The organism is Actinomycetota bacterium (genome assembly GCA_014360645.1).
Classification (GTDB): domain Bacteria; phylum Actinomycetota; class Geothermincolia; order Geothermincolales; family RBG-13-55-18; genus Solincola_B.
This window is the reverse complement of record JACIXD010000001.1, coordinates 1-56,711: the sequence shown is the minus strand read 5'-3', so window position 1 is coordinate 56,711 and position 56,711 is coordinate 1. Positions and strand designations below refer to the sequence as shown.

At 64.1% G+C, this 56,711-nt stretch carries 54 protein-coding genes (1 of these 54 running past the window's edge); 24 read left to right on the top strand and 30 right to left on the bottom strand.

Annotation, left to right across the window (positions count from 1 at the left end):
* The 3 genes from mgtA to H5T74_00260 all read left to right on the top strand — a co-directional run.
* Positions 1-449: the 3' portion of a magnesium-translocating P-type ATPase gene (gene mgtA, locus H5T74_00270; protein ID MBC7228814.1), read on the top strand. The gene continues 2,083 nt to the left of window position 1, outside the view; the window shows 449 of its 2,532 coding nt (coding positions 2,084-2,532); its start codon lies off the left edge, out of view; its stop codon occupies positions 447-449.
* Positions 450-553: 104 nt separating this feature from the next.
* Entirely contained in the window at positions 554-1,003 is a 450-nt protein-coding gene (locus tag H5T74_00265) for a universal stress protein (protein ID MBC7228813.1), read from the top strand.
* An 84-nt stretch (positions 1,004-1,087) separates the two neighbouring features.
* Positions 1,088-2,428: an APC family permease gene (locus H5T74_00260; GenBank protein ID MBC7228812.1), complete on the top strand. Its 1,341-nt coding sequence runs from the start codon at positions 1,088-1,090 to the stop codon at positions 2,426-2,428.
* A 107-nt stretch (positions 2,429-2,535) separates the two neighbouring features.
* Here the strand turns inward: H5T74_00260 and H5T74_00255 are convergent, their stop codons facing one another.
* Positions 2,536-4,983, bottom strand: a complete 2,448-nt coding sequence (locus H5T74_00255) for a plasma-membrane proton-efflux P-type ATPase (protein MBC7228811.1) — start codon at positions 4,981-4,983, stop codon at positions 2,536-2,538.
* A gap of 250 nt (positions 4,984-5,233) precedes the next feature.
* Between H5T74_00255 and H5T74_00250 the strand changes: the two genes are divergently transcribed.
* From H5T74_00250 to H5T74_00230, 5 genes are all read left to right on the top strand, one after another.
* Positions 5,234-5,485 carry a hypothetical protein gene (locus H5T74_00250; protein ID MBC7228810.1) on the top strand — a complete coding sequence of 84 codons (252 nt, stop codon included), beginning with the start codon at positions 5,234-5,236 and terminating at the stop codon, positions 5,483-5,485.
* A gap of 36 nt (positions 5,486-5,521) precedes the next feature.
* Positions 5,522-5,638: a transposase gene (locus H5T74_00245; protein MBC7228809.1), complete on the top strand. Its 117-nt coding sequence runs from the start codon at positions 5,522-5,524 to the stop codon at positions 5,636-5,638.
* Positions 5,639-5,808: 170 nt separating this feature from the next.
* A complete protein-coding gene (locus H5T74_00240; GenBank protein ID MBC7228808.1) occupies positions 5,809-6,093 on the top strand; it encodes a transposase in 285 nt (94 codons plus the stop codon).
* 52 nt (positions 6,094-6,145) lie between these two features.
* A complete protein-coding gene (locus tag H5T74_00235) occupies positions 6,146-6,379 on the top strand; it encodes a transposase (GenBank protein ID MBC7228807.1) in 234 nt (77 codons plus the stop codon).
* A 65-nt stretch (positions 6,380-6,444) separates the two neighbouring features.
* A complete protein-coding gene (locus H5T74_00230; GenBank protein MBC7228806.1) occupies positions 6,445-6,747 on the top strand; it encodes a hypothetical protein in 303 nt (100 codons plus the stop codon).
* Between the two features lie 384 nt (positions 6,748-7,131).
* Here H5T74_00230 and H5T74_00225 read toward each other — a convergent pair whose 3' ends face one another.
* The 3 genes from H5T74_00225 to H5T74_00215 all read right to left on the bottom strand — a co-directional run bounded on the left by H5T74_00225 (position 7,132) and on the right by H5T74_00215 (position 9,845).
* Positions 7,132-7,623: a PepSY domain-containing protein gene (locus tag H5T74_00225; GenBank protein ID MBC7228805.1), complete on the bottom strand. Its 492-nt coding sequence runs from the start codon at positions 7,621-7,623 to the stop codon at positions 7,132-7,134.
* A gap of 174 nt (positions 7,624-7,797) precedes the next feature.
* Positions 7,798-9,186 carry a HAMP domain-containing protein gene (locus tag H5T74_00220; protein ID MBC7228804.1) on the bottom strand — a complete coding sequence of 463 codons (1,389 nt, stop codon included), beginning with the start codon at positions 9,184-9,186 and terminating at the stop codon, positions 7,798-7,800.
* Positions 9,171-9,845, bottom strand: a complete 675-nt coding sequence (locus H5T74_00215) for a response regulator transcription factor (protein MBC7228803.1) — start codon at positions 9,843-9,845, stop codon at positions 9,171-9,173. Before H5T74_00215 ends, H5T74_00220 begins: the two co-directional genes overlap by 16 nt.
* A gap of 456 nt (positions 9,846-10,301) precedes the next feature.
* Between H5T74_00215 and H5T74_00210 the strand changes: the two genes are divergently transcribed.
* The gene (locus H5T74_00210; protein MBC7228802.1) at positions 10,302-10,631 is read left to right on the top strand and encodes an MscL family protein; all 330 of its coding nucleotides are present in this window, start codon (positions 10,302-10,304) and stop codon (positions 10,629-10,631) included.
* A 180-nt stretch (positions 10,632-10,811) separates the two neighbouring features.
* Here the strand turns inward: H5T74_00210 and H5T74_00205 are convergent, their stop codons facing one another.
* The 4 genes from H5T74_00205 to H5T74_00190 all read right to left on the bottom strand — a co-directional run bounded on the left by H5T74_00205 (position 10,812) and on the right by H5T74_00190 (position 15,999).
* The gene (locus tag H5T74_00205) at positions 10,812-12,158 is read right to left on the bottom strand and encodes a ribulose 1,5-bisphosphate carboxylase (protein ID MBC7228801.1); all 1,347 of its coding nucleotides are present in this window, start codon (positions 12,156-12,158) and stop codon (positions 10,812-10,814) included.
* Positions 12,159-12,299: 141 nt separating this feature from the next.
* The gene (locus tag H5T74_00200; GenBank protein MBC7228800.1) at positions 12,300-13,886 is read right to left on the bottom strand and encodes a hypothetical protein; all 1,587 of its coding nucleotides are present in this window, start codon (positions 13,884-13,886) and stop codon (positions 12,300-12,302) included.
* Between the two features lie 81 nt (positions 13,887-13,967).
* A complete protein-coding gene (locus H5T74_00195; GenBank protein MBC7228799.1) occupies positions 13,968-15,188 on the bottom strand; it encodes a saccharopine dehydrogenase NADP-binding domain-containing protein in 1,221 nt (406 codons plus the stop codon).
* Positions 15,189-15,336: 148 nt separating this feature from the next.
* Positions 15,337-15,999, bottom strand: coding sequence for a TetR/AcrR family transcriptional regulator (locus H5T74_00190; GenBank protein MBC7228798.1), 663 nt, complete (start codon positions 15,997-15,999; stop codon positions 15,337-15,339).
* Between the two features lie 341 nt (positions 16,000-16,340).
* Between H5T74_00190 and H5T74_00185 the strand changes: the two genes are divergently transcribed.
* Positions 16,341-16,988, top strand: a complete 648-nt coding sequence (locus H5T74_00185; protein MBC7228797.1) for a diphthine--ammonia ligase — start codon at positions 16,341-16,343, stop codon at positions 16,986-16,988.
* Between the two features lie 338 nt (positions 16,989-17,326).
* Here the strand turns inward: H5T74_00185 and H5T74_00180 are convergent, their stop codons facing one another.
* Positions 17,327-17,995 (bottom strand): flavodoxin family protein, encoded by a 669-nt coding sequence (locus tag H5T74_00180; GenBank protein MBC7228796.1) that lies wholly within the window; start codon positions 17,993-17,995, stop codon positions 17,327-17,329.
* Complete coding sequence (locus H5T74_00175; protein MBC7228795.1) at positions 17,992-20,460, bottom strand: PAS domain-containing protein; 2,469 nt, start codon at positions 20,458-20,460, stop codon at positions 17,992-17,994. Before H5T74_00175 ends, H5T74_00180 begins: the two co-directional genes overlap by 4 nt.
* 374 nt (positions 20,461-20,834) lie before the next feature.
* On the opposite strand from H5T74_00175, the gene H5T74_00170 reads away from it, so the two are divergent.
* From H5T74_00170 to H5T74_00145, 6 genes are all read left to right on the top strand, one after another.
* Entirely contained in the window at positions 20,835-21,989 is a 1,155-nt protein-coding gene (locus H5T74_00170; protein MBC7228794.1) for an iron-containing alcohol dehydrogenase, read from the top strand.
* A gap of 705 nt (positions 21,990-22,694) precedes the next feature.
* Positions 22,695-22,916: a 4Fe-4S binding protein gene (locus H5T74_00165; GenBank protein MBC7228793.1), complete on the top strand. Its 222-nt coding sequence runs from the start codon at positions 22,695-22,697 to the stop codon at positions 22,914-22,916.
* A 14-nt stretch (positions 22,917-22,930) separates the two neighbouring features.
* Positions 22,931-23,362, top strand: a complete 432-nt coding sequence (locus H5T74_00160) for a hypothetical protein (protein MBC7228792.1) — start codon at positions 22,931-22,933, stop codon at positions 23,360-23,362.
* Between the two features lie 394 nt (positions 23,363-23,756).
* Positions 23,757-25,379 (top strand): AMP-binding protein, encoded by a 1,623-nt coding sequence (locus H5T74_00155; protein MBC7228791.1) that lies wholly within the window; start codon positions 23,757-23,759, stop codon positions 25,377-25,379.
* Between the two features lie 14 nt (positions 25,380-25,393).
* Positions 25,394-26,908: a glycerol kinase GlpK gene (glpK, locus tag H5T74_00150; GenBank protein MBC7228790.1), complete on the top strand. Its 1,515-nt coding sequence runs from the start codon at positions 25,394-25,396 to the stop codon at positions 26,906-26,908.
* A 96-nt stretch (positions 26,909-27,004) separates the two neighbouring features.
* Positions 27,005-27,751, top strand: a complete 747-nt coding sequence (locus H5T74_00145) for an alpha/beta fold hydrolase (GenBank protein MBC7228789.1) — start codon at positions 27,005-27,007, stop codon at positions 27,749-27,751.
* A 2-nt stretch (positions 27,752-27,753) separates the two neighbouring features.
* Here the strand turns inward: H5T74_00145 and heR are convergent, their stop codons facing one another.
* From heR to H5T74_00130, 3 genes are all read right to left on the bottom strand, one after another.
* A complete protein-coding gene (heR, locus tag H5T74_00140) occupies positions 27,754-28,581 on the bottom strand; it encodes a heliorhodopsin HeR (GenBank protein ID MBC7228788.1) in 828 nt (275 codons plus the stop codon).
* 237 nt (positions 28,582-28,818) lie between these two features.
* Positions 28,819-29,355, bottom strand: a complete 537-nt coding sequence (locus H5T74_00135) for a helix-turn-helix transcriptional regulator (GenBank protein ID MBC7228787.1) — start codon at positions 29,353-29,355, stop codon at positions 28,819-28,821.
* 496 nt (positions 29,356-29,851) lie between these two features.
* Positions 29,852-30,016, bottom strand: coding sequence for a hypothetical protein (locus H5T74_00130; GenBank protein ID MBC7228786.1), 165 nt, complete (start codon positions 30,014-30,016; stop codon positions 29,852-29,854).
* Positions 30,017-30,812: 796 nt separating this feature from the next.
* Between H5T74_00130 and H5T74_00125 the strand changes: the two genes are divergently transcribed.
* From H5T74_00125 to H5T74_00115, 3 genes are all read left to right on the top strand, one after another.
* Positions 30,813-31,055: a DUF3343 domain-containing protein gene (locus H5T74_00125; protein MBC7228785.1), complete on the top strand. Its 243-nt coding sequence runs from the start codon at positions 30,813-30,815 to the stop codon at positions 31,053-31,055.
* A gap of 26 nt (positions 31,056-31,081) precedes the next feature.
* Entirely contained in the window at positions 31,082-32,368 is a 1,287-nt protein-coding gene (locus H5T74_00120) for a 2-hydroxyacyl-CoA dehydratase (protein ID MBC7228784.1), read from the top strand.
* A gap of 260 nt (positions 32,369-32,628) precedes the next feature.
* Complete coding sequence (locus H5T74_00115) at positions 32,629-33,372, top strand: 3-hydroxyacyl-ACP dehydratase (GenBank protein MBC7228783.1); 744 nt, start codon at positions 32,629-32,631, stop codon at positions 33,370-33,372.
* A 113-nt stretch (positions 33,373-33,485) separates the two neighbouring features.
* Here H5T74_00115 and H5T74_00110 read toward each other — a convergent pair whose 3' ends face one another.
* Together H5T74_00110 and H5T74_00105 are read right to left on the bottom strand one after the other, a co-directional pair.
* Positions 33,486-33,860 (bottom strand): metallopeptidase family protein, encoded by a 375-nt coding sequence (locus H5T74_00110; GenBank protein ID MBC7228782.1) that lies wholly within the window; start codon positions 33,858-33,860, stop codon positions 33,486-33,488.
* Between the two features lie 232 nt (positions 33,861-34,092).
* The gene (locus H5T74_00105; protein MBC7228781.1) at positions 34,093-36,495 is read right to left on the bottom strand and encodes a C40 family peptidase; all 2,403 of its coding nucleotides are present in this window, start codon (positions 36,493-36,495) and stop codon (positions 34,093-34,095) included.
* A 213-nt stretch (positions 36,496-36,708) separates the two neighbouring features.
* Here H5T74_00105 and H5T74_00100 point away from each other — a divergent pair, with 213 nt between their 5' ends.
* Positions 36,709-37,878: an aminotransferase class V-fold PLP-dependent enzyme gene (locus tag H5T74_00100; protein MBC7228780.1), complete on the top strand. Its 1,170-nt coding sequence runs from the start codon at positions 36,709-36,711 to the stop codon at positions 37,876-37,878.
* A 196-nt stretch (positions 37,879-38,074) separates the two neighbouring features.
* Here H5T74_00100 and H5T74_00095 read toward each other — a convergent pair whose 3' ends face one another.
* The 9 genes from H5T74_00095 to H5T74_00055 form a co-directional block, all read right to left on the bottom strand.
* Entirely contained in the window at positions 38,075-38,518 is a 444-nt protein-coding gene (locus H5T74_00095; protein ID MBC7228779.1) for an OB-fold domain-containing protein, read from the bottom strand.
* A 10-nt stretch (positions 38,519-38,528) separates the two neighbouring features.
* On the bottom strand, positions 38,529-39,773 hold the full coding sequence (locus H5T74_00090) for a hypothetical protein (protein MBC7228778.1): 1,245 nt from the start codon (positions 39,771-39,773) through the stop codon (positions 38,529-38,531).
* Between the two features lie 4 nt (positions 39,774-39,777).
* On the bottom strand, positions 39,778-40,923 hold the full coding sequence (locus tag H5T74_00085; GenBank protein ID MBC7228777.1) for a thiolase family protein: 1,146 nt from the start codon (positions 40,921-40,923) through the stop codon (positions 39,778-39,780).
* A 12-nt stretch (positions 40,924-40,935) separates the two neighbouring features.
* Positions 40,936-41,391, bottom strand: a complete 456-nt coding sequence (locus tag H5T74_00080) for a Zn-ribbon domain-containing OB-fold protein (protein ID MBC7228776.1) — start codon at positions 41,389-41,391, stop codon at positions 40,936-40,938.
* Between the two features lie 251 nt (positions 41,392-41,642).
* Positions 41,643-42,380: a methyltransferase domain-containing protein gene (locus tag H5T74_00075; protein ID MBC7228775.1), complete on the bottom strand. Its 738-nt coding sequence runs from the start codon at positions 42,378-42,380 to the stop codon at positions 41,643-41,645.
* Between the two features lie 128 nt (positions 42,381-42,508).
* Positions 42,509-43,444: a DUF561 domain-containing protein gene (locus H5T74_00070; GenBank protein ID MBC7228774.1), complete on the bottom strand. Its 936-nt coding sequence runs from the start codon at positions 43,442-43,444 to the stop codon at positions 42,509-42,511.
* Positions 43,445-43,458: 14 nt separating this feature from the next.
* The gene (locus H5T74_00065) at positions 43,459-43,644 is read right to left on the bottom strand and encodes a hypothetical protein (protein ID MBC7228773.1); all 186 of its coding nucleotides are present in this window, start codon (positions 43,642-43,644) and stop codon (positions 43,459-43,461) included.
* 69 nt (positions 43,645-43,713) lie between these two features.
* Complete coding sequence (locus tag H5T74_00060) at positions 43,714-44,691, bottom strand: C_GCAxxG_C_C family protein (GenBank protein ID MBC7228772.1); 978 nt, start codon at positions 44,689-44,691, stop codon at positions 43,714-43,716.
* Between the two features lie 46 nt (positions 44,692-44,737).
* On the bottom strand, positions 44,738-45,457 hold the full coding sequence (locus H5T74_00055) for a methyltransferase domain-containing protein (protein ID MBC7228771.1): 720 nt from the start codon (positions 45,455-45,457) through the stop codon (positions 44,738-44,740).
* Positions 45,458-45,835: 378 nt separating this feature from the next.
* On the opposite strand from H5T74_00055, the gene H5T74_00050 reads away from it, so the two are divergent.
* Complete coding sequence (locus tag H5T74_00050) at positions 45,836-46,480, top strand: methyltransferase domain-containing protein (protein ID MBC7228770.1); 645 nt, start codon at positions 45,836-45,838, stop codon at positions 46,478-46,480.
* 403 nt (positions 46,481-46,883) lie between these two features.
* Here the strand turns inward: H5T74_00050 and H5T74_00045 are convergent, their stop codons facing one another.
* The 6 genes from H5T74_00045 to H5T74_00020 form a co-directional block, all read right to left on the bottom strand.
* The gene (locus H5T74_00045; GenBank protein ID MBC7228769.1) at positions 46,884-48,089 is read right to left on the bottom strand and encodes an acetyl-CoA acetyltransferase; all 1,206 of its coding nucleotides are present in this window, start codon (positions 48,087-48,089) and stop codon (positions 46,884-46,886) included.
* Position 48,090: 1 nt separating this feature from the next.
* Positions 48,091-49,551, bottom strand: a complete 1,461-nt coding sequence (locus H5T74_00040) for a 3-hydroxy-3-methylglutaryl CoA synthase (protein ID MBC7228768.1) — start codon at positions 49,549-49,551, stop codon at positions 48,091-48,093.
* Positions 49,552-49,672: 121 nt separating this feature from the next.
* Positions 49,673-50,002 carry a hypothetical protein gene (locus tag H5T74_00035; protein MBC7228767.1) on the bottom strand — a complete coding sequence of 110 codons (330 nt, stop codon included), beginning with the start codon at positions 50,000-50,002 and terminating at the stop codon, positions 49,673-49,675.
* A gap of 149 nt (positions 50,003-50,151) precedes the next feature.
* Positions 50,152-51,696: a B12-binding domain-containing radical SAM protein gene (locus H5T74_00030; protein MBC7228766.1), complete on the bottom strand. Its 1,545-nt coding sequence runs from the start codon at positions 51,694-51,696 to the stop codon at positions 50,152-50,154.
* A gap of 577 nt (positions 51,697-52,273) precedes the next feature.
* The gene (locus tag H5T74_00025; GenBank protein ID MBC7228765.1) at positions 52,274-52,786 is read right to left on the bottom strand and encodes a ferritin; all 513 of its coding nucleotides are present in this window, start codon (positions 52,784-52,786) and stop codon (positions 52,274-52,276) included.
* Positions 52,787-52,880: 94 nt separating this feature from the next.
* Positions 52,881-53,690, bottom strand: a complete 810-nt coding sequence (locus H5T74_00020; protein ID MBC7228764.1) for a type III pantothenate kinase — start codon at positions 53,688-53,690, stop codon at positions 52,881-52,883.
* A 740-nt stretch (positions 53,691-54,430) separates the two neighbouring features.
* On the opposite strand from H5T74_00020, the gene H5T74_00015 reads away from it, so the two are divergent.
* From H5T74_00015 to H5T74_00005, 3 genes are all read left to right on the top strand, one after another.
* Positions 54,431-55,420 (top strand): electron transfer flavoprotein subunit alpha/FixB family protein, encoded by a 990-nt coding sequence (locus tag H5T74_00015; protein ID MBC7228763.1) that lies wholly within the window; start codon positions 54,431-54,433, stop codon positions 55,418-55,420.
* Positions 55,421-55,430: 10 nt separating this feature from the next.
* Positions 55,431-56,228: an electron transfer flavoprotein subunit beta/FixA family protein gene (locus tag H5T74_00010; protein ID MBC7228762.1), complete on the top strand. Its 798-nt coding sequence runs from the start codon at positions 55,431-55,433 to the stop codon at positions 56,226-56,228.
* A 334-nt stretch (positions 56,229-56,562) separates the two neighbouring features.
* Positions 56,563-56,711: hypothetical protein (locus H5T74_00005; protein ID MBC7228761.1), on the top strand; the 149-nt coding region annotated here is incomplete at its 3' end.

Sequence of the window (56,711 nt, the reverse complement as noted above, 5' to 3'; positions counted from 1 at the left end):
CCGACCGGGTGGACAGCGAGCTGGTGGAGAGGCCGCGGCGCTGGGATATACATTTCATCAGCAGGTTCATGCTGGTCTTCGGCGCCTTGAGCTCCGTTTTCGACTACGTTACCTTTGGAGTGCTCCTGCTCATCCTGAACGCTTCCACGAACCAGTTCCGCACCGGATGGTTCGTAGAGTCCGTGGTCTCCGCAGCGGTGATCGTCCTGGTAATCCGTACCAGGAGACCCTTCTGGCGCAGCATGCCGGGGAAGGCACTGCTGGTCGCCACCATCCTGGTCGTTATCGCCACTCTTGCCCTGCCCTACACCCCCCTGGCCGAGATGATCGGCTTTGAGGCCTTGCCAGCATATTTTTATATCTACATAGTGGGTATCATGGTCTTATATATCGCTTCCGCCGAGGTGGCGAAGAAGGTGTTCTATGCCTGGATCGATAGATCGGGGTGATTCGTGGGTATATTGCTGCAAGAGAGGAAAACGCTTTACAGCGCATCCGCGGGGGGAAACGCGAGGAATGAGGGGCATGCGCACGAGGAAGGAAGGGATGGAAAATGTTAGAAAAGGTCTTATTGGCAACGGACGGCTCACAGTACTCGGACAAGGCGGCCTCCTTCGCGGCCAGGCTGCTGGGAAACACTCCCTGCAAGCTTATTTTGCTCACCGTCTTCGAGGAGCCCGTCTATCCCATGCCACATGATGAGATAACGCCTCCCCTTGAGGCCATCCCTCCCTACGAGGATATACACGAGGCGTTTCTCGACGACGCGGAGGCCTTGCTGAACGATGCCCAGGCGCCGCTGCTCAAGGCCGGTGTGGAAGTGGAGACGAAGGTCCGCTTCGGCCACCCGGCGGCTGAGATACTCGGCGAGCTGGAAGAGGGCGGGTACGAAATGATCATCATGGGCAGCCACGGTCACGGTGTTTTTGGGGAGGTCCAGCTCGGTTCGGTGAGCTACCGTATTAGCCACCACGCGAAATGTCCCGTCCTCATCGTGCGCTGAGTCATGGCCTGGGCGCCCACTCCGAATGTAATAATCTGGGAATGGGTAGATTGAAGGGGTACGCATGACTGCTATAAGCAGTTTATGGAAAGGGTATATGTGGTGACTCCCAAAGCCTCGGTAGTAGGTACGGGGAAGAAAACACGCGGCAAAGACAGCATAGGCCTGCGGGAAGCTATTGCAATCGGTATCGGGGGCATGGTAGGCGGAGGCATCTTCTCGGTTCTCGGCCTCTCGGTGCAGATCTCGGGACCTGGCGCATATATCTCCTTCATGCTCGGCGGCATCATCTCTTTCCTGACCGGCTATTCCTACGCCAAGCTGGCAGTCAGGTTCCCTTTCAAGGGCGGCACGGTGGAGTATCTCAACCGGGCTTTCGGCACCGGCATTATCTCCGGGATGCTCAACATGCTGCTCTGGGTGGGATATATCGTGACCCTATCGCTCTACGCCTTCAGCTTCGGGTCCTACGCGGCCGCCCTGATGCCGGGGGCCTTCGGCTTGTGGAGGCACGTTTTCACCAGTCTAGTGATCATCTCCTTTACAGGCTTGAACGTCATGGGTGCTGCCATAGTAGGCGGTGCGGAAGACATCATGGTATACACCAAATTGCTCATACTGACGTTTTTCGGTGTCGCCGGACTAATCAGCCTCAAGACCGGCTCCCTGGTACCAACCAAGGGGGAATTATCGTCGGTAGTCCTTGCGGGAGCTATCATCTACGTGGCTTACGAGGGTTTCGAACTGGTGGCGAACTCAGCTGCCGATCTGCGGGAACCCGAGAAGAACCTGCCCCGGGCGTTATATATCTCCATCGGTGTCGTCACAGCACTATATATACTGGTAGCCCTGGTCGCGGTGGGCAACCTCTCCACGCAGCAATTGACCGCGGATGCCGAGTTCGCCCTGGCGGCCGCAGCCAAGCCTTTCCTCGGACAGGCGGGTTTCGTGCTCGTCGCCGCTGCGGCGATCATCTCGACCGCTTCCGCTATTAACGCGACCCTCTACGGTGCAGCTAAGAACGCCTATGTTATGGCCAAAGAGAAAGAGCTACCCAAGGAGTTGGAGCGGCTGGTCTGGGACAGGCCTATCGAGGGCCTGCTCATCACCGGGGGGGCAACCCTGGTCATCGCCAACGTGGTCAACCTGACCAACATATCCACCATGGCCAGCTCCTCTTTCCTGGTGATCTTTGCGGCGGTCAACCTGGCCAACATGAAGTTGCGCAAAGATACCGGGGCGAAGGCCTGGATATCCTTTCTGGGATTCGTCGGGTGCGCGGGTAGCTTCATCACTGTCCTGGTGTATTCGATCCTGCATAACTTGAGCGGTGTCTTCTTCCTAGCAGGGATGTTCGTGATGGCCCTTACCATCGAATCGGTATACGAGCAGTACAGAAAAAGACGGAAGAAGGTTGCAGGCTAGCGGAGACCGGAATGTAAGCTGCAAGATCGGCTTGAGATCACTGACCGGAATACAGAAAAACGTGTTCCCGTAAATCGAGGGAGGCTTTTCTGGCATGCCTTTCAGGACTAAAGCCAACGGTAGAACCGTTCCTTGACGAAATTGGTGATGAAAAACGCCACAATGACGTAAGCCCAGACCAGCAACGCTTTGCTCCAGCCGACAGGATACATCAGGATGCCGTAAACCGCAAAGAAAGTGGCGACTACTTGAGTTGACTCAGCGGCCAGGATGAGCCGCCATGAGGGATAGGGCTTTGCCCAGAACGGCAGCTTGCCGGAGCGGGTGAGATAGATGGTGAAGTGACCCCCCACTGCCAACTTCAGGAACATGAGGGTCTGAATGGTATCCCCGTCCAGATGTAACCACTGTTTCGCTGCGAGATACAGGCCGAAGCTGAATATAAGCCCTATAAACCCGATGAAAGTGGCGATTGAGAGAACATCACGCATGTTCCAGCGCTCAGGCTGCGGGTATACCTTGGCGTTGTCGTAGGCGATCATCATGATAGGGATATCGTTAAGCAGGGCGAGCAGTACAATCATGATGGGGGTCAGAGGGTAGAAGTTGAAGATGAGGATGGCTAAGGTTATGAAGAAGAGCACCCGGATGGTCTCAGCGATGCGGTAGACGGCATAACTGGTCATGCGCTGGAAGATTTTGCGACTCTCCCTGATGGCATCGATGATCACCGACAAACCGGGCAGGGTCAGCACGATGGCCGCGGCGGACTTTGCTGCATCGGTGGCTCCGGCCACCGCGATGCCCGCGTCCGCCTTTTTCAGGGCTGGCGCGTCGTTGACCCCGTCCCCAGTCATGCCGACGATGTGATTCCTGGATTGCAGCAGCTCGACGATGCGGTACTTGTGCTCCGGAAATACCTGGGCGAAACCATCCGCCGCCTCTACAATGTCGCCCGCCTCCTCGTCTGGGGCATCGATAAAAGCGGAGGCGGGCTGTATTTCTGGGCGCAGGTTTACCTCACGGGCTATCTCCCTGGCGATAGCAATGTGGTCACCGGTTACCATCTTCACTTCTATCCCCATCTCCTGTGCCATGGCGATGGTCTCGGCCGAATCATCGCGGGGTGGGTCATTAAGAGCGATGAGGCCGATGTACCGCCAGGTTCCGCCATCGTCGGTGCGGGCGACCCCCAGTGCCCGGTGCCCCCTGGTGGCATACTCGTCAACGTAGCGCGAGACCTCGCCGGATATTGTGGACCCCCCTTCCTCGCCGAGCAATTCCAGGATCACCTGCGGAGCCCCCTTAGCGACCTTGAATGCCGTGCCCTCATCAACATCCCGCACGCTCACCTCGGTACGCTTTATCACCGGATCGAAGGGTTTGAAGTCGCCGACTTCATAAGATGACATCCCCTCCCTAATCTCAGGGGTTTCGTGTACCTTAGCGATGATAGCGTTATCGATGGGGTCGCGGTCGTCTTCCCGCGATGCCAGCATCCCTGCGGTCAGCACGTCCGAGGTCTCGAAACCCTCCAACGCTTGCACCTCAGCGACGCGGATCTCGTTCTTGGTGATGGTGCCGGTCTTGTCCGAGCAGAGCACATCCATGCCGGCCATCTCCTCTATCGCGGTAAGCCTGCTGACGATGGCTTCTTTCTTGGCCAGAGCGCTCGCCCCCACAGCCATGGTCACCGTTAAAACCGCCGGCATGGCTACTGGGATAGCCGCTATGGTGAGCACCAGCGCGAATTGAAGTTGCTCTAGAAGAGGATTATGCCTGATGAGGGCCACGATTAAGGTGATCCCGATGAGCACGGCGGCGATGACGATGAGAAAATCCCCGATCTTGATGACCGCTCTCTGAAAATGGCTGCGCGTTTTAGCCTCCTCCACCAGCCGGGCGGTCTTGCCGAAATAGGTCTGCATGCCCGTGGCGATGACCATCGCCTTCATCTCGCCTTGACGAACGACCGAGCCGGAATACGCCACATCGAAAACGTGTTTCTCCACTGGTAGCGATTCCCCCGTGAGGGCCGATTCGTCGAGCAGCAGGTCATCGCCCTGCATCAGCTTTAAGTCGGCTGGGATGATATCGCCCAGGCGCACCCTCACCATGTCTCCGGGCACAAGCTCCCGCGCCGTTAATTCTTCCCACCGTCCGTCCCGCAACACCCTCGCCTTAAGTGCCAGCCGCTGCTTTAACATATCTATGGCATCGTCCGCCTTGTGTTCCTGGTAAAATCCTACCGCCGCGTTGATCAACAGCATGGCCAGGATTATGAAAAAGTCGTCCCAGTGTCCTATTACCGCGCTGAGCACCAGCGCGGCTTCAACCATCCAGGCGATAGGCCCCCAGAAGTATCCAAGGAACTTGAGCACCGGGTTTCGCTTTTGTTCGGAGATCTCGTTGGGCCCGTATGCATCCTGCCGCGCCTTTGCTGCGGCGCTGGTGAGCCCCCTTTCACTTGAGTCTAGCTTTGCGAAAAGGGACGCTACGGGTAGCTCTTTTGCCTCGGCGGTACTTATACTATCCATGGTGTCCTGCATATCCATCACACGAGAACATATCCGACGACATTCTCTGCAAACGGGTCCTTCTGCTATATTATTACCCTTTCCAAGCGATTATCATCCGCGGAAGAGCATTGTTCCTTTGAAAACTACTCGTTATGCTGATATTTAAGGATAAGAAACCAGCTCTACTCGAGCCACGCCTTAAACTGTCTGCGAATTGATAGCGGTCTGGACTACCATATCGGTCGTAGGTTTCAGCAGTACAACCGATGGAAAGGAGTCCAGACCTATGAAGAGAATACCACCGAGCGAGCTGTTGGGGCAGAAGGCAAGGGAACTCGCGGGAGATGCCAAGGCGGAGGATCTGACGAGCGAGCTTTTAAGGCTGGGGGCGAGAAAGCTCGTCCAGGAGGCGTTGGAGGCCGAGGTTTCGGAAAGGCTGGGCAGGGAGCGCTGCCAGCGCGCTTGCGGGGAATCGCCCGGCTGGCGCAACGGCTACAAGCAGAGGCGCATAGACTGCGCCGAGGAAGGCTCGAGATAGACCTGCCCCAGGCTAGGGACAGAGGAGCCCTTCCGCCTGGAGCTCTGGGAGGCGCTCAAGCGGCGCACCGACGTCCTGGAGAGGCCGGTGGTCGAGATGTACGCCTCAGGGCTCTCCACCCGGGACATCGAGGACGCCCTCTCAGAGATATAAAGGACGGGCAAGCGCTTCTCTCCCGCTCCAGTGTGAGCCGCCTGACCGAGGTTCTCTGGGAGGAATACGAGGCATCTCAGGGGCGGGACCTCTCCGGCTTCGATATCGTCTATCTGTTCTCCTGAGCCGTCTACGAATCGCTCCGGGCCCAGGCGGGCCTAAAGGAGGGGATCCCGGTCTCCTGGGCCATCCTCTCCTCGGGCGCCAAGGTCCTCCTCTCCATGACCCTGGGCAACAAGGAACCGTGCGAGGATTGGCTCTCCCACTACCGGGACATGGTTTCCCGGGGCCTCAAGCCCCCGCTGACCGTAACCGGAGACGGCGCTCCCGGCCTCACCAAGGCGGCGGAGACCATGTGGCCGAAGGCGGAGAGGATAAGCTGCTGGACGCACAAGACGAGAAACGTCTTGGACAAGGCGCCGGACGACGTCCGGCCCCGGATACAACCTCCATAGCGCTCGACAGCTTCGGGCGGGACGTCGCTGGGCGCACAAGATGAGAAACGTCTTGGACAAGGCGCCGGACGACGTCCGGCCCCTCCTCAAGCCCCGGCTGGAGGCGGTGCGTGACGCCCCCACATACGAGACCGGGAAGATGATGGCCCAGGCCACAGTCGAGAGGTTCTCCCGTGCCTACCCCTCCGCCATGAAGAGCTCCTCAGAGGACCTGGAGGCTTCCCTTGCCCACCTAAAGCTCCCCTCCGTGCACCGCAAGCATATCCGCACCACCAATCTCGTTTAGCGCAGCTTTTTGGAGGAACGCAGGCGGGCCAAGGTCATCCCGCGCTTCCGGGGATGAGGGAATGTTTGAAGCTGGTCTTTTCGGTGCTCTGGCGGGCGTCCGAGCGCTGGCAGAGGGTGCGCTTTACAGATATCGAGCGCAGGCACCTCGATAGGCATATCGAGATGAAGAGGAAGAGGAGCAAGGAGGGAGGGCCGAGGGCGCCGATCTCGCTGGCTCCGCCTGAGCCGCGAAACATCGTCAACAGGGCCGAGTTCCCGAGAGGGCTCAGGAGTGGTCGGGTCTGCTCCGCCAATGGTTTCGCCTGGGGTGAAATGTCGGTCTTGACATCGCGACATATAAAGAAGGCCACCCTTAACCGTGTTTAACATATGATGGCAAGGGAGATAACCGATACGGTATGGACCGGATTGCGTCTGCAGACGTTCTGGGACTTGACCCAACTCACGACAATACGGTGTGGGAAAAAGCCAGGCTGAGTAGAGTTCACATGTGCCTGTCCCTTTAGCTTATCTTCCACATAGGTAGATACATCGCCTTTGGCCGTATTGGACCAGCTAGACTCGCTGTTCACATTCGCGGTGGATGTGTTCAAGCCCAGGTTAATACAGGAAGCGCGTCTGCAATTTTACACGGAATAAGATACCCGACTATACATAATGTGAAGGGCGCCGTTTCCGGCGCCCTTCGATTCTTCGGGGGGTGACGATTACATTCTACTCGTATGCGCCGATGAACCGGCGTTTCACCCCTTACTTGCCTGCCGGGCTTCCCTGGATTTCAGAAGTCCCAGCCTCTACTTCGCTTGTCTCGGTCTCGCCCCTCTCCTCTCCAGCTTCCTCAAGATCGGGCTGCTCGGTATGCACTACCTGACCATTACCGGCGTCGACCTTGACATCTGCTCCGTTCGAAAGCTCGACGCCCCAGACCAGGCTGCCGTTCTCGTTGTCGAGCTCTACCTTAGTTATCGTAGACCCCGGGTTTGCCGAGAGAGCGGCTTCTTTCGCCTGCTCCGCCGTGACCTTTGCCAGACCGTTGAGGTCCTTCGGCTCCGGATCAGGAACCTGGATGCTGGTTTGGTAGGAGGGCTCCTGAACATCCTGCTCCTGGACCTGAGCGGTCCCTTGGCTCGAGCTTCCGCTCGCCGCCGCCACGCTGATACCGGCAACCATGCCGATGGCCAATACGGCCGAGACAGGGGCAATCCACCATTTCTTCATGATAGTTACACCTCCTTTCCTCATGATTTTCCAAAAAAATCTCCCTGACTCCTTGTGATGAAGAGAGCGTTCATATTGCTCACACTCAATCCAATGCTTTACACTTCCGAAATTTACCGTCTCAATGGCAAGGTTAATGCGCAGAGATTAAACCGGGATGAGCGGACAATTAGAGTATCTTAATCTGAGAAAGGCCTGCTAACTATGGGGCAAGATCACTTTGAACGTAGACCCCTTGCCTAAATCGCTTTCCACCCGAATGTCCCCATTGTGAGCTCTGGCTAGCCAGAGCGCTATGGAAAGCCCGAGTCCTGCGCCGGAGGGATTCGCTTCGCGTGCCTGATCAAGGCGGTGGAAGGATTGAAAAATGCTGTCTATTTCATCGCGCCCTATTCCGTGTCCGCTGTCTTTTATGGCAACGGTTATCGTTTGACCTTCATGAGATATGGAGACTGAGACGGCGCTGCCGGGAGGAGAATATTTAACCGCGTTGTCCAGCAGGTTCAGGAACATGCGAATCAGCTTGTTCCTGTCGCCTCGAAAAGGGATGGAGCCTTTCGCTTTGAACCGGATGTTCATTCCCTTGCTTTCCGCGAGTGGACCGATAAGCTCAACGGCAGATCGAACTATCTCGTGAAGATCCAGGTCCTTTACATCCATTGTTGGTCTTTCGGAATTGGCGCTGGAAAGGGTGAGCAGATCCTCCGCAATGGCGATGAGATGGTCTATCTCGCCCTCAAGCTCTTTGAGCGTCTCCTCGTACTCGCCGCACTCCCGCTCCCGCTTGAGGCATACCTCCGTGGTTCCTTTCATAACGGTGAGCGGTGTCCTCAACTCGTGCGCGGCTTCCGAGACAAACCTCTTTTGGGAAGAGAAGCCTTCCTCGAGTCGTGCGAGCATGTCATCAAAGGTCTTCGCCAATCTGCCTAATTCGTCGTCGGGCAGATCGAGATCGAGCCTCCTGTTCAGGTCGACCGCTTCTATGCTTCCCGCAATTTGCGTGATTTTCTCCACCGGCCTCAAAGCTCGCCCTGCCAAAAAAATACCCATTGCGATCGCGAGAACAAGCACTAGGGGAACGGTGATCAATTCAAAGAAAAGAAGTTTTGAGAGCGTGGAATCTACTCTGCCTAAGGACTGTCCTACCTGGAGATAATAATGCTCCGGACCGGTTGAGATCATAAGGGTATAAACTTGCCACCTATTCCCCAAAGCATCCGAGGCCTGAAAACCTTTCTTGAATTCCATGCCCTTATCGAGCACATCGCGGTATGGACCGACGCCCTCGATAGTCTCTCCGGTAGCGTCGGTCAACCTCATCACGTATCCCTGCGATGCGAGCCTGTCCAGGGGGTTGTCGGGCTCTCCTTCGTTTTGGAAAGAAAGGCGGCCGTTCTCGTAATCCAGACTTGAAGCGATTTGTTCACTCATGGTGAGAAGCGATGATTCTATTTCGTTGATCAGGCTTCCTCTCAAGCTCATATATAACACTACGCTGAATATGATAAGGACGACGGCAAGCAGGAATACGTACCAGAGGGTAAGTCGGACTTTAATATGCCTTGAAAACATCAGGAATCTTCGCATAAGGTATAACCTGTTCCCCTTATCGTTTTTATTAATTTCTTGTCGTGTGCTTCATCTATCTTTTTTCTAAGGTAGCAGATATATACATCCACGATATTGGATCCTCCGTAGAAATCGTAGTCCCAGACGTGTTGCATGATCTGGGTGCGGGTCAGAACCTGGCAGGGATTGCGCATCAGGTACTCGAGTAGCGCATATTCGGTAGACGTCAGTTCTATCAGGGCACCGCTCCGCTCTGCCCTATGCTTATTTAAGTCGAGCACCAAATCCGATATTTGCAAGATGTTTGAAGTCGCACTTTGAGGTCGGCGCATTAGAGCCCGGATGCGTGCCAGAAGTTCCGCGAAGGCGAAGGGTTTGACCAGATAATCGTCGGCACCGGCGTCGAGGCCGGTCACCCTGTCCTCTATCGAATCTTTCGCCGTCAGTATGAGGATTGAGACGGAGAGGTTCGACTCCCGCAATCTGCGGCAGACAGTGATGCCATCGATCCGGGGGATCAGTAGATCGAGGATTATGAGGTCATAAGGAGCTGAGGTTGCAAAGGACAGGGCTTCCTCCCCGTTACGGGCTACGTCGACCGCATAACCCTCCTCGGTCAGTCCTTTCCTGATAAAACGCGCTATTTTCTCATCATCTTCGACAACTAGAATTCTCATGAGCGCTCCCGATTCCGTATCGATAACTCTATAGTAATAGTAAGGACAAAAGATTAGAAACAGATTAAAGCCCTGAGCTGGGGGATTATACCTAAAGTCAGCTCAAGGAAGCCTCAAAATACTGATCTAGTTCTGCTGCCAGGTCGCTCCCGGCTTTAGGCCCGGCCCATCTACCATCATTTGATTCCTACCTCCTAGGGCGTATCTTTGTCTCTATCCTGGCTGCCCCACCATATGCGAGCTGAAGTACAGAACCGAGGGCAATTTGGAGTGGGATCTGGTGAAGCATAGCCTCATAATCCTCTACTATGTCGAGATGGAACATGAAGGAAAGACCTGGGTACGAGAGTGAGGTGGAATGAGTTATAATCGGTGGTGAAGTTTAGCCCAAAGTTATGTCCAGGAAACCGGGGGCGGTTCATTCACTGGAATTTATGAGCCATACGTGCGGAGCTGGTGGGTGAGAGAACTAAGGGTTTCATCGAGTTCATCCGCAAACAGGGCTTGGTAGGCCTGGCCATCGGCTTCATCGTGGGCGGCGACACCGGCGTGGTGGTGAGCTCCCTGGTCACCAACCTCATAAACCCTATCATAGGCGCCGTGGTCGGACAGGGGAGTCTGGACACCCTCACCTTTCACATCGGCGACGAAGTGTTCGACTATGAATACTTCATAGGGGTGCTCATCAACTTAGCGATTATCCTCGTCATGGTCTATCTGGTCTTCAAGGTACTGCGGCCGGAGAGGCTCGACCCTGGAGGAGGAAGAGGACTGACCTCCCCTTGAAAGCCGGCGGCGGACACCCCCGCGGCCGGGCCGGTCAAGGGCCCTGATCCGCGAGGGATGTCCGCCGCTCATATCTTGCCTACATGGGTCGGTAGCATTCTATATCAGTAGCGCGACCTGATCCGCGAGGGATGTCCGCCGCTCATATCTTGCCCTGAATACGATACCGGCTCGCCGCCCTCAACGGTCGGCAAGGGATTCGATGGTGCCTTCCAGCCCACACGAGGCGGTGGTCTCCTTGAAGGCACCTTCCCACATCCCCAGCGCCACCGCCAGCTCCTGGTGGTCCTGGGCATACTCGTGGATGGGGATGCCGCACATGGCGGCATCTATGGCCTGGCGGAAGGCCCTCGCGCCCGCCGTCGGCCCCATGGGGTGGGCGTGGATGCCGCCGCCGGAGCCGATCATGATCTCCCGGCCGATGTCCGCCACGCACACCGGCACCATGTCCGGGGTGATGCCCCCCGAGGGCATGGGCATGGTGGGCTTGAGTGCGTGCAGCGGGTAGTGCATGACATCTGCGGTGAAGACGAAGCGGTCCTTGAGGTATGGCGCCTTGCCATAGGGGGCGGGGAAGACGATGGCGTCCGCACCCGCCAGGCGGGGGAGCTTGGCCAGCACCAAGTGCGAGGCGATGCCGGAGATGGGCGACTCGTAGAGGGCGCCCGCGCAGTCCATGTGAGCGAGGATGGGCACGTTGATGTCCGGGTCCTCGGCCAGGGCCTGGAGGGCCGGGAGCCCCACCGCCAGGTAGTTGACCATGATGGCGTTGGCCCCGGCATCCACCACACGCTTGGCGGTCTCGAACATCTTGGGTATGCTGTCCGATATGTTCACGGTGTAAAGGGTATGTTCGCCCGTCTCCTCGTACACGCGCTTCTCCATGGCCATGTATGCCTTCACGCGGTCCTCGCAGCGGTTGAAGGCCATGTCCGCGATGAGCTCGTCGTCCTTGATGACGTCGCAGCCGCCCAGCGCGGCCTCGTAGAAGAGCTTCTCGCCAATCTCGCAGGAATAGCCGGTGCAGGGCTTGATCATGTTGTTCAGCAGCGGCCGGCGCTCCTTCATCCCCAGCGCCTCGTAGATGCCGTCGATGCCGAACTTGGGCCCCTGGAAGCCGTCGGTGTAGCTCTTGGGGAACCAGAGGTCGATGAGCTTTATCTTCCCCCCCATGGAGATGTTCCCCACCACCGCGGTCAGCAGCATGGGGATCTGGTGCTCGATGTTACGCACGGGAAAGGCCACCTGCACCACATAGGTCCGCTCCTCCACCTCCCTGGGCACCTCGAACTCGAAGAAGGGCACCTCGTGGATGGCGATGACTTTGGCCACGTGCTTAGCCCTGACCTCCGGCGTCTCGCCCGGCACCGCTGTCCAGGTACCCGTGGATTGCTCGATGGCCAGGAAGGGCGCCAGGTAGTACATTATCATGTCCCGAGGCAGGGCGGCGTAATAGGTGGCGATGATGAAGTCGTCGTTCTCTACGCCCTCCGGCAATGCCTTCGGCTGCGCCTCGTAATGCAGCATTCTCCTCTCCTCCTTTTACTCCACTTGCTCTTCAGGGATCCGCTCCCGTCCCGGACCTCGGGTAAGCGGAGACCGCCGGGTCCGGAAGCCGTCTTCTCTACTGTCCGACATCCTTGATCCTGCCCTGTCAACTCCTCCCGTTCACTCCTTCAGCGGCTGCGCCGTACATCCCGATCCACACGCCTCCTCCCCCTCGTTGAGCATGCGGCAGACCCCCGTGAGGTTGCCATAGAGCCGTCGGAAGATACCGTAGAGCTCCTCGTACTCGTCGCAGCATCCGGGGTCGGGCGCGAAGCTCTTGCGCACCCCCACCACCTTCTTCAGCTCACGGTAGCCGCCGTATTCCTTCAAGGCCACAGCCACGGCCAGCGCGCAACCCACCGCCCCCGCCTCCTGGGGGTCCCTCACCGCCTCCACCTCGCGGCGGGTGACGTCGGCGAGGATCTGCATCCAGAGGTCGGAGCGCGCTCCTCCCCCGATGGCGCGCAGGGTGGAGCAGGGCAGGCCAGCGCGTCCCACGGCATCCACCAGCCAGCGGAAGTTGTAGGCCACCCCCTCGTATATGGAGCGCAGCAGGTGCTCGCGCCGGTGCTCCAAAGAGAGGTTGACGAAGGCGGCGCGCAGGGTGGTATCGGTGATGGGGGCACGTTCCCCGAACATCCAGGGGGTGAAGAGGAGGCGCGAGGCGCCGGGCTCCACTCGGGACGCCGTCTCGTCGAGCACGGAGAAGATGGCCATCTCGCCGCCCACGACCCGCGCCCTCTCCCTCTCCTCCGCGGTGGCGAAGTTCTCCGCGAACCACTTCAGGCAGGCGCCCGCCGTCTCCGTCTCCCCTATCATCATGAACATCTCCGGGTCCGCGGAGACCACGGACACGATGCCGTTCCTGCCCAGGTTCTTCGGCCTGGCCACCGTGATCACCAGCCACCCCGAGGTGCCCAGGTAGACGTGGGCGTCCCCGTTCTCCAGGGCTCCGGACCCGGTGGCTGCCGCCGGGACGTCGCCCATGCCCCCGATGACCGGCGTGCCGGGCTCCAGGCCCATCTCCTCGGCCGCCTCCCGCGTGAGCAGGCCCACCACCTCGATGGAGCTCTTGACCTCGGGCATCTTCTCCAGGGGGATGCCCAGCAGGCGCGCGAAAAGAGGGTCCCATTCGCGGGTCTTGTTCTTGAGGAACCCGGTCACGCCGGCGCCGGTATGGTCGATGATCATGTTGCCGGTGGCCCGGCACACCAGGTAGCCGTTGACGTCCAGGATCTTATGGGTCTCCCGGAAGACCTGGGGCTCCTTTTCCTTGAGCCAGAGGATCTTGCAGATGACATCCTTGCCCGAGGGGACCGCACCCGCCACCGCCATGATCACCCTCGGCCCGCCCAGGCGCCGCACCAGGCGCTGCGCCTGCTCGTCGGCGCGGCTGTCTATCCAGATGATGGCGGGCCGCAGGGGTGTGCCCGAGGCGTCCACCGGCAGCACCCCCAGCATCTGGGTGGCGAACCCGGTGCCGATCACCTGCTTCGGGCTTATCCTGCTCTCCTTGACCACCCTCCGGGTGCTCGCGGTCACCGCCTTCCACCAGTCGCGCGGGTCCTGTTCCGCCCAGTGAGGATGCGGGTAGGATACTCCATACGGCTCGAAGCTGGAGGCTATGATGTTCCCCGCCAGGTCGGTGAGCACCGCCTTGCTGCCTCCCGTGCCCACGTCATGGCTCACGATGAACCTCTCGCCCATCCTCTACCCCCTCGAATCTCGCGCGCTTCCCTCCACCGCATCTTTCCCAGGACGTCTCCATCTACGGTTCCGGACACGGGGTCAGAGCTTGAGGTCGACGACCTCCACCTTGCCGTCCTTGTCGATGTGCTCGATGTATATGGGGGCACTGTCCCCCTTTCCGGAGGACTTGATGACCTCTCCCGCCAGCTGGATCATGTCCAGGGGGTTGACCGCGGCCTCGGGCGGGAAGACGCCCTTGAGGGTCACCTTGCCCTGCCCCATGACGATGGCCCCCAGCGCCGCCGGGATCCCGGTGCCCTCGCCCATGCCCATGCCGCTGGAGGACATCTGGAAGACATAGGTATGGGGCTCGCCGCCCTTGGCCCCCTTGACCACGATCTTCAGGCAGCCGCGCGGGGTATCGATCCCCGCCTCCTTGAGCAGGCCGTCGCGGCGGGAGATGACGAAGGCCACCGCGAACTCCCGCGGGATGACCATCTGCCCCTGCACCTCCAGAGGCTCGTCGGAGGTGAGGCCCAGCCTGACCATGTCCTTGATGAGGTTGGCGTAGGAAACGGGTATCACCAGGCCCAGGTTGGTGACCCTCTTCACGCCCTTGATGTACTTGGGGAGGGTGATGGTCTCGGGATGGGGGTAGGCATAGACGGGATAGGTGCCCACGTCGCGAAAATCCGTCTCCTCCTCCAGGGCTCTGCCGCTCTCCTCGAAGAGCCGCACCGTCTTGTACTCCCCGTCCAGGAACATGGGGATGTCGATCTCCATGGAGTGGAAGCGGTGCTTGATCACCGCCGGGCCCTCCACCGGCTCGCCGCCGTGGGCGTGGTAGATGTCCACGGAGTCCACCTGGTCGAGCAGGGTCTCGGCCGTGAACTTCACCAGCAGGTTGGCCATGCCCGGCGAGCTGCCCATCCCCACCAGGGCGGAGATGCCCGCCTCCTTCGCCTTGCCGTCCATGTCCAGCATGACCTCGGTGGCGTCCATGTCGTCGCAGATGTCCACGTAATCGACGCCCGCCGCTATGGCCGCTTCGAGGATGGGGGGTCCGTACCTGTAGAAGGGCCCCACGCAGTTGAGGACCACCGAAGCGCCCTGCATGGCCTCGCGCAGGTTCGCCGGATCGTCGGCGTCGAGCTCGAAGGCCTTGACCCTATCGGGCCCCAGCTCCGAGGAGAGCTTGCGCGCGGCCGCGATATCGCGGTCCGCGATCACGTATTCGTCATAATAATCCGTGCCCGCCAGGCTGCGCACCGCGGTGCTCCCCACCGCGCCGCAACCGCCCATGATCACCAGCTTTGACATCTCTTACCTCCTGTCCATCGCCGATACGGAATGCCCGATAGATGAAAGGTCTCCTTGCCCGCCTCGTCCCCTTTCCCGCCGCGAGGCGTTCCCCCACGCCGGAAGACCGCGCCACGGCCGCCGCCTCGTGACCCTGCCGTCTCATCCCTTAGCGCCCGTCCCTTACCGCCTCATCCCCAACGTACATCTCCTTGAGGAAGGGCTGCGCCCTCGCGCCCAGCGAGAGCACCATCTCCATGGCCTCGCGCAGGTCGAATGAATCGGGTTCCTCCAGCCACTGGATCTCCATGCCCTCGACCAGTCCCAGCAGCATGCAGGCCAGGTAATAGGGATCGACCGGGGGCAGGACCCCCTCCTCGATGCCCTGTTCGATGATCCTCTGCAGCTCCCGCTTGGTCTGGGCGTTGTTCGCGCGCATCCTCTCCACGTACTCCGGCGAGAACGTCTCCAGCTCCTCCGCCCTCATCTTCCAGGAGAGCTTGGTGTAATCGCGTTCCCTGTAGTGGAGTTCCGCCGTCTCCCTGCCCAGCCAGGCAAGCTTTTCCATGGCGGTCCCCTCCATGTCCGCGGCCTGCCTCACCAGGCCCACGAAATGGTCGTGGGACTCCTGCACAAGGGCGAAATAGAGCTCCTCCTTGGATCTCCAGTACCAGTAGAGGGTGCCCTTTCCGAAGCCCGCCTCGAGGGCGATCTCCTGCATGGTGGTCTTGTGGTAGCCCCTGGTGGAGAAGAGCCTGAGGGCCGCCTGCTTGAAGGCCTGTTCCCTCTCGTCCTTGACGGGGTTTTTCCTCAGCCCCAGGGTCCTGGCCATCTCCTTTTCCTCCCTTAGACCAACCGGTCAGTCTTAAACTACCACTCGAGCCTTACCCCGTCAAGTCCGCCTCGCGCCGGCCTTTGCGCCGCCGGTGTACAACGCGACCGGCCGGGGAGTAGAATCGCACTGCGAGCAGCTCGCCGCGCCGCCCTCGCGGGTCTCGGTATCGATGACCAGGGAAGGAGACCGGGGGCCTCTAGGGTTGAGCGAAGGAAGTCCCTGCCTGTGAGCGCATGTCGGTGATGGAGGAAAGGAGACCGGGGGTCTCGAGCGGCAGATGATGGAAGTCCCTTGCGATGGGGTCTGTATCGATAATGAAGGGAGGGAGATCGACGTACATGAACGCCTTTTCATCCTGGAGCGGAGGCAAGGACTCCTGCCACGCCCTTTACCGCTCGCTGCGGGAAGGCCATGTGGTGAGGGCGCTCTTCACCATGCTCCACGAGAGCGGCTCTTTCTGCCGCTCGCACGGCACCTCGCGCATAATCCTGGAACGCCAAGCCGAGGCCCTGGGGCTCCCCATCCATTTCGGGAGCGCGACCTGGGAGGGCTATGAAGCGGCGTTCAAAGAGGAGATATCGAGGCTCAGGGGCACGGGCATCGAGGCGGGGGTCTTCGGGGACATCGATCTACAGGAGCACCGCGACTGGGTGGAAAGGGTGTGCGGTGAGCTGGGAATCACCCCCATCCTCCCCCTGTGGGAAGGCGACCGGGCCGGGCTTGCGCGCGAGTTCGCCGATCTCGGCTTCAGGGCCGTGGTCATCTCGGTGAGGAAAGACCTGCTGGGGGAGGAATGGCTGGGCAGGGACTTCGACCGGCGCTGCATCGACGAGCTGGAGGAAGCGGGCATCGATCCCTCCGGCGAGGCGGGAGAGCTCCATACCTTCGTCTATGATGGCCCTCTTTTCAGCCATCCCGTGGGATTCCATGCCGGGGTGACGACGGAACACAACGGCTACCTGTGGCTGGAGCTGCGCCCCGCCTGAGCCGAGCCGCCTCTCTTCGGGGTCGCTCTTCTTCCTTTTACGCGACCCTTTCATCCGGCGCCCCGTGGTCCTCAGCGCCGTAGCGACAAGGGGGCGGGACGGCCGCCTGCGGCCGGTGCTGCTCCGTCACGAAACCCGCGGGGGAGGCACATTCCGTTCCTTCCAGTATATTCCATATGTCCCAGGAAAGCGTCGCGTAAGCGCCCAGCATGCTCCCGGGGCTACGTATTACCCCCGCAAACCCGCACGGCACCAGAAAGGGTAGCCGCGAAGGGTAGCCGCGGAAAGACCGGCCGGTTCCGGTATATACACAGGGCCGAGCTCCGCCCGCACGCCCCTCAGGAGCTCTCCATGGCCCGGGTCCCGGCCTTGATGAGGCGAGCCAGCTCCACGGCGCGCGCCACGGTGGAGGCGGCGCTGGCCACTCCCAGCTCGTCCTTCAGCACCAGCAGTCTGTCGTCGCCCTCCCTCCCGCCCGTGCCGCCCAGGGACGAGTAGGCGGAGCCGCCCTGCAGCCCGAGATCCGGGGCGGCCACCACCATGTTCACGGCGTGGAAGAACTGGTTGATGGTGAGCAGCGCCATCTCCAGCCCCGCCATACGGAACCAGGCCACGGCCACCGAGCCCCCCACCTTGTTCCGCAGCATGCCGGCGCTCTCGTTGCCGTGCACGTAGGGGCGCATGCGGTCGATGAAGGCGGCCAGGTAACCGGAGAGCCGGCCGAAATAGACCGGGGTGGCGAGGATGAGGGCGTCCGCTTCCTCGACTCGGGGATAGAGCTCCGCCATGCCGTCCTCCACCGCGCATCTCTTCCCCTCCGACTGCCTGCGCAGGCACCAGTTGCAGTGCCGGCAGTCCTCCACCTCGTAGCGCGCCAGGGAGACCAGCTCATGGCTCACCCCCGGCGAGCCATCCAGGCTCTCCAGGACCCGCTCCAGCAGGGCTTCGACGTTGCCGCCGTGCACCGGGCTTCCGCAGACCGCGAGCACCCTCACCTCCGGGATCATGTCCCCTCCCCCACGAAGGGCAGCACCCGGAGCCTCATGAAGACCGTGGTCCCCTCCCCCGGCCTCCCCTTGATGGAGAGCGTCCCGCCCATGGAGGACACGTACCTGCGGCAGAGATAGAGGCCGCCCATGCACTCTTTCCCGTTCCCGGTACCGCGTCCGGGTTCTCCGCTCATGACCTCCTCCGCCACCTCGGCGGGTATGCCGGGACCCTGGTCCTCCACCCGCAGGAGCACCTCGTCGCCCCAGCGCTCCGCCCCCAGGACCACCGGAGCACCGGGCGGGGAATGCCGGAAGGCGTTGTCCAGAAGGTGGTCGAGCGACTCGCGCAGCATCCGGCGGTCGCAGTGCAGGCGCGGGAGGTCCTCCTCCAACTCGAGGAAGATCTCCCCCCGCGGGAGTCTCCTGGCATAATATTCCTTCAGCTCCCAGAGCAGCTCCCCGAGGTCTATGCCCCGCGCGGAAGGGACCGCTCGCTCCCCGGCATGCTCCGCGAAGAGCACCAGGTTGTCCGCGTCTTCCTTACCCTTCGCCTCCCGTGCTATCTCGAAGTAGTCGTGATCGTGCTCCTGGTGCCCGGCGCGCACGCACGCCGCCGGATCGGCGTCGCGCGCGGAAAGATACCCGCCCGCCGCCTCCACGTCCGCGACCTCCAGCGCCGCGCCCCCGCCTTCCCTCGCCTTGCGGGTGATCACCGGCATGATGCCGCGTTGCGGCGGGCCCTCACTCCGGCGTTCCCCGCCGCCGTCATCCTCGACGCCCCCTCGCGCACCGCCGCATTCCTCCACGGCAGGCGGCCGTCTTCTCAGCGCCGCCAGGGCGGAGGCCGCCGCATCCCCCACCGCCGCCAGGGCGAGCGTGCCGGCGAGGTCCAGCCTGTCCGCCTCGCAGTCCGCCAGGACCAGCGACCCCGCCGTCCCGCCCTCCACGCGCAGGGGAATAATCACCATATTCTTCCATCTCCTCTCCCTGAGCAGGGGCAGCAGCGTATCCGCTTTCTCGATGAGGGAATGCACCTCATCCCAGCCCCTCCTGGGTATGCCCCCGTGTATCTCCACCTTCAGGACGTCGATGACCGCGCACCGCCGCGCGTGGCCGGGCCGTAGGCGCAAAGCCTCCAGCGCCTCCGCCTCCCCTTCCTCCAGGCCCAGGGAGCCGCGGAGCAGGGCCTGCCCCCGCTCCACCGCGAAGGCTGCCGCCGCCTCGCAGGCGAACTCGTCCCGCAACCTCTCCAGGCATCCGCGCAGGAAATCCTCCTCGTCCCGGCTGGCGACGGCCGTTTCCAGGATGGCTGCGGCGCGCGACGCGGCCTCCCGCAGGGTCGCGGCCTCCTCCGCCTGCGAGACCTCTCGCCCCGGCGTGCGAAAAACGGCCAGGTACTCCCGGGTCACACCGTTGGCGGCGTAGGCCGAGCGCACGCTGAAGTAAAAGAACCCTTTTTCCCCGGCGACGCCCGCCTCCACCCTTTCATCCTCCAGCTCCTCGCCCCTGACCGCCCTCTCCAGGAGGGGGGCTATCCTCTCCGCCATCCCCGGGGGGAGGACCTCGGGGAGAGGGGCTCCCACCGCCCGGTCGCTGCTGGTACCGAGAAGCTCCTCCGCGGAGCGGGAGAGCATGGTCACGCGCAGGTCCGGGGTGAAGCTGGCCACGGCGACTCCCACCCGCTCCAGCATGCTCCACACCCTGCGCAGTTCCTCCTCTCTCTCGCGGCGCAGCCGGCACTCGGTGGTGTTTTCCCGGCCCAGACAGAGCAGGGCCTTCTTCCTGCCGCCTTTGCCCTTGATCTCGCTCACCGTGACCGCGATGCAGGCGGCACCGCCGTCCCGGCGCGAGAATTCCAGCTCCCCCCTCCACGGGGCCTTGTGGACCGCCTCCACCAGGCGGCCCAGGGACCTCTTGGCCTCCTCGCTGCGCAGGAAGAAGGACAGGGGGCGCCCCTCTAGATCCTCCCGCTCCCGCCCCAGCGCCCGGCTCATCGCCGGGTTGACGTAGGAGAAATTGGCGTCCAGGTCGAGGATGAAAGCCGGCTCCACCAGAGAGTCCAGGAACCCCTTCAGGTCCGCGGGCTCATGGGCTTCCGCCTCCTCTCCGGGCGGGGGCTCCTCCGCCGCCCGCCGAGCCGGCAGCGGGCGGAGACCGGCGCTCCTCATGCTCACCAGGATCCCCGTCTCTCCCAAGGCCTCTAGGGGATAGGGGGACATGTCGATCTCCAGGCGGAGGAGCCGCTTCCCCACTTTGTAGGCCATGGCGTAATCCTCGACCCCGCGCCCGCGCCTGGTCTTGGCGAGGAGCTCCTTCAGGGCGCCGTAAAGGGCGGGGTTGGCCTTCTGGAGGGGGACCTTGCGCACCTCTTCCAGGGGTTTTTCTAAGAACACCTCGGCATCCCGGTTGCCCTCGAGGATCCTGTCCTCCCCGTCGAGGAGGAAAGACGCGTTGAGGCCCACTCCTCCTTCCCTGGCCTCCAAGGAAATCCTCCTCCTTTCGGTCACCTTTCTCCGGACCCGCTCCGACCGCACCAGGGGATGCTGCACCGTCATCCCCCAGGTGATCCCGGTCGTCGCGCAATCAACTCCGGGCTTTTCCGCATGCTTCTTTCCCTGGATAGATTATTCGAGGGCTCCGCGCCGCCGCCCTTCCCGCACCCGGCCTGACGCATGCTTACAAAGGCGTTCTCGGGGCGCTTGCGCGGGGAACCCGGCGCGCATGGCGCCGTTCCCTCCGGATGCCGGGGGGAAGGGGGTATGCCAGGACCGGCGTCCCCGCACCAGCGAAGGGGCGCGGTTAAACTTCTCCCGCCCTCGGGTCGATAAAAAACCCGACTGTTCCAGGGGGGATGGAGATGACGGCGAATATCTACCGCTTTCCGGTACAGGTGGTCTTCGGGGAAGGCTGCGTCAGGGAGCTTGCCTCCCCGCTGCAGAGCTTCGGAAAGCACGCCCTGCTGGTCACCGGCGGAGGCCCTACCTCGCGTAGCCCGGCGGTGGACCTCTTGAGCGAGGCGCTGGAGGGGAAAGGGATCGCCCTCTCCCGGTTCTCCGAGGTCAGGCCCGACCCCGACATCGAGACCGTGGAACGCGGGGCCGCCTTCGCCAGGGAACGGGGCTGCGATTTCGTCATCGGGCTGGGAGGCGGCAGCCCCATGGACGCCGCTAAGATCATCGCCGCGCTGCTCACCAACGACGGCGACCCGGCCTCCTGGGAGGGGGTGGGGCGCGTTCCCCGCCGTCCCGGTCCCCTTGTCTGTATCCCCACCACGGCGGGCACCGGCAGCGAGGTCACCTCGATAGCGGTGATCACGGGCGGAAAGCGGCGCCAGAAGATGTCCATCGTCAGCCATCACCTCTACCCCATGCTCGCTGCCATAGATCCCGAGCTCACCTACTCCATGCCCCCGGGCCTCACCGCCTCCACGGGCATGGACGCGCTGACCCACGCCGTGGAATCCTACGTGGCCCGACGCGCCTGGGAGCCCACGCGCGCCCTGGCGCTGAAGGCGGCGCAGCTCATCTTCTCCAACCTGGAGAGAGCGTGCTGCGACGGCTCGGATGCGGAGGCGAGGCGCAATCTCTCCATGGGCTCTTTCCTGGCGGGCATGGCCTTTACCGCCTCCGGCCTGGGGCTCGCCCATGCCCTCGCCCATGCCCTTGGCTCGCACTGCGGGATGGCGCACGGCACCGCCAACGCCATCCTCCTCCCGCACGTGATGCGTTTCAACCTCCCCTCCTGCCCGGAACTCTACCGTGAACTAGCGGCGGCCCTGGGGCTCGAGGTGTCCGGGGTGCCGGCGCGCCGTGCCGCTGAGGCGGCCGCCGACGCGGTGAGAGAGCTGGTGGATGCGCTGCCCATCCCTTCCGGGCTCAAGGAAGCGGGGGTGGTGGAGACGAGCGTCGAGAGCGTGGCCGCCGAGGCGTTCCTCAACACCAGGCTGCGCTCCTCTAACCCCCGCGAAACCGTGCTCGAGGACCTGGTGGAGGTGCTGCGGGCGGCGCTGTGACGGCTCGGGCCGCAGCTGCTTGCCGCCCCTCGGACGGCGGCTGCGGCTCAAAAAGGACAGCTCCCGGAAAAAGCCTATCTCTGCCTATGCCGCGGAGATCCCCGCAATCTCGCTTATCCCCGGGAGCTGTAAAACAGCGCCACTGACTCTACTTTACCACATTTCCTCCCTCCTTAAACCTCTTCCTGCCGCTTCTCCGAAACGGGGTTCACCCCGGTATCCCCTCCGAACTCGCATGGTTCGGAAGGATGGGGGGTTCCGCTTCTCTAAACCTCACCCCCAGGCGCCTGCCGAACGGTCACGTCATCGTCCTTGACGGCGCCGACCCGGACAGCCTCGGTGCCGCCGGACCTCACGCCGACGCCGTCCGCGGGTCACGCCCCCCGGCGCCGGAGACCGGGGATGCATGGCTTTTTCCGCTGCGGGAAGCCTTTTGGCCCCCCGGATTTCGGAAAGGACGCCGTCCACGGGTCACGCCCCCCGGCGCCGGATACCTGATCCACGGCCCCGGCATGAAGCGGAGGATCGGAGACCGTTATGACCCGTCATCCCCGGCCGGACATCGAAGATCTGAGGCCCCATGGCATCGAAGATCGAAGATAATGTCATATGACACAGCTATAGATGTGACCCCATTGATCTACATCATCGAGGAGGGGACATCCGGGGGCTATCATACCCCTATAGGTATATGAGGAGGTGGCCATGAGGAGCAAGATGCCCTGGATCGACGTGGAGAGGTGCGACGTGGCGGAACGCTGCGAGGAATGCAAGGCGGCGCGCTTCTGCCGCCACGGTGCCTTCCAGGTGATCAGGAGCGAGAACGGATCCGGGGCGACATGCCGCGTGGCCATCGATTTCGAGAAATGCCGGTTGTGCGGAGAGTGCTCGCACGCATGCGACCTCGGCGCCGTGAAGATGGTATGAGACAAGGAGGAGAAATGGGAGAGGTGGAGCGCGAGTTCTTCAAGAGGTACCACCGCGCGGTGGTCAAGGCGAACGCCGGAGAGGTAGAGAAGGTAAAGGCGAAGATCGGCTCGGAGTGGGCGGAGGAGTTCCGCGCCAGGGCCGGAGGCAGACTGGAGGGCGAGGAGTTCAACCGCGCGCTGGAGGACTACCTCGAAAACGAGCTGAGATTCTGCGAGGAAGCGGAGGTCAGGGGAGAGGGTGAGGAGTTGAGCATCGCCGTCAAGGGCTGCCATATCTGCCACGGCAATGAGCTGCTGAAGGCGGAAGGCCAACCGGCGCTCTGCCCCATCGTCCCCACCGGCCTTTTCTCCATATCCCGCGTGGCGGGGCGCAGGGCTAGCCTGCGCGAGGTGCGCAAGAACGGCGTGGTGGGTGAATGCGAGATATGCTACGTCACGGAGTAGGACGAGCCGTCTTTCGCAAGGCGGCCGCGCATACCGCATGGTAGAATCTACTTGCCGAAGCCCTGAAGGCAGAGGCGATCGAGCGACGGCGACGGAGAAAGGCGAACGGGAAGAAAAGAACGGAAGGGGAGGTGTGAGATGAAGCGCTTCATGGTACCGCGCGTTGCGCACTGCTCGGAGGGTTGCTTACCCGGGCCCCGTCAAGGGGCCTGAAGCCAGCGGAACGTACAGTGCTTTCAGTTGACCCGGAGGCGGCATGAGCCGCCTCCCTATCTTTTGTTTATAGCGTGCGGCTTTTCGTGATAGTATCCGTGTTAGTATCGGTTGACAGGGACCGCGGGAAGCGATGCCGCCACCAACCCCCGGCGGCGCGTCAAGGGGAGGAAGATGCGAGATGCGCAAGACGCTTTGGGACAGTCTGCCGGCCAGGCAGTACCTTGCCGCCCAGGAACAGCACCTCGTGCGCTACATCAGGGAGCTGGTATATCCTTACAGCCCCTATTACCGTGAGCTCCTCGACTACAACCGCATCAAGCCCGGGGTCATCAAGGCCCTCAAGGACCTCTCCTGTATCCCCTTCACCACCAAGGCGGACATCGCTCCCCTGCCCGAGGACCCCGCCATCCCCTTCAACCTCGTGCTCAGCCCCACCCCGGAGCGCGCGCGCGAGGCGAAGGCCTCGCTGCGCCTGAAGCAACGCTGGCTGCGCCTCACCCACGGTGCAGAGGGATACGCTCGGCTCATGGACCGCGAGTTCCTCCCCGTGCACTACCACTTCACCATAGGCCGCACCGCCCTGCCCACCCCCATCCTCTACACAGCCTACGACCTGGCCCGCATGCGGGAGGCGGGAAGGAGGGTCTTCGAACTCCTGGAGCTGAAACGTGACGATCTGGTCGTCAACGCCTTCCCCTTCGCCCCCCACCTGGCCTTCTGGATGACCTATTTCGCCACCGAGGCCTGCGGGATACCGGCGCTGCATACCGGCGGCGGACGCATCCTCGGCACCCACCGCGTGCTCGAGGCTCTGGAAAGGCTCGGCGGCACGGTGCTCACCGCCACCCCCAGCTACGCCTACCACCTCCTGCGCGCCTCGGCGCGCGAGGGCCGGGACCTCTCGCGCCTGCACACCCTGGTGCTGGGTGGCGACGGGCTGCCCGCCGGGCTCAAGGACAAGATGCGCGAACTCCTCGCCAGGGTGGGGGCGGAGAAAGCGGTGGTGGCGTCCACCTACGGCTTCACCGAGGGCAGGGTGGCGTGGAGCGAATGCAGGCCCTCCGCCGCCTCCAGGGAAAAGAGCTCCGGATACCACCTCTTCCCGGACATGGAGGTCATCGAGATCATCGACCCCGAGAGCGGCACGCGCCGGGGCGAGGGCGAGGACGGCGAGGTGGTCTATACCACCCTGGACTGGCGCGGCAGCGTTCTCCTGCGTTTCCGCACCGGCGATCTGGTCAAGGGGGGCATAGAGTACGATCCCTGCCCCTACTGCCGACGCTCCCTGCCCCGCCTGGGAGTGGAGATCACGCGTACCTCGGAGTACAAGGAGTTCGAGCTCACCAAGCTCAAGGGAACCCTGGTGGACCTCAACGCCTTCTATCCCCTGCTCTCGGGCCACAAGGACGTGCTGGAGTGGCAGCTCGAGATCCGCAAGCGCAACGACGACCCCTACGACCTCGACGAGCTCTACCTGCACATCGCACCCGCCGAGGGGATGTCCAAGAAATACCTGGAACAGGAGCTCCGTGAACTGATGCTGCGGGAGGTCGAGATCGCCCCCACGCGCATCGTTTTCCACAGCCTCCCGCGGCTGCTGCAGCGCCTGGGGCTGGATACCAAGGGACGCGAGAAGCGCTTTCTGGACCTGAGGTCCATGGCGGGAAGAGAGGCGCAGGCCGAGGCCGGTGAGCCCGAGCCCCAGGAGCGCATGGATTTCGAGGATGGCGTCGCGGAGGAGGGGGAGGGCCTCCCGGACACGGACGTGGACGGATACCCCCACGAAGGGGAACGGGATTAGGCAAGGCGGCGGTCATGATCGTCCTGGCCATCGACGAGGGGACCACGGGAACGCGGTGCATCTGCTATGACCGCGACCAGCGCCCCGTCTCCAGCGCCAGCCTGGAGTTCACCCAGCACTACCCCCAACCGGGCTGGGTGGAGCACGACGCCGATGAGATCTGGGAGGCCACCCTCGAGGCGGCCCGCCGCGCCCTGGACGAGGCCGGCGCCGCGCCCTCAGAGGTGGCGGCGGTGGGCATCACCAACCAGCGCGAGACCACCGTGCTCTGGGACCGCGCCACCGGCGAGCCGCTGCGCAGGGCCATCGTCTGGCAGTGCCGCCGCAGCGCGGAGATCTGCGGGCGCTGCCGGGCGGCCGGCCATGAGGACGAGGTGAGACGCAGGACCGGCCTGGTGCTGGACCCCTACTTCTCGGGTACCAAGCTCACCTGGGTGATGGAGAACGAGCCCGAGATCGCGCGCCGCGCCGAGGCGGGCGAGGTGTGCTTCGGCACCGTCGATTCCTGGCTGCTGTGGCGCCTCACCGGCGGCCGCGTCCACGCCACCGACGTCTCCAACGCCAGCCGTACCCTGCTCTTCAACATCCACGACCTCGCCTGGGACGGCTGGCTGACCGACATGTGCGGGGTGCCCGCCTCCGTATTGCCCGAGGTCAGGGAGTCCTGCGGACTTTTCGGGGGGACGGACCCCTCCTCCTTCCTGGGGATATCCGCTCCCATCGCCGGAATAGCGGGCGACCAGCAGGCGGCCCTTTTCGGCCAGGCCTGCTTCCGCCCCGGCATGACCAAGAACACCTACGGCACCGGCAGCTTCGTGCTCATGAACATCGGGCCCGAGCCGCGCCTGTCGGAAAAGGGGCTCCTCACCACCGTCGCCTGGTCCCTGGGCGGCGAGGCGACCTACGCCCTGGAGGGGGCCATCTTCATCACCGGGGCGGCGGTGAACTGGCTGCGCGACGGGCTGGGCATCATCTACGAGGTCTCGGAGGTCGACGAGCTGGCAGCGCAGGTGGAGGACACGGGAGGGGTATATTTCGTGCCTGCCTTCGTGGGCTTGGGGGCGCCGCACTGGGACCCCAACGCCCGCGCCCTCCTCATCGGCATGACCCGCGGCACCGGGCGCGCGCACGTGGCGCGGGCGGTGATCGAGTCCATGGCCCTGCAGACCGCCGAGGTGGTGGAGCTGATGCGCGAGGAATCGGGCATCCCCCTGAGGGAGCTGCGCGTGGACGGGGGCGCCAGCGTGATGGACATGCTCCTGCAGTACCAGGCTGACCTGCTGGGGGTGCCGGTGCGGCGCCCGGTGGTCTCCGAGACCACCTCCCTGGGCGCGGCGCTGTTGGCCGGCCTGGCCACGGGTTTCTGGAAGGACCTGGAAGAGATCGAGGAACGCTGGAAGGTGGACCGCGAGGCCCTCCCCGACCCCGCCTGCGCCGAGCGGGTGCGCGTCATGCGCCGGGACTGGAAGCGGGCGGTGGAGCGGAGCCTGGACTGGGCACGCGAGGACATGGCCCGCGACGCGGAGTGAACGGGGGCTTCCCGCGCCGCGAGGCAAGCGCGGCTCTTCGGAACGCGGGCGGTAGGCCGAGCGGCGGAGCGCACATGGGGGAAAAGGAGGGATACCATGTCGGAGGAAGTCTGGCCGGACGCTGAGCCCTTTTTCTTCGAGGGAGGGAAGACCGGGGTGCTGGTGGTGCACGGTTTCACCGGCTGCACCCAGAGCATGCTCCCCCTGGGGAAAGGACTGGCGGAGGCGGGGTTCACCGTGCTGGGTCCGCGCCTGCCCGGACACGGCACCAGCGTCGGGGACATGGCCACCCGCAAGTGGACGGAATGGACGGGGGAGGCGGAGAAGGGCCTGCGCGAGCTGATGGAGCGCTGCGACAGGGTCTTCGTCACCGGCCTCTCCATGGGCGGCACCATCACCTGCTACCTGGGGGAGCGCTACCCGGACGACATCGTCGGCCTCATGCCCATCAACGCGGCGGTGGCGAAGCTAAACCCCCTCATGCCCCTGACGCCTTACGCCAAGTACGTGCTCAAGACCATCCCGGGGGTGGGAAGCGACATCAAGGACCCCTCTGCCAAGGAGGCCTGCTACGACAAGGTCCCCGTGGCCGCGGCGGCCGAGCTGCACGCGCTGATGAAGGCGACCAGGCGGGACCTGTCCAGGATCACGGCTCCCATCCTCATCTTCGCCTCGCGGGAGGACCACGTGGTCCCCACCACCAACGGGCCCTTCATCCTGGAGCGCGTGAGCTCCAAGGACAAGGAACTGGTGTGGCTGGAGAACTCCTACCACGTGGCCACCCTCGACCACGATAAGGACCTCATCATCCGGCGCTGCGTGGAGTTTATAAATTCTCACTGAGGCTACCCGCGCAGGGTGCCGGCGAAGACCTGCCAGGCCAGCGCGGACTTGGCCAGCAGGCTCAGGATGATGTATACCCTCTCGCCGTAGAGGTAGTCGGCCCACTTCCCCACCTTCTTGTACTGCAGGACCATGTTGACGGCGAAGATGTTGAAGAAGACGAAGAGGATGGGGAGGATGAAATATACGAACGTGGGCACCTCCGCGTCGGGGTTCGCCACCGCCGAGAAGAAGTAAAGGGCGATCACCACCCAGGGCACGATGCCCGCCAGGCACCCGAACCAGAAAGCGGTCCAGTCCGTCTTCGGCGTGGTCTGGTTGTGCAGCTCCATCATCCAGCCGAAGAGGATCATCATCATGTTGAGGAAGAAGATGAGGATGAGGGCGTTGAGGTCGAAGACGCCCGAGAGCATGGCGATGACCACGATCATCAGCGACGCGGTGATGGAATACTCCATCCAGCGCGCGTAGTTGGCGCCCTTTTTCAGGTTCCCGACGTACCACTCGTAGATGCGCGGCAGGGTGAGCAGGAGGAGGGCGATGCCGCTCAAGAGCAGGAAGGCCGCCACCAGGGGACCCAGCCGCACGTTCCCCACCAGGGAGGGAGGGGGCAGGGTCCCGTCGGTGAAGGGGTCGCTCTTCAGGTAGTTGGTGGTGAGAGGCAGGGTGCGGTCGTTGCTGAGGACGAGCATGAGGATGCCCTGCAGGATCAGGACGGCTCCCACGATGCCGTTGAAACGGCGCAGCTTCCCGAACCTCTCCTCCCCGGGCTCGGCTCCCGCGGCCCCGCTGTCCGGGGCGCCGGCAGGCTTTTTCTCATCCACGGCCATCTCCTTTCCCGTTCCCGGGCCGGATGGACCCCGGCCGTCTCTGCCGATCCTTATCCCGGTAAGGTAAAAAATCCCCTTACGGCAGGTATTCTTGCCTCCGGTTGCGGGGATTAAACCTTCCGGTCCTGTTTCCCCGGGCGCGGGTCGCCGCCGGCACGGCGAGCGGGGCGGGGCAGGTGAGGAGGCACGGCTTCCGTTCGAGGGGTCCGAGGAAGGCGGCCATCCCCTGTCCCCGCCCTACACCCCGGGCGGGGTGATGACCATCAGCAGGACCCCTTCGCCGTCCGAGAGGTTCTCCCAGCCATGCGGCTGCTCCCCCTTGAAATAGGCGCAGTCGCCCTCCCGCAGATGATGGGCCGCTCCGCCCACCTCGAAACGAAACTCCCCCTTCAGCACCAGGGCGAACTCCTCCCCGCCGTGCTCGACGGGGTCGCTATACCTGGCGTGAGGCTTGAAGGTGCCCAGCAGGCTCTCCATCTCCACCTCGGGATCGTCCACCAGAAGCTCCAGGGTCACGTCCTCCGGGCTGTCGATCCTCCGCCTCTCCTCGCGCCGGTAGGTGGTCTTTCTCCCCGCCGTCCCCGAGAAGATATCCGCCAGGGTGACGCCGTAGAAGTTGAGCAGCTTGATGAGGTTCTTCACCGTGATGCTGCTCTTGCCCGTCTCCAGCTTGCTGAGGAAGGACACGGAGAATCCGGTCTCCTCGGAGACCCTGCGGATGGAGAGCTTCTTGCTCTTCCGGAGTTCTCGCAGCCTCTCGCCGATGTCTTCCATCTTCCCCCCATCGCGAAAGATTTTATATTATTATATAACATATGCCTGTTGATATAGGCACTATTCAGGATCACGGAGCTCATCCACGACCGCTATAAGACAATGCATGGAAATCATGTAGCCGGAACGATCATGTGACCATCGTTCATGTTTTCGTTGTCGCCCAATATGCCTCGCCATGGCCATGGGGCATTTGCCCGCAATCCTTCAGAACACAGCGGCTACGGGCGTCGCGGCAAGCAGGCAGGGACGGCCATCAGGCGTGACCCGAGCGGGCGGACATGCCGCCCTGCGCCTCCAATGCATCATGCCGACCCTCGCCGGAAAGCGGTCCTTCCGCCGCCCTGCTTCTCCGTGCCTGCGTCTGTCCCTCGCCACATATGCGATGGGGTGCTAATCATCCCGAGGCGAGAGGTTGCGGCGGGAATCGGGGCATATGAGCTCCTGCGTACCTTCAGGCAGCTCCTGCGTGCCTTCAGGCAGCTCCTGCGTGCCTTCAGGCCGCCATGAGCGGCAAGCCGAGATAGATCCGCTCCACCTCGTCGTGGTTCAAGCGAGGAAAGGCGAACGTCTCAGCGGTGTCGTTCGCCGCCTCGTCCTCGAAGGGCAGCCCCAGGTACCACCTCTCGACCTCGGCGTCTCCGTACATCTCTCCGCGCATCTCCTTCACCACCGTTTCTTAATACAAGTACAATTACTATAATTAAACTACTATCATGTTTCTATGTTGTCAATAAGTATAACATGCGATATACGATTATACGCTATTCTTCCGTGCCGAACCCTGGATTCCGTCCCCGTACCGGGCTTTGCCGGCGCTTGCCCGTCGGGCTGCAGGCGCCGCAACGGTAATGCAGAAGGGTTATCGGCGCTGCATATTCATACTATAGTATTATTTCAAGCCTGGTGATAGCTAATTATAATGTTCATGTCGGGAATATTTAGATTAATGTGAAACATCGGAGAGGACGATCATGCGGGTGATCAACAGCACGAGAGACGCGGATCTGCGTCACGCGGCGGAGAAGCGGTACCCGTATCTCTCCCGTTACGGCAGAGACCTTCCCATGCACATCGCCTGCTGCCTGTGCTATCCGCAACCACCCGATGCATCACAGTCGGAAGCAACGCCCGTCGCCTGGGACCGGCATTCAACATATAGGAGAGAGGCGGTCTAGGCCTCTCCTGAGTGCGTCATCGCTTATTACCGTCCCAACGCGCGGCCCCGGGCGACGGGGTTCCATTTCGCGAGTCGGCTCGCTCAGACCCTGACCTCCGTTCACGCACCTTTACGACCGCATAGGGCGCCCGCTTTCCCGGGAAAAGGCGACCCGCGCCCGCGTTACGGCTGACCCCGTAAAGTCCCCGCATAATCCTCATTGCCAGCGCCGTTACTCGCGGTTATGATGTTAGACGTCCTATATAAGGAACGGTCGGTATATTTATAAGATTGGCTTATGGAAGGCCCTAACTGCTATGTGATCCTGTTCGATTCCACGCATCAGGCCATGAGCGCCGAGTCCGCGCTCAGGAGCGCCGGGGTCAGGCATGCGGTGATCAACACGCCCAGGGAGTTCACCGTCAACTGCGGCATCTCCCTGCGCATCGCCGTGGAGCTGAGGGACGCGGCCGTGGCGGCCCTGGATGAGAGAGGGGTGGTCTACGCGGGAGTGGAGCCCTACCGTTCGCGCTGGGTGTGAGTTCGCGAGAGGAAGGAGGAGAAAGGATGTCCGAGTACGATGTCATGTGGGAGGGGCTGGGCATAGACCTGGAGGCCCATGCCGGGCTCCTGGAGGTGCTGCCCCCCATGTACCAGGAGAATATCCTGAGCCAGGAGAACCGCCCCCGGGGCATGGAGTATTTCGACTTCGTGTTCTCGGAGGTGCACGGGCTGCGCGTCAAGGAGCTGGTGGAGCACCGCGAGGGGGGCGGCGTGGTGGTGGGAACCTTCTGCACTTACGTGTCCGAGGAACTCATCGTGGCCGCGGGTGGTATCTGCGTGGGCTTGTGCGCGGGGGCCCAGGTGGCTCCCGAGGAGGCGGAGAAGCATCTCCCCCGCAACATCTGCGCCCTTATCAAATCCTCCCTGGGCTTCAAGCTGGCCAAGGTCTGCCCCTATATAGAGTCCTGCGACCTGCTGGTGGGGGAGACCACCTGCGACGGGAAGAAGAAATACTTCGAGGTCCTGGGTGAGCTCCAGCCTGTGTACGTCATGGAGGTCCCCCAGATGAAACTGGAGCACGACCGCGACCTGTGGAGGCTGGAGGTCCGGAGGCTGCTCGCCCGCCTGGAGGAGCTCACGGGGAAAAAGGTGGGGTTGGAGGAACTGCGCGATGCGGTGCGCCTGATAAACGAAAAGCGCAGGGCGCTGCTGCGCCTGGAGGAACTGCGCAAGAGCGATCCCCCCGTCATCTCCGGCCGGGATGCCCTGCTGGTCAGCCAGATCGCCTTCTACGACGACCCCGCGCGCCTGACCGACAAGGTCAATGCCCTCTGCGACGAGCTGGAGGAGAGAAAGGCGAGGGGAGAATCCATCGGCGGCGCACACCGTCCCCGCATCCTCCTCTCGGGGTGCCCCATGGCCCTTCCTAACTGGAAGGTGGCCACCATCATCGAGACCTCAGGGGCGGTGGTGGCCATGGACGAGATGTGCACGGGCATCCGTTACTTCGACAACCTGGTGGACGAGGACGCCGCGGACATGGAGGCTCTGCTCGACAGCATCGCCGACCGCTACCTGAAGATCCACTGCGCCATCTTCACCCCCAACGGGGAACGCGTGGAGCACATCAAGGAGCTGGTGAGGGATTACCGCATCGACGCGGTGGTCTATTATGCCCTGCAGTTCTGCGACCCCTACACCGTGGAGGCCTTCGGGGTGCAGCGCGAGCTGGAGAAGCTGGGCATCCCCTTCCTCTACCTGGAGACCGACTACAGCGCCGAGGACGTGGAGCAGCTCTCAACCCGCGTGCAGGCCCTCATCGAGATGGTGGGCAGCGAGGACAAGGCCTGACATGTGACCATGGGGTCCGGAGACCCGCCGGACCGTCGGTCAGCCAAGCGCTTTTCCGCCGGCCGCCATGCGGCCGGCGGCTCGCCTTTTCCTATCGCTCCGGAAGTAGGCGGGACCCTCGACTCCGCGGCGCGAAACATCCTGGACCGTGGCGCAGCCGGCCGGCCATGAGGTATGCTTTTTTGGTTGATCGGGCGCAGTGACGGCCCGCGATGTTGACGGATACCAACCCCCTGCCCGGGAACCGCAAGGAGGAAGGAATGGCCATAGGTGGACTGGACATCGGATCCCGTACCATCGCCCTGGTGGAGGTGGAGGACGGCGAGCTGCGCTGGGGAAAGGTGGTCGCCACCACCTTCGACCCCCTGGAGCAGTGCCGCCAGTTACTCGCGGACCGCAGCTTCGAGGTTCTGGTGGCCACGGGTTACGGAAGACACCTCGCCCAGGCCAACTTCGCCGACCGTACCATCACCGAGATCAAGGCCTTCGCCCTGGGGTGCCACCGCCTCTTTCCCGAATGCCGCACCATCCTGGACATCGGGGGACAGGACACCAAGGCCATCTCCCTGGCCCCCGACGGCAGGGTGGCCGACTTCCAGATGAACGACCGCTGCGCGGCGGGGACGGGGAAGTTCCTGGAGGTCATGGCAGCGGCCATGGGACTCACCATCGACGAGATGGGCCGCATCGCGCTGGAGACGGAGGCGGAGGTGAAGATCTCCAGCATGTGCACGGTGTTCGCGGAGTCCGAGGTCACCGGACTCATCGCCCGCGGCACCCCCCGGCCGGAGATCGCCCGCGGCCTGCACGAGGCCATCTGTGACCGCGCGGTGTCCCTGCTCAAGCGGGTGGGGGTGGAGCGCGAGGTGGTCTTCGCGGGCGGGGTGGCGAGAAACCCCTGCCTGAGGGCCCTGCTGGAGAGACGCCTCAAGGTGCCCCTGCTCATCCCCGAGGACCCGCAGCTCGTGGGGGCCATGGGCGCGGCGCTGTCCGCCCTGCAGTAGGTCGAGTACGGGAACGAGACAAACCGCCCGCGGGGAGATCGCGGCTAAGCGCTCTTCTCACGGAATCGTATGGTATTACATGGTAATTCGCCCCGGAGCGGAAGTTCCGGGGATCAGTACACGCCGAGTTCACGCAGGCGTTCCTCGTCCAGACCCGCGCGGTGGCCAAGCTCGTGCAGCACCACCTGGCGCACCTTCTCGCGTACGTCCCCACCCCTCCCCACCTCCGCCAGTATGGGCAGGCGGTAGATCCTGATCACGTCGGGGGGGCCCATGTAATAGCCCCTTCCCCACTCCGTGAAGGGCACGCCCGTGTAGAGTCCCATGAGCATCATGGGATCGCGCACTCCGGCCCTGCGCGCCTCCTCGGGCGAGGCCAAGTCCTCCACCACCACAGCGAGGTTGTCGAAGACCAGGCGGCGGAACTCCTCCGGGAACCCCTCCAAGGCCTCCACCACCAGTTCCTCGAACTCCTCCCGTCCCGGCATCTTCACCATCGCTCTCGCTTCCCCTCCCCGCCCGGCTCTCTTCCGGCTCCGTCATCCCCGCCGCCGCTGCCTTCTCCTTTTCGTTCGCATGCATCCGCCGTCCGTCACTCCGCGCCCTGATTTCCGCCCGCGGCCCGCTACCTCGATCCCATTCTACCCAAGCATCCGGCGGCGAACGACGGTGCCTTGCTATGCGGGGGTTTGTCCCATGTCCGGGGCTGACCCCATCGGTTCAGCCGCCGGTGTAGCCCTCGGCGAAGAAGCGTTGGGTGGAAGGTCTTTCCAGCGCGGGGCAGTTGGTCCCTCCCGCGCGGTCCTGGTAGAAAAAGTACATGGAGCGTTCCACGAAAAGGGGAAGGTCGGAGTCCACGCGGGTAGAGAAGGAGCAGCCCTCCAGGCCTCTGACCTCGTCGGCCAGGATGCTGCATCGCGAGCCGCCGGGGATGTCCATCTGCCGCACCACCTCACCGCCGTCCTCGCGGGCGAAGGTCACCCTGGCGTGGGCGGTCCCGCCGTTGGGGTTGGCGAGCAGTATCCAGGTGTCGAAATCGCCGCCGGTGTACCCCTCGGCAAGGTACATGGTCTGCGATGGATCGCCCACCGCGGCGGAGCAGTGGCCTCCCGCTATCCTGCCGTGATACCTGAAGTACATGGCGCGTTCGGCGACGATGCCCACCCCGTTGCGTGAGCTGATGACGATGCCGAAGGAAACGCCGTCCACCAGCTCGCGGGCGTTGACGGTGAGACGCGAGAAGGGCGGCACCGACCTGACCGCGCTCACCTTCTCGCCCCCTTGCACCAGGCAGCACACCTCCACCTCGGCGGGGTCGGGGTTGGGATTGGCGAGGAGTATCCAGGTGTCGAAATCCTTCCCCGTATAGCCCTCGGCGAGGTAGAGGCGGGTGGAGGTGTCCTCCACCGCCTGGGAGCAGTGCCCGTCGATGATGCCGTGATAGTCGAAATACACCGCCCTCTCCGCCGCCACGGGAACGCCGTTCAGCGAGCGGTAGGCAATGCCCACGCCGCCCTGTCCCACCCCCTTCACGTCGTTGACCTTGACGGTGAAGCGGGTGTGGGGGGCGACGCGGTATTCCTCCCTCACCGCATCGCTCCCCTCCAGGAGATAGGACACCTCGACCAGGGCTTCTTCCTCCCCGGGGTTGGCGAGAAGAAGCCAGGTATGGAAGCCCCTGCCGGTGTAGCCCTCGGCGAAGTATCCCTGCAGCCCCGCCTCCTCGTCGCCCACCGAGGCATGGCCGCCGTCCGCCCAGTCGAGGTAATCGAAGTACATGGCGCGCTCCGCCACCACCCCGGGCTCGGGGGCGCTGACCCGCATGGAGAATTCGTCCCAGGGGAGCAGGCTGTCCACGGGCACATTGTAGCGGCTGTGCGGGGCCACGGTGTATTCCTGCACCCAGGGCTCACCCCGCGGGAGCATGTATTCCACCTCCACCGGCAGCTCCCCTTCCGAGGGGTTGTAGAGCAGGAGCCAGGTGTCGAAGCGGTCGTTGTAGGGGCCGCCCACCACCCTCCTCCCCCAGGCGAAATGCGTGCCCCAGTAGTCGTTGTTGTCCAGGCAGTCGATGCTCACCCCGCCGTTGGACCCGGTGGAGTGGATAAAGAGGCCGTTGCCCACGTACATGCCGGCATGGCCGATATAGCTGGAGGGGGTGGCGTCGGCCTCCTCGTAGAAGAAGATGGCGTCCCCGGGCTCCAGGGCCTCGCGGCTGACGTAGAGGTAGCGGTTGTCGCGGGCCTGGTCGTCGGCCACGCGCATCATGGGGTAGCCGAGGCGTATGCTCAGGGTGTTGTAGACGAAGCCCGAGCAGTCGAAACCTCCCTCCGATTCCCTCTCCCCGCCGTACACATAGGGGCACCCCAGGCGCTCGAAGCCGAAGCTCACCGCCTGGAACTGCTCCGCGGTGGCCTCCGGCAGCCTGCAGTTGGCGGGGGTGAACGAGGCGCGCACGTACCAGGGCCGCCAGCTCTCCACGTTGTCCATGCGGTAGAGGGTGAAGGCCATTTCTCCCCGGGGATAGGGCTGCCCCGGCCACACTTTGCTGTAGCGGTATTTCAGGCGCAGGTCCATGAACACGGTCATGGCGCCCCCGTAGGGAGGAGCGCCCCCTGTGAGCTGGTTTACGTTCGCGGCCACGTCGCTCAGCTCCATCCCCACCGCCGCCGCCTGGGCGACCCGCTCGAAGAGCACGCCCTGGTTGGGGGCGAACGAGCCGTCCGGCAGGCGCTCCAGGTAGCCATGCTTCACCGCCAGGTTGGCCCACTTGAAGGAGGGGTCGCTCGCGGGCAGGTCGGTGAAGGTGATGGAGGGATCGGTGCCTTCCCCGGCCTTTCCGAAGACGGTCACCAGCGCGCGGGCGCATTCGATGCGCGAGGTGGCCTGTGCGGGATGGAAGCCGCCGTCGTCGTACCCCTGCATGTATCCCTTCTCCACGGCATAGGCGACAGCCTGCTGGATCTCCGCCGGCTGGTCCGCGATGTCGTTGAAGCTCGCCTGGGCGGCAGCGGTGCGGAGAGCGCCCGGCGGGTGCACGAGGCAGGCGACCGCCAGCGCGACCGCGGCCAGCACCGCCGCGCGGCGCGGTGTGCTCCTTTGTTTCCTGGATGCGTTTTCCATGCGATTCCCTCGTCTCCTCCGCTCTCCCTATGCATCGACGGCCTCCGCTCCTTCCTTTACCCGACGCCGACTGTCAGGAGGAAGGCCGTTCTTGCTCCGCTTCTTGTCCCGAGCTTCCGGGGTCAGACCCGAGACTCCATCGCTGTGCGCTGCCGGCGGGGAGCAGATGGTATCATTGAACCCGGCGGCGACGGAGCGCGTCTGGCCCGGCACATGAAAACGGAGGTCAACTTGCGCGAGATATACTTGGACAACGCGGCCACCACCTATCCCAAGCCGGAGGCGGTCTACCTGGCCATGGACCGCTTCGCCCGCGAGGTGGGAGGCAACCCGGGTCGCAGCGGGCACGCGCGTTCCCTGGAGGCGGGACGCGAGGTGCTGCGTGCGCGGGAGGCGGTGGCGCGCCTCCTGGGCGTGGGAGATCCCTCGCGCATCGTATTCACCAAGAACGCCACCGAGGCGCTGAACACCGTCATCCAGGGGGTCATGCGGGAGGGCGGGCACGCGGTGATCACCTCCCTGGAGCACAACTCGGTTTGGAGGCCCCTGGAGGCCCTGGCGCGGGCCGGTTCCGTAACCTATACCATCGTGAGGTGCGGGAGCGACGGGACCCTCGACCCCGCCGCGGTCGCGGCGGCCATCACCGCCGAGACGCGCCTCGTCGCCTGCGCCCATGCCTCCAACGTCAGCGGAACCCTCCTGCCGGTGGCGGACATCGCCGAGGCGGCGCGCGACCGTGGCGTGCCGGTGCTCGTGGACGCGGCGCAGAGCGCCGGCCGCTTTCCCCTCGACCCCCAGGACATGGGCCTGCAGTACCTGGCTTTCTCGGGACACAAGGAGCTCTTCGGCCCCCAGGGCACGGGTGCGCTATATATAGCCCCCGGTCACGAGGTCGAGCCCCTCACCTTCGGGGGCACGGGCAGCCTCTCCGAGAGCTCCTCCCAGCCCGAGTTCCTCCCCGACCGGTACGAGAGCGGCACCCTCAACGCCTTCGGCCTGGCGGGCTTGCGGGCGGGAGTGGAGTTCGTGCTGGAACAGGGCGTGGACCGCATCCGCCGCCACGAGGAGGAGCTCACTCTCCGTCTCCTGGAAGGCCTTGCCGAAATGGACGGGGTGAGGGTCTACGGGCCTCGCGAGTGGGAACGCCGGGTGGGCATCGTGTCCTTCAACCTGGACGGGCTCACCTCCTCGGAGGTGGCCTCCCGCCTGGACCAGGCCTACGGCATCCGCGTGCGCTCCGGCCTGCACTGCTCCCCCCTCGCCCACCGTACCCTGGGGACCCTGGAGAGCGGCGTGGTCCGCGCGGGCTTCAGCTACCTCAACCGCACAGAGGACGTCGACTGCCTCCTGGCCGCTCTGCGGGAGATCCTCGCCGCCCTCTGAACCACCCTCCGGGGGGACATTTACCCCCTCTCCCCTGCCGCGCTCTTTGCGGGCATCCCCTCGCGGCGATGCGGAAGTCCGCCGGGCCCTAAGGCCGCGGGGCGATGCCGGCCAGACCCCGTGCCCGCATGTGCAGATAACGGCCCGGGCCGAGAGGCCCGGGCCGTTATACCCGTGGAACTCTACCGAGAGCGTCTCACTCCGGCACGAAGTACTGCATGTCCTGCAGCGAGCCGGTGGTCTCCTCGGCCCATTGCACCTTCACCCGCATCCCCACGTGCACGTCCTCGGGGGCGCATCCCTGCATCACGCCCATGATCCAGGAGTCGCATCCGTCCAGCTTCACGATGGGGGCGATGCGCGGCTCGTCCAGGGGATTGCCGCGCACGTCGGCGTAGCCGATGGTGAAGGTCATGACCTGCCCGTGGTCGCTGACCTCCGCGGGCTCGTCTATCTTTATGTGGCACTTACGGCAGTAGAAGGGCCCGGGGAGATAGACGGTCCCGCACTGGTGGCATTTTATCCCCATGAGCTTGCGGTCCTTCATGTGCTTGAGCATGAGCTGCAGGCCCCGGCCCTCCACGTTGAACTTGAAGGTGGAGAGCTCCCACGCGCCGGTGACTACCTTGGTCTCTTCCATCTTCCCCTCCTCACAGCTTCTTGGGCTTGTCGCCCAGGATGGTGATGGTGCAGTACTGCATGAGGCCGCCCCAGCCGTGGGCCATGGCCTTGTGCACCTCTTTCTCCACCTGGTGCTCCCCCGCCTGACCCATGATCTGCAGGGCGCACTCCGTGACGCGGTTGAGGGCGGAGGTGCCGATGGAGTTGGTGCTCACCACGCCCCCCGAGGCGTTGACCGGGCAGCGGCCGCTCATCTCCAGCTCCCCCGCCTCCAGCAGCTTGTGGGCCTCGCCCACCTCGCACATGCCGATTTTCTCCAGGTACATGAGGGTCTGGTGGGCGAAACCGTTGTAGATCTCCACGTAGTCGATCTCCTTTTTGGGGTCCTCGATGCCCGCCCGCTCGCAGGCCTTCTTGGAGGCGATGATCGCGGGGAGCTGCTCGGCGGGGTCGGTGATCTGGCTCTCGATGAGGTTGGCGGTGGTGGCGTCTGAGGCGCAGTTGGCCACCCCCAGCACCCAGGCCACCTTGTCGGCTATCTTCGCCGCCTTTTCCTCCGAGGCCACGATGCACACCGTAGCCCCGTCGGTGGTGGGGCAGATGTGCCCGAAGCGGATGGGCCAGGAGACCATGGGGGTCTGGGCGATCTTCTCCGCCGTGGCCTCGGGGTCCTTGAGGTGGGCGTAGGGGTTCTTGGCGGCGTTACGCCTCTCCATGGCCGCGATGGCGTCGATGTGCTCGATGCCCGCACCCGAGCGGTGCAGGTAGGAAGAGGCCTGGAAGGAGATGCCGCCCGCGCTCCCTCCCCCGATGGCCCCCATGCCGCTCTGACCGGTAACGTCGATGCCCGACGCCAGCATGGCCATGACCTCGGGGGTGATGATGCCCATCAGCCCCACCTGGGCGTCGCCCTCGGAATGCTTCTCGTAGGTCACCGCCATGGCGATGTCCGCCATCCCCGAGGCCACGTGGTAATAGGCGCCGTGGAAGGCGGCCATGCCGATGGTCCCCCCGGTGGCGAAGCGCATGATGGGCTTGCCGACGGCCCGCATGTGCTCGGCCGCCCAGAGGTGGGGCAAGTTCACGCCCTCGAAGGTGGCCATGTTCCCGAACACGTAGGCGTCGATGTCCTCCGGCTTGAGCCCGGTGTTCTTGAGCCCGGCGTCCACCGCCTCGGAGATCATCTCCGCTATGCTCACGTCCTTTCTCTTGCTCACGAAGACGGGCGTGTACCCGATGCCGATGATGCCCACGTTGCGCATCAATTCCACCACCTCCTCAGGTCCCCAGGATGACCACGGCGCTCTGCTGGGCGCACAACCCGTCCTGCCCGTGCACCAGCGCCTTGTCCGCCTTCTTCACCTGGTTCTCGCCCGCCTCGCCCCTGAGCTGGCGCGCCGCCTCGGCCACACGTATAAGGCCGGCGGCGCAGAGAGGATTGCCTCCCAGGGGCCCCCCGGAGGGATTGAGGGGCATGCCGCCGTCGACCGCGGTATCGCCCGCCTCGTAGGCCGCGGCGGCCTTTCCCTTCTCCAGCAGTCCCATGGACTCCGCCAGCAGGGGCTCCTGGTGGGCGAAGGGTGACGATATCTCCGCGAAACCCAGCTCGGCCGCGGGGTCTTTTATGCCCGCCATGGCATAAGCCCTCTGCGCGGCCTGGGCGGCGGAGAGGGAGGTGGAGAGGTCGCGGTCCCCGATGAAATAGATGTCGGTGCTGCGGCCCATGCCCAGGAGCCAGACCGGCTTATCGGTGAGCTCCTCCGCCTTCCGTTCTGATACCAGGAGCATGGCGCAGCCCCCGTCGGTGGGCGGGTAGCAGTGCAGCTCCCGCAGGGGCTCGTAATAATACGGCGATCCCTTTACCTTCTCCCTGCTGACTCCCTCGATGCGCCGCGCCTGGCCGGGATTGGCGGCGGCGTTCTTCAGGTTCTGGACCGCCACCGCGTCCAGGAGTTCCTCGGGATAGCCGTTGGCCGCCAGGTAGCTCCTGGCCTCCAGGGCCGCCGCTGAGAGCTCGTTGAGCAGCTTGAGCTGGCGGTCATAGGTGGGGTCCAGCGAGTAGTCGAAATAGAGGTAGGGACTGACCTGGGATCCGGTGAGGCTCATGGCCAGGACCATGGTAACGTCATACTGTCCCGAGATGATGCCCATGCTGGCGTAGATGAAGGCGTTGAGGCCGTCCATCTCCACCTTTGTCTGGTCCTTCATATACCCGCCCGCCGGGGGTCCGAGGAAGACGTGGGAGATGGTCCTGCCGTCCAAGAAGTCGTTGGAGCAGAGGACGAAGTTGTCCACGGCGTCGCGGTCTATGCCGAGGTCGTCCAGGAGCCCCTTGGAGAGCTCGAAGACCAGCCGCTCGCGCGTGGTCTCCAGGTCGGGGGCGGCGGCCATCCGGAACCCTGCGATCGCTACTTTTCTATCCATGCGTTTCACCCCCTATGCCGGCTGGAAACAGTCGAGGTCTGTATATTCCCCCTCGACCTGGTCCTTCCAGACCGCCTTGACCTTCATGCCCGTCTTTACGTCGGCGGGAGCCACGTCCAGCTTGGCGAGCAGCGAGTTGGATGCGCCCTCCAGCCTCACCATGCCGATGACGTAGGGGGCGTCGGCCCTGTTGAGCTGGCCCTTCTCCAGGGTGACGTGGCCAACGGTGAAGTTCTCCAGCGTCCCCTCCTGGGGGAGCTCCACGAACTCCTCCATGACCAGGTTGCAGGCCCCGCAGTACTTGCGCGGCGGCACAACCACCCTGCCGCACTGCGAGCATTTCGCCCCCAGGATCTTTTTCTCCCTGAACCCATCGAGGTAGCGCTGCAGGTAAGCGCCTACTCGATAGTTGTTCTGGAAATCCAGGGGCACGACGGGGTGCAGAAAGGTGTCCTTGATCTCCTCCATCTCTCCCTCCTCGGTCGATCCGCCATCCCGCTTCTTAAGGGTATGTTGAAGCCTTTGAAGCCCCGAACGAACGCCCGGCTATACCATCCTATAATTTTATCGCCGGCTTGTAAATATCTTAACTGGCGCTTAATACTTTTTATGATAAGGTCGTAGCCCAAGCCGTCCGGGGGCGCTTTCCCCACGGGCATCTTGTCCGAAGCCTCGTCCTTCGGGAGGGGGCGGAACGCTTTTCCGGTGCGTATCCGACCTCAGGGCCTGCGGGCCAGGGCGGCCAGGGAGGAGCCGCCACGCAGGTCCCACCGCGATATGAGCCGTGCCTCGAGCTCCAGGGCTCTTACCAGAATATGGTTGGTGGGTCGGTGGATGGTCTCCATGGCCTGGGTGTACCTGCCGTCTCCGCTGCTTATACTCCCGCGGCGGCGGTAATAACGTATGAGTGGGTGTACGAGCACGGTATAGCCGGTGAGCCTCTCTATCTCCAGGCCGCTTTCCCGCATGAGAAGCCTTACCTCCGGCAGGGTGTAGCGACGCAGGTGCCCCGCCAGGCAGTCGAAGTCGCTGTAGATCCCCGGCCCCGCGGGGAGGGTCACGAGCACGCGACCGCCTTTCCTGGCCACCCTCCTGAGCTCCAGGAAGGCGGGCAGGTCCAGGCGCAGGTGCTCGATGACGTCGAGGCAGGTCACGAGGTCGAAGGAGCAGTCGGCGTAGGGAAGCTCGTAGATGCTCGCCTCCCGCACGGGGACATCCCCCCGCAGCCGACAGAAACGCACCGCCTCCTCCGAATAGTCGCATCCCTCGACCTCGCCGTAGCGGGAGAGGAAGGGGAAGTTGCCCCCCGTGCCGCACCCCACGTCGAGCACCCTCCAGTCGCCGGGCGGGTCCAGGGCGTCGAGGAGCGCGCCCAGCACCCTGCGGCGGCCCAGGAACCACCAGTGCTCGTCCTCTTTTTCGTAGATGCTCCTATAGGCCTGTTTCTCCAGCTTCATCTCTCATGGGGTCAGCCCCGGACATGGGACATCTCTCCTTCCGCGTCCCCGACGTACGTCTGGCTTCCTCCGCCACGCCTCCCTTCTCAACCCCGGTTCCAACGCATTCCGGTTCTACTCCCCCGTCCTCAACGAAGGCCTTCCACTATGCGCACGTAGCCCTCCACCAGCTCCGCGATGATCTCGCGGACGCTCTTCAGCTCCCGGATCATCCCCGCCACCTGCCCGCTCATAAAGGAGCCCTCGTCCAGGTCCCCCTCCAGGCAGGCCTTCACGGAACGCCCGGAGCCGATCATCTCCTGCACCTTCTCCGGTGGCATGCCCTCCCTCTCCGCCTGCAGGATCATCTCCGCCAGCTTGTTGCGCAGCACGCGCACGGGGCCGAAGGCGCGCCCCGTGATCACCGTGGAGCAGTCCCCCGCAGAGAGGATGAGCTCCTTGTAGCGGGGATGGGCGGGGCTTTCCGTGGAGGCCAGGAAGCGGGTCCCCAACTGCACCCCCTCTGCGCCCAGGGCGAAGGCCGCCACCATGCCGCGCGCGTCGGCGATGCCGCCCGCCGCCACCACCGGGACCTCCACCGCGTCCACCACCTGGGGGACCAGGGCCATGGTGGTGAGCTCGTCGAAGCCGTTGTGCCCGCCCGCCTCGTAGCCCTCGGCCACGATGACGTCCACCCCCGCCTCCTGGGCCTTGCGGGCCATGCGCACGTTGGACACCACGTGCACCACCTTCATCCCCGCCTCCTTGGCCCGCGCGGTGAAGGCCATGGGGTTTCCCGCCGAGGTGGTGAGCACGGGAACGCCCAGGCGCGCCGCCGTCTCGAAGACTCCCTCCCCGAAGGGGCTGAGGATGGGGATGTTCACCCCGAAGGGCTTCGAGGTGAGCTCCCTCGCCTTCCTTATCTCCTCCTCCACCGTCTCCGGCGGCATGCCTCCGGCGCCGATGACCCCCAGGCCACCCGCCTCGGACACGGTCGCCGCCAGCCGCGCGTCCGATACCCAGATCATCCCGCCCTGGAGGATGGGGTACTCGATGCCCAGTATCCCGGGAACCCGACTCTTCACCTTCGCCCTCCTCGCTACTCCCGTCTCTTTACATCCATGCCGCGTATCTCCTCATTTTTGGCGAGGATGCGCGAACGCAGTTCCTCTATCTCGCGCTCCATCTCCTCCAGCTCCGCGGCCTTTCGCTCCATCTCACCGCCCGCTCTCAGCGCTGCCGCGGAGCCGCCGAGGTAGGCCGCGCGCAGTTCCATGCGCCTCATCTCCTCCGGCGCCGCCCGCCATCCCTCCAGACGGCGCGGGTTGCCGTCCCTCCGACCTCTTTGCGCCGCTCACGTGGCGAACACGGTGTGGGAGGAGATGAGCTCCGCCGCCCGCGTGCGGCACCATTCCTTCATCTGCGCGCACGACTCCGAGGACTCCACGTGCTCGGCCAGCTCGGACCCGCTCCCGAAGCGGCATCCCGTAAGGTCACGGCATTCCAGGGAGCCGTATCTTTTTCTGAACTCCCGCATGAAGGGGTTGGCCACCGCCCAGAGCTCCGGTTCGCTGCGTCCCGCGTAGAGGTTTACGTGGCCCCTTACGAAGGGGACCAGGGTGCCCACCAGGCCCTCCTTCCTGGGGTCTATGCCCCACACCAGCCCCATGGCGAGCAGGGCAGCCCCCAGGGCGCCGCAGAGGCCGCCCGAGAGCCCCACGCCGCCGTCCAGGGCCACGGACATCCGCTCCAGGAAGAGGCTCCCCAGGCCGGTCTCCTCGCGCAGGCCCTTCAGCACCTCCGCCGCGCAGTATCCGCCTCCTGACGCCAGCCTGAGGTCGATCGCGCTCGCCTCGCCCCCTCCCTCCAAGGGACGGTTCATGAGCTCGATGAGATGGGATACCGCCCTGCCGATGTGGTTGACGCAGCGCGTGAACACCTTGCCGGTGAACAGGTAGTCCATGAAGCTGAGCAGCTCGTTGAGGTCCAGGCCGCTGCGCTCCCTGCAGAGGGTGCTGCCGAAGCTCTCCTCGAACCAGGCCGTGTACTCGCGCAGGCGCCCGTACAGAGCCTCCCCCTTGCCCGCCTCGCCCTCCAGGATGTCCCCGAGGTGGGCGAGGACCACGGCCATACAGCCTCCCGAGACCACCCCGCAGGTGGAGCCCTCGCTTGCTCCGCCGCCCTCGAGCGGGCACCCCGCCCGCACCGCCGTCCTCTCGCTCACTCCCAGGTACCCTGCCAGGGTACTGTAGGTCGCCTGCATACAGTTCAGGTAGGTGAGGATACGCAGGCGCGCGAAGGCCGCTACGCCCCGGTTGACCATCTCATCCATGACCGACCCCCTCAACTCGCCTCCCGGACAGGAGAAGTCAGGGTTATTATAACCCGCTCCTGGTGCCGCGGATGATCTTGAAGGAGAAGTGCGGCGGCGGGGGCAGGACGATCTCGAGCCCCTCGAAGCCGGCTTCCTCAAGGGGTCCGATCCAGTCGTTCACGGTGGCCACGTATTCGTTCTTCTCCTCAAGGTGAAGCGGCAGCTGCTGACACAGGAATACGGTCATCTCCGGCGCGCCAATATCCAGGCAGTGGAGGGCGTAGGCTGCGATCTCCTCTATCACCTCCCTCATCCGCGCCGGGTCATCGCGTTCGCCCGCCACGTCCCAGAAGAGGTCCGAGTAGACCAGGCGACCGCCCGGCATGGTCACCCGCGCCAACTCCGAGGCGCACAGGCACCTCTGCGGCGGCGGCACGTGGTGCAGGGCCAGGTTGGATACCACGCAGTCGAAATAGCCGTCGGGATAGGGTATCCCGATCCCCTCGCCCTCCCTTATCTCCACCATGGGATCGGCCCGGAAGCGGTCCTCAGCCAGGCGGACCATGTTGCTCGAGGGGTCCACGCCGCATACCCTCGCTCCGGGAAACCTCTCGCGCAGAAGAGCGGTCACGTTACCGGTGCCGCAACCGACGTCCAGGACGACCTCGCCCGCCTGTAGGGCGGCGCTTTCCGCAAGGGTTTCCAGGACCTCCCAGTAAGGTCTGTCGTTGCGGAAGATGCGGTTGTAGTCCTCCGCCACCTCCTCCCATCTCGAGGGGCCCATTCCTCCTCCTTTCCCGGCGAGACCGTGCGGCGGGAACCTTTAAGCGGGGAATCCCCGGCCCTTCCCGCCGAACGGACAGACGATATCGGGGACGGCACGATCATATCACCGCCACGGGGAGCAGGCCCGGAAAAAACGTCCGTTCTCCGATAAGCGCGGGATATATGCGGTCACGAGAGGGCTCCGCCCTCCATCATCTCCGGCCGGTCGGCGATCCCGGGGATCCCCTTCACCATGGCAGCCGGAGGCCTCAGGCGGTCTCCTAAGAGGAGGGGCTTCGGAAGGGCGGTTGCCCCCTCGCGCGGAAGACCATATTATAAGACCCTGTCGTCGAAGGCCGCATCCGCGAAGGGAGCGCTTGCCCCGAGGAGGTGCCGGATGGCCGAGGTCGAGCGGGCCACGGAATGGTCGGGCCGGCGGGGCTGGTTGGGGGCCCTGCTGATGGTGAGCCCGGTGCGCAGGCTCGAGGAGGCGCTGCTGGGCCGCAGCAGCGCGCGGCTCCTCGGGCACGTTTTCTCCTATCTCGACCATGGAGCCACGGTGCTGGACGCCGGATGCGGCTCGGGGTACCTCAGCCTGCCCATCGCCGCCAGGCTGGCGACCGGCAGGGTGATCTGCGTGGACCTCTCGCAGGAGATGCTGGCGGTGCTCGCCAGACGGGCGCGCGCGAGGGCGGTGGAGGGCCGCATAGAGACCGTGAGGGCGGCAGTGGACTCCACCGGCCTGGAGAAGGGCTCGGTGGACATCTTGGTCTCCAACAACCTCCTGCATGAACTGCGCGAGCCGGCGACCGCCGTGACGGAGTGGATGCGCCTGCTCAAGCCCGGCGGACGCATCGCCATCTCCGATTACCGCGCCACGCGCCTCACCGGGCTGATCATGAGGCACGGACACGGCGAGAACGCGCACGGCCCCTTCGACACCATCGGGCTGGCCTCCCTGCTGGAGCGAGCGGGATTCGAGGAGGTACGGGTGATCCCCTGCCGCAACAAGCTCCTCGCCCTCGCCAAAAAACCATCCTGAAAACGGGGCGATGGAGGCGCGCTTTCGGCATATCCCCCAGAGGTAACCCGCATCGTTGAAGGGCATGGCTCGCCGGCAGCGCTCTCCATACCCGGTCCGCGGCCTCCGTAAACCCGCACGAGCCGCCACGTCGAACGTGCGCCCCTCGGGCTGGGTATGCCCTTTGGCCGCCAATGGCGATGACGGTCTACTGCGCGATCCCGGGGGGGTGCCCTCGGCGTCCGACAGCAGGAATCGGCGCCGGGAGCCCGGCGCCCTGCCCGCCTGCGCGGCCCTGTAGTGCCGCGGCTACACCCGCCCCGGCGACAAGGACGATGTGATGCCCGGCGGCAAGGACGATGTGATGTTTCGTATATAAAGGGGCGCGGGCCATGCCGCGCCCCCGTCTCTTTCCGGCCTTCTTCTAATCCACGCCGAAGATGGCGATGGAGCAGACGTTGTTGTTGGGCACCCCGCCCAGGTTGTGGGTGAGCCCGAACTTGGGATTCTTCACCGCCCGGTCCTCCGGCCAGCGGCCCAGGAGCTGGTTGTACATCTCGAAGATCATGCGGATCCCCGAGGCGCCGATGGGGTGCCCGAAGCACTTCAGGCCCCCGTCGGGCTGGCACGGTATCTGGCCGTCGAGGTCGAAGAAGCCGTTGAGGATGTCGTCGGGCGCGCCGCCGTCGGGCGATATCCAAAGGTCCTCCATGGTGCAGAGCTCGGTTATGGAGAAGCAGTCGTGCACCTCCATCATGGAGATCTCCTTGCGGGGATCCTTTATGCCCGCCTCCTCGTAGGCGCGCTTGGACGCCGCGCGGGTGGTGAGGATGCTCGCGCCGTCCCACCTGTCATAGGCGGCCTCCTCGCCGGAGCTCACCGCGATCTGCAGCGCCTTCACCTTGACCATGGGCTCGTTGGGCTTGAGCTTCTTGAACACCTCCGGGGTACACACCACGGCCGCGGCCGCGCCATCCGATACCCCACAGCAGTCGAAGAGCCCCAGGGGATAGGCCACCATGGGCGCGCCCGCGATCTGCTCTTTGCTGACCGCCTTGCGCAGGTGCGCGCGGGGGTTCTTGGCCCCGTTCTGGTGGCTCTTCCAGGACACGTGGGTCATGGCCTCCTTGACCCTCTCCATGGGGATCTTGTGCTTGGCAGCATAAGCCGTGGCCAGCTGGGCAAACATGCCCGGGGCGGTGGCGTTTGGCCCCACCATGACCATCTCCTGCCCGAAGGCCGGGGAGTCGGGCAGCCCGCCGTAGCCGGTGTCCTTGAGCTTCTCCACCCCTATGGCCAGGGCGATGTCGTAGGCTCCCGAGGCCACGCCGTAGGCGGCGCCGCGGAAGGCCTCCGTGCCCGAGGCGCAGAAGTTGTCCAGCCTGGTCACGGGGATGAAGGGCAGGTGCATGGCGTTGGAGGCGTAGGTACCTCCCTTGCCGATGTTGATCTCGTCGATGTGCACTCCCAGCCAGGCCGCCTGCAGGTCCTTCTTCTCGATGCCCGCGTCCTCCAAGGCCTCGGTGAGCGCGTCCACCAGGAGGTCGCCGCCGCTCTTGTCCCAGCGCTCCCCGAACTTGGTGCATCCCATGCCCAGGATGACCACCTTGTCCCTGATGCCCTCGGCCATCTCACTTCACCTCCTCGACCGCGGGTATCGCCTTCCAGAAGTAGTTGGTGATGTCCCGCTTGGGATCGTAGAACTTGATGCGGAAGCTGAAATCCACCGGGTTGCCCACCGCCAGGTCTTCCACCGTGCAGTCGGTGAAGTCGAGCACCGTGCGTCCGCCGCCGTTGAAGGAGACGGTCCCGTACACCGCCGGCGGGTTGAGGGAGGCGGCCAGCATGTCCCCGGTATAGGAGAAGATGGTGCCGCCCTTGTCGGCGAGGTAGACGGGCTCGAACTGGTCGATGGCCCCGCAGTCCGGGTTCACACACATGCGCTTTGCTGGCCACTGCTGGGTGCCGCAGGCCTTGCACTTCCCTCCCCACAGGCCGAGGATGGACTTGCGGTCTCTCCACACCAGCGACCAGCGGGTCTCCTTGTCCACCTCGCCCCTCAGGCCCAGCTCCGGAGGCGCCATGCCCCTCCACACCAGGTACTTCTGGTAGTTGTCGAGGTCGGCGCGGCGGGCCAGCCAGCGCGAGACGCCGCGTCCGTCCTGCATCTTGGCGATGGCCTCGGTGACCTCGAACCACATGGCGTCGCAGCCGCTCCCGAAGGATACCAGCAGTATCTTCTGTCCCGGCTGCGCGGTCTCCAGGGCCGCCGCCAGCATGAGCAGGGGATGGGCGGTGCCGGTGTCTCCCACCGTGGCCAGCATGTCGTCCTGAACCTTCGAGGGGTCCTCCCCGAACATGGTATTGATCTTCTTACGCGCGCCGCCGTAGTAGCACGGGTAGACGACCTTGTCGAAGTCGGTGGGGCTCAGGCCGTACTTGGCGCACAGCCCGTTGACCGCCTCGGGGATGAAGCTCTGGTAGCCGAGGTCGCGAATCCAGCGCTCCTCCCACATGCGGTCGTATTTGGTGTTGGCTCCCCGCAGGTGGTCCACGAAATCGTAGGACACCGAATAGCAGCCCTTGTACTCGGCGATGACGTCGTCGTCGCCCACCGCCACGGCGCCGCCCCCGTCCCCGAAGACCATCTCCTGGGTGGAGGCCATCTTGCCCAGCCGGCAGTCGGCGGCGCATACCACCGCCCTGCTCCCGGGGTTCGCCGCCGCGAACTCCAGGGCCGAGAGCAGCGCCGTGGTGCCCGCCTTAAGCGAGGCCGAGAAGTCCGCGGTGCGGATCTGCTCGCCCGCCCCCAAGGCCCCGGCCACGATGTTGGCGTTCTGCCTCTCCCTGTAAGGGGCGGTGGTGGAGGCGAAATACACCGCGTCGATGCCGGAGCGGTCGATCCCTCTCAGGCAATCCATGCCCGCCGCCACCGCCATGGTGATGGCGTCCTCGTCGAAATTGGCCACCGCTTTCTCGCCCCTGGCGTTGGTGATGATCACCGGGTTCAACCAACCCATGCTGCCGAAGACGATCATGCGGTTCAGGCGGTAGCGAGGCACGTATCCGCCGAACGAGGTGATACCTACCATGTCCTTTCCTCCCTTCCCTCGGACTTTTTCCGGATACACCGATCCTTCCGTCTTGCCTCGGAGCCCATCAAGTGATCTATGGAAGCATCCCGGCCTCTTGGACTTGCACCTCCCCGGGGGATCAGGCGAAATTGACCTGGTTGAATCCCGGATGCCTTGCCCTGAGAAGCCTGGTTATCTCCCTGCGGTCTTCCTCTCCCTCCACTCTCTCCACGTCCGAGACCCAGAGCCCGTCCCGGTTTCGCCTCGCCTTCAAGGCGGTGACGTATCCCGGCACGTAGATGAATCCCATCCCTCCCCTTCCGCAGCAGGATGTCTCGATCGCAGCCATCTGCACCAGATAAAGTATCCGGCGGTCCCTGTATTCTAACACGCCTTCCTCGAGCACCATATAATATCCGGCGATGCTCCTTATCTCCTCCTCCAGGGGCTGGTGGACATGCTCGGCCATGTCTCACCCCACCCTCGATCCGGAGACCCAGCGGGCGGAGGAGGCCGAGAAACCGCGCGCGGCCTTAATGGGAGTGAATGGCGCCGCGGCATCCGGCCGCGCGGGACCCCCTCCGGTCGACGTGCCCTTTGGGACCAGGCCGGCGCCCCTCACGCGGACCCTCCCTCTCCGCCGGAGACGAGCCCGGCCTCAGCCAGCTCCGTGCCCCCGTCTACCTCCACGTCGCGAACGCCGTAGAAGGCCATCTCTGGGGAGGAGCTGAAATCCCGCCCTCTCCGTGCATGGTACCTCTCCATCAACCGCCGGTGCATATCCGCAAGACGGTGGTTGGAATATATCTTGGCCATGGCCACCAGCCACAACAGCTCCTTGAGCGGACGGCGTCCCCGGTAGACCAGCAGCGGGAACCAGTCGCGCCTCCGCTTCACCTGCCCCTTGCTGAAGCCCGGCAGTTCCAGCACCGGCCTCCTGCGCTCCATGTACGGATCCGCCGGCTTTTCCAGCAGCCCCAGCTTCTCGCACCTCTCGTAGAGCTCCGTGCCCGGGTAGGGGAAGAAGACCGAGAGCAGGAACCAGTCCGGCTGGCAGATGCGATTCACCTCCACCGTCTCGCGAAAGTCGCGCGGCGTCTCCCCGGGGAGGCCGATGAGGTTGTATATGCCCACCTGCATGCCGTGGCGGCGGGCCGCCTCCACCGCGTTGACGATGTCGCGGTTGGAATAGCGCCGGTTGAGGACCTCGCGGCGGACGCGCTCGCTCCCCGACTCCAGGCCGATGTTGACGAAACGGAAATTGGCCTCCGCGAGCATGGCGAAGAGCTCCTCGTAGTCGGCGTTGGGGGTGACGCGTAGGTTGGCCCCGAAGGAGACCGGCACCGCGAACCCTGCGTTGGCCCTCTTGAGCTCCGAGCACAGGCCCGCCGCCCATTCAAGGTCGACGCCCAGGGTCTCCACCTCGAGATAGGCCTCGGCGAAGGTGGGCTCGTATGCCTTGAGCTCCACCAGTTCCCTGGCGATGTTCTCGGGACTGCGCAGGCGGACGTACTTTCCAGGCGCGGCCTTGCGCAGCGCGTGGTTGCAGCAGTAGGTGCAGTTGAAGGGGCAACCCCTGCCCACGAGGATGCTGGGCCTCGAGGTGGGGTTCGCCACCCAGGGCATCCACATCTCCCGGTCGGGGAAGGGAAGCGCGTCGAGGTCCTCCAGGAAGGGGCGCGCGGCGTTCCTCTCCACGCTCCCGTCCGGCCGCCTGATGATGAGGTTCGCGATGCGCGAGGGGAAGCGGCCGGCCTCCAACTGCTCCACCAGCTCGAGGGTCGGGTATTCTCCCTCGCCCACGCAGACGGCGTCGAAGACCCCTTCCGCCAGGCATTCGTCCGGCCGCAGCGTGGCATGGGGCCCTCCCAGGAGGGTGAAGACCTCGGGGCGGTGCCTTTTCACCAGCGCGGCCGCCCTGGACATGGTGCCGAGTTCCGTATACACGCTGGTGAAACACACCAGACCGGGGTCGAAATCCTCCACCTCCTCCAGGATGCGGGGAACGGTCTCTCCGCACAGCACGACCAGGCGCGTTGCGTGCCCCTCGCTTTTGAGGAGGGCCGATATGTAGGAGATGCCGAACTGGACCCTTTCCAGTATCTCGAGGGGCTTGTCGTGAGAATAGGGATCCTGTTCCGAGTGGACGAAGAGTACTTTCATCAGGCCTCGAATCCTGGTTCTTCCATCTCCTGGGATATTATGGGAACCTCACATACAGGCCATCCACCGGATGTCTGCATCTCCGGCGCCCCGATCCGGCAGCCGCCTTCATAATATCCTGATCATATTTATAGCAGCCCCGCGCCTTTACTGCCAGAAAGACTTTTATCTTCCCTCCCGACCCCTGTTCCCGGCCGCACAGCCCGGGCGATGGAGGGCGCTCCTGCGGGTCCAGGCCGACCGTGAGACCGCGCCATGCCCGCTATCGCTATCGTGGGACGCCCCTCGAAGACCAGGAGGAGTCCTCTCAGGCCCGCGATCCTCCTCAACCCGCAACGTCGGACGTGATTTGCGGCATCCCTTAACCTCCCATGCCCGCCGGGCATCCCCCGCGTGCTGAAAAGAACGAAAAGGAAGCTCAGAGATTGGGTTTTGCAAAAGGGCATCCTCCCCGCGCCAAAAGGGGCGGGGCACGATGCGGCCCCGCCCCCAACCGCGCACGGTTCACTCGGCGGGAACCGGCGGGTTGAAGTTGGGGCATTTTTTCGGTTTGCAGCGCGAGTCCCTAGCGCACGGTTCACTCGGCGGGAACCGGCGGGTTGAAGACCCGCTGGGCCAGCTCGCGGTCTAGCATCATCAGGGCGTTGCCGCTCTCCTGCGTCATCTCCAGCTGGTCCAGGATCTTCTGGGGGGAGGCCACCTCCTCCACTTGCTCCTTCACGAACCAGTCCAGGAACTTGGCGGTGGCGTAGTCCTTCTCCTCCAGGGCTAGGGCCATGAGGTCGTTGATGCGCCTGGTCACCAGCTTCTCGTGCTCCACCGTCTTGCGGAAGACGTCGGTCACCGAAGCGTATTCGTTCTCCATCTGGTCGAAGGCGCGGACCTCGGGCCTGCCGCCCGCCTCGGCGATATAGTCGAAGAACATCACCGCGTGGGCGTGCTCCTCCTGGGTCTGGACCATCATCCAGTTGGCGAAGCCGTCCAGGCTCCTGGACTTGAAATATCCCGCCATGGCCAGGTAGAGGAACTCCGAGTAGAACTCCCACTTCATCTGGTCGTTGAGCGCCTCCTGCATCTTCTCCGAAAGCATCGCTTACCTCCTTTCAGCCGCCTACGTCTTTCCTTCCGGGGCCTACTTGCCTCGCTTCCACGAGAGGACATCAACCATATTATTGCCATAAGCCTCAATGACTAACGTCATGCCGAGCCCGTTGCCGCCGCCTGTTCACCGGCCTTTCCCGCGCACCCGGTCGTAGATGACCCTCAGGCCGTACAGCGTCAGAGAGGGGTCGATGGCGTCGATGCTCCCGCAATACCGGGAAACGGTTTCCGCCAGGCCGCCCGTGGCGATGACCTTGCACCCGGGGCCGAGCTCCTCCTTGAGCAGCTGGGTGAGCCTGTCGATCCGCCCCGCGGAGCCGTATACCAGCCCGGACTGAATGGACTCGACGGCGTTGCGCCCGATGACGCTGGGGGTAGCGGTCAACTCCACCCTGATGAGGCGCGCGACCGCCCTGAAGAGCGCTTCCGAGGTGCTCTGCAGTCCCAGGGTTATCGCGTCCCCCAGGAAGGCGCCGTCCGCATCCACCGAGAGTGTTCACGTTCCCCAGGTCGATCACGATACGGGGCTTTCCATGTTTCTCCACCGCCGTCACCCCGTTGACTATCCTGTCGGGGTCCAGCTGCCTGGGGTCGTCATAGAGGATGGGCATGCCGGTGTCGGCCTCGCTGACCGCAACCACGGGCTCCAGCTTCAATATCTCCCTCGCCATGCGCCCCAGGGAGCCGGTCATCTCCGGCACTACGGAGGAGACGATCACGTCCTCTGCCTCCTTTAGTGAACGGTCCTCGATCATCAGGAAACCGCCGAGCTTGATGGCCATCTCGTCCGCCGTGCGGTCTTTGTGGGTACAGGCTGGCGTTGACGTTCGAGCCTGTCGTCGTAGAGAGTCCCGAACACGGTGTGTGTTTCCGACATCGATGGCCGGCAGCATGTCTCCTCACCTCCGCTTGGGTCGACCCTCATGACAAGATCGGCACCCCTGTTCTTTCCAGTTCGAGGGAACCGTAAACCTGCACCGGGAGGCGAGGGCATGAGAGATAGCGGCCGGCCATGCATGCATTCGCTCCCTATCGAAGGCCTTTGGTTGCCGGCGACATCGATAAAACAACCCCTCTTAAACAGACACCCCGGACATAGATACGGATTCCCCGTCCTGACCTCCTCATCCCATATGCAGCTCCATGCAGGAAGCGTCGTCATGACTGAGCCCCGGATACAGTCGGCTTGACGCTGTCGGCGTCGCGGCACCCCATCGCCATACAAAAACCGGAATACTGTCGTTTTTGCGTTGACGCGCAAGGCGCGCGATGCTAGAATGTGACAGCGAGTCATATTTCTGGACGTAGGATGGTGCCCTGGGGTATGGCTTCATGCTTTCGGCGGCCGTCTACCCACGGCGCTCATGCCGGCGCGCGGGCAGCTTCGGGACCGCGAGACGGGCTTGCCGGCGAGGGACAGGAAGCGGGGGGCGGCAGAAAAACGGCCTTGCATCCAGAACACACGTCCGGTCCATGAGCGAGGTGCCGGTTCCTTTACGAGGCGTGCAGCGGAACCTGAAACACTGGGGGTCACGAATACCGGATGACCTGCGACACTTGATATCCGTCGGACGGCGCCGTTCCCCGGCATTTTTGCGGGCACGGGCGGCATGAGGCAGGGAGGCGATGCAAATTGGAGCGATCGGGAAACATCCTGGTTCTCGCGGAGATGGTCGAAAACGGAAAGGCGGCTTCCATCTCCATCGAGCTGCTGGGGCTGGGGCGCACGCTGGCGGACTGCCTAGGAACCGGATTGAGCGCGGTGATCATGGGCGATGAGGCGAGCGAGGCGGGCGGGGAATTGGCCCGCCACGGAGCCGAAGAGGTGCTCTGTCTCCACCACCCCCGCCTAAAGGCCTACCACCCGGAGCTCTACCAGCAGGCGATGCTGGGCATGTTACGGTCCTCGCCGCCCCGCGTCCTCCTGGCAGGGCACACCGCGCTGGGACAGGATCTCCTTCCCCGTCTCGCCTTTTCCCTCTCCTGCGGCCTGGTGACCGATTGCGTGGGAGCGAGGGTCGAGGGAGGCGAGGTGCTCTTCACCCGTCCCGTCTACGGCGGCAACGCCCTAGCCACCCAAAGGGTGACCACGGCCATGGCCATGGCCACGGTGAGGGCCCGGGTAGGGGAAGCGCCGCCGCCCTCCGAGAAAGCCGGAGAGGTAAGGACCCTGGGTGTCGACCTCCCGGACCCCGTACGTCTGGAGGTGACGGGCCGGGAGACCCTGGAATACAGGGAATGTCCCCTGGAGGAGGCCCCGGTGGTGGTCTCGGGAGGCAGAGGCATGGGAGGAGAGGAGGGTTTCTCGCAGTTGAGGGAGCTGGCATCTCTCCTCGGGGGGGCGGTAGGGGCATCGCGCCCTCCCGTGGACGCGGGGTGGGCGCCCACCACCTGCCAGGTGGGGATAACCGGAAAGGTGGTGGCCCCCGACCTCTATATCGCCGTGGCCATCTCCGGATCGACCCAACACCTCTCGGGCATGAGCGAGGCGGGCAAGATCGTGGCCATCAACAAGGACCCCGATGCCTACATATTCAAGGTCTCGGATTACGGCGTGGTGGGGGACTGGAAGCAGGTCCTGCCCTCCTTCACCGCCGCCCTCAGGGAGATGCTGAAGGAATAGGGGGTGCGGGATGAGCCTCAACATCATCGTCTGTGCAAAGCAGGTCCCGGATCCGGAAGGGCCGCCTTCCTCATTCGAGATAGATGGGGTGGAGCGCCGGGTGATACCCAGGGGGATACCCCCGGTGATCAACCCCTTCGACGAGAACGCCCTGGAGGCGGCGATCCGCATCAAGGAAAGCGTGGGCGCGTTCATCACCCTTCTCTCTCTGGGGAGATCGCTCTCTCGGGCGGTGATCCTCAAGGCGGTGGCGGCGGGGGCGGACGCCTCCCTGCTGGTGGAGGGCGACCCCTTCGACCCCGCCGTCCTGGACGCGTCCTCCACCGCCTCCCTGCTGGCGGCGGCGGTGCAAAGGATCGGGGCGTATGACCTGATCCTCTGCGGCAGGCAGGCGGCGGACACCAACGCGGGCCTGGTGGGGCTGGGTCTGGCGGGTATCCTTGAGATACCGGCCATCACCCTGGCCCAGAAGGTGGAGGTCGGGGACGGCAGGGTGAGGGTTGAACGGGTCCTCCCCGACGGGTTCGAGGTGGTGGAGGCCCCGATGCCCGTTCTGGTAACGGTATCCGGGGAGCTCGGCGACCTGCGCTATCCGAGCCTGCAGGCGATAAAGGCCGCGAAGGCCCTGCCGCAGACGGTCCTGGGACCGGATGACCTGGGCATCGATCCCCTCTCGCTCCGCCGTCTCGAGACCGTGGCTCTCGAGGCTCCAGTGCGCGAGAGAAAGTGCCGGCTGGTGGAGGCGGACACTCCCGAGGAGGCGGGCCGAAAGCTGGTCTCGGTATTGCGTGAGGACAAGGTGATATGAGGCCCTGATGAAGAGGGGCGGGGCTGCGACGAACGGGCCCCGGGCTCTCGGCCGTTCCCCGCGTCCACCTCGGGACCGGGCCGGGGCCGGAAGAAAGATGGGGACCGGCGACCGGCGGCCGCCGGAAGGACGGGGGTAGGAACGCCGTAGAGATTTCAGCATGCGGGACCGCCGGCTCATGACCGAGCGCGTGCGGGCACCTGGCAGATCCTGGCGGAAAGGCTTCTTTTACGGGGGACGAGTCGAAAGCCGGAAAGGACCGGGTTCACGGATAAGGTATGGGCGGGCCGGTGACCGCCGGCTCCGTTCCGGCCGAGTGATGGAGGTGAGGTTTATGCCGCTCGATCCGCAGGAGGTGTTTCGGGTCATGCAGTGCGCCTGGCGCAACGGCGTGCTGGACAAGTTCATGGTCATCCAGGGGGAGGCCCTGGAGGGGGTGATGGCGGACACGGGCATGAACCTGGGGGACCTCCTCAACCGCCT

Excerpts from the sequence above, each read along its gene's own strand:
- H5T74_00265 (MBC7228813.1), top strand. The coding sequence starts at position 554 with ATGTTAGAAAAGGTCTTATTGGCAACGGACGGCTCACAGTACTCGGAC.
- H5T74_00260 (MBC7228812.1), top strand. The coding sequence starts at position 1,088 with ATGGAAAGGGTATATGTGGTGACTCCCAAAGCCTCGGTAGTAGGTACG.
- H5T74_00255 (MBC7228811.1), bottom strand. The coding sequence starts at position 4,983 with ATGGATATGCAGGACACCATGGATAGTATAAGTACCGCCGAGGCAAAA.
- H5T74_00250 (MBC7228810.1), top strand. The coding sequence starts at position 5,234 with ATGAAGAGAATACCACCGAGCGAGCTGTTGGGGCAGAAGGCAAGGGAA.
- H5T74_00225 (MBC7228805.1), bottom strand. The coding sequence starts at position 7,623 with ATGAGGAAAGGAGGTGTAACTATCATGAAGAAATGGTGGATTGCCCCT.
- H5T74_00220 (MBC7228804.1), bottom strand. The coding sequence starts at position 9,186 with ATGCGAAGATTCCTGATGTTTTCAAGGCATATTAAAGTCCGACTTACC.
- H5T74_00215 (MBC7228803.1), bottom strand. The coding sequence starts at position 9,845 with ATGAGAATTCTAGTTGTCGAAGATGATGAGAAAATAGCGCGTTTTATC.
- H5T74_00205 (MBC7228801.1), bottom strand. The coding sequence starts at position 12,158 with ATGCTGCATTACGAGGCGCAGCCGAAGGCATTGCCGGAGGGCGTAGAG.
- H5T74_00200 (MBC7228800.1), bottom strand. The coding sequence starts at position 13,886 with ATGGGCGAGAGGTTCATCGTGAGCCATGACGTGGGCACGGGAGGCAGC.
- H5T74_00195 (MBC7228799.1), bottom strand. The coding sequence starts at position 15,188 with ATGTCAAAGCTGGTGATCATGGGCGGTTGCGGCGCGGTGGGGAGCACC.
- H5T74_00190 (MBC7228798.1), bottom strand. The coding sequence starts at position 15,999 with ATGGCCAGGACCCTGGGGCTGAGGAAAAACCCCGTCAAGGACGAGAGG.
- H5T74_00185 (MBC7228797.1), top strand. The coding sequence starts at position 16,341 with ATGAACGCCTTTTCATCCTGGAGCGGAGGCAAGGACTCCTGCCACGCC.
- H5T74_00180 (MBC7228796.1), bottom strand. The coding sequence starts at position 17,995 with ATGATCCCGGAGGTGAGGGTGCTCGCGGTCTGCGGAAGCCCGGTGCAC.
- H5T74_00170 (MBC7228794.1), top strand. The coding sequence starts at position 20,835 with ATGACGGCGAATATCTACCGCTTTCCGGTACAGGTGGTCTTCGGGGAA.
- H5T74_00165 (MBC7228793.1), top strand. The coding sequence starts at position 22,695 with ATGAGGAGCAAGATGCCCTGGATCGACGTGGAGAGGTGCGACGTGGCG.
- H5T74_00160 (MBC7228792.1), top strand. The coding sequence starts at position 22,931 with ATGGGAGAGGTGGAGCGCGAGTTCTTCAAGAGGTACCACCGCGCGGTG.
- H5T74_00155 (MBC7228791.1), top strand. The coding sequence starts at position 23,757 with ATGCGCAAGACGCTTTGGGACAGTCTGCCGGCCAGGCAGTACCTTGCC.
- glpK (MBC7228790.1), top strand. The coding sequence starts at position 25,394 with ATGATCGTCCTGGCCATCGACGAGGGGACCACGGGAACGCGGTGCATC.
- H5T74_00145 (MBC7228789.1), top strand. The coding sequence starts at position 27,005 with ATGTCGGAGGAAGTCTGGCCGGACGCTGAGCCCTTTTTCTTCGAGGGA.
- heR (MBC7228788.1), bottom strand. The coding sequence starts at position 28,581 with ATGGCCGTGGATGAGAAAAAGCCTGCCGGCGCCCCGGACAGCGGGGCC.
- H5T74_00135 (MBC7228787.1), bottom strand. The coding sequence starts at position 29,355 with ATGGAAGACATCGGCGAGAGGCTGCGAGAACTCCGGAAGAGCAAGAAG.
- H5T74_00130 (MBC7228786.1), bottom strand. The coding sequence starts at position 30,016 with ATGCGCGGAGAGATGTACGGAGACGCCGAGGTCGAGAGGTGGTACCTG.
- H5T74_00125 (MBC7228785.1), top strand. The coding sequence starts at position 30,813 with ATGGAAGGCCCTAACTGCTATGTGATCCTGTTCGATTCCACGCATCAG.
- H5T74_00120 (MBC7228784.1), top strand. The coding sequence starts at position 31,082 with ATGTCCGAGTACGATGTCATGTGGGAGGGGCTGGGCATAGACCTGGAG.
- H5T74_00115 (MBC7228783.1), top strand. The coding sequence starts at position 32,629 with ATGGCCATAGGTGGACTGGACATCGGATCCCGTACCATCGCCCTGGTG.
- H5T74_00110 (MBC7228782.1), bottom strand. The coding sequence starts at position 33,860 with ATGCCGGGACGGGAGGAGTTCGAGGAACTGGTGGTGGAGGCCTTGGAG.
- H5T74_00105 (MBC7228781.1), bottom strand. The coding sequence starts at position 36,495 with ATGGAAAACGCATCCAGGAAACAAAGGAGCACACCGCGCCGCGCGGCG.
- H5T74_00100 (MBC7228780.1), top strand. The coding sequence starts at position 36,709 with ATGAAAACGGAGGTCAACTTGCGCGAGATATACTTGGACAACGCGGCC.
- H5T74_00095 (MBC7228779.1), bottom strand. The coding sequence starts at position 38,518 with ATGGAAGAGACCAAGGTAGTCACCGGCGCGTGGGAGCTCTCCACCTTC.
- H5T74_00085 (MBC7228777.1), bottom strand. The coding sequence starts at position 40,923 with ATGGATAGAAAAGTAGCGATCGCAGGGTTCCGGATGGCCGCCGCCCCC.
- H5T74_00080 (MBC7228776.1), bottom strand. The coding sequence starts at position 41,391 with ATGGAGGAGATCAAGGACACCTTTCTGCACCCCGTCGTGCCCCTGGAT.
- H5T74_00075 (MBC7228775.1), bottom strand. The coding sequence starts at position 42,380 with ATGAAGCTGGAGAAACAGGCCTATAGGAGCATCTACGAAAAAGAGGAC.
- H5T74_00065 (MBC7228773.1), bottom strand. The coding sequence starts at position 43,644 with ATGAGGCGCATGGAACTGCGCGCGGCCTACCTCGGCGGCTCCGCGGCA.
- H5T74_00060 (MBC7228772.1), bottom strand. The coding sequence starts at position 44,691 with ATGGATGAGATGGTCAACCGGGGCGTAGCGGCCTTCGCGCGCCTGCGT.
- H5T74_00055 (MBC7228771.1), bottom strand. The coding sequence starts at position 45,457 with ATGGGCCCCTCGAGATGGGAGGAGGTGGCGGAGGACTACAACCGCATC.
- H5T74_00050 (MBC7228770.1), top strand. The coding sequence starts at position 45,836 with ATGGCCGAGGTCGAGCGGGCCACGGAATGGTCGGGCCGGCGGGGCTGG.
- H5T74_00045 (MBC7228769.1), bottom strand. The coding sequence starts at position 48,089 with ATGGCCGAGGGCATCAGGGACAAGGTGGTCATCCTGGGCATGGGATGC.
- H5T74_00040 (MBC7228768.1), bottom strand. The coding sequence starts at position 49,551 with ATGGTAGGTATCACCTCGTTCGGCGGATACGTGCCTCGCTACCGCCTG.
- H5T74_00035 (MBC7228767.1), bottom strand. The coding sequence starts at position 50,002 with ATGGCCGAGCATGTCCACCAGCCCCTGGAGGAGGAGATAAGGAGCATC.
- H5T74_00030 (MBC7228766.1), bottom strand. The coding sequence starts at position 51,696 with ATGAAAGTACTCTTCGTCCACTCGGAACAGGATCCCTATTCTCACGAC.
- H5T74_00025 (MBC7228765.1), bottom strand. The coding sequence starts at position 52,786 with ATGCTTTCGGAGAAGATGCAGGAGGCGCTCAACGACCAGATGAAGTGG.
- H5T74_00020 (MBC7228764.1), bottom strand. The coding sequence starts at position 53,690 with ATGCTGCCGGCCATCGATGTCGGAAACACACACCGTGTTCGGGACTCT.
- H5T74_00010 (MBC7228762.1), top strand. The coding sequence starts at position 55,431 with ATGAGCCTCAACATCATCGTCTGTGCAAAGCAGGTCCCGGATCCGGAA.